A 51,760-nucleotide genomic window follows, 5' to 3' on the forward strand; every position below is an offset into this window, starting at 1 on the left:
TTCCTGATGCGTTTGGCTTCGCCATACTGCAGCAAGTGCTCCGATTCTGCCGCAAAACCGACACAGTAAGGCGCTTTCGGCAATGCTGCAACTGTTGCCAGAATATCCGGGTTTTGTTCGAACACTAATTCGGGCGCGCTGCCGTCGGCATTTTTTTTCAATTTCTGCGGGCTGGCGTTGGCTACGCGCCAGTCGGCCACTGCCGCCACGGCGACGAAGATATCGGTGCCAGCGCCGGCGCCATCGGCGGCCAGTTGCGCCATCACGATATCGTGCATTTGCTGCGCGGTCTGGACGCTGATGCGGCGCACGCCGTAGGGTGTAGTGAGGGCGGTCGGGCCTGACACCAGGGTGACTTCCGCCCCGGCTTCGTAGGCTGCGCGGGCTACGGCGTACCCCATTTTTCCGGACGAAAGATTGGTGATGCCGCGTACCGGATCTATCGGTTCGAAAGTAGGGCCGGCGGTCAGCAGCACGCGCTTACCCTTGAGCAGCTTGGGTTGGAACGAAGCGATCACTTCGGCCAGCAACTGATCCGCTTCCAGCATGCGGCCCATGCCGATTTCGCCGCAAGCCTGTTCGCCGGCATCGGGGCCGAGCAACTGAACGCCGTCCGCCAGCAATTGCGCCAGATTGCGTTGGGTTGCCGGGTTTTGCCACATCTCGACATTCATTGCCGGTGCGGCCAGCAAAGGCAATGTGGCCGGGCGCGCTACGCACAGCGTCGACAATAAATCGTCGCAGGCGCCGTGCGCCAGCTTGAAGATGAAATCGGCGGAGCAGGGCGCGATGACGATGGCGTCGGCGTCGCGCGTCAGATCGATGTGCGGCATGTTGTTGCCGATGCGCGCATCCCATTGATCGGTAAATACCGGCTTGCCGGACAAGCCTTGCATGGTGACCGGGGTAATGAATTGCATCGCCGCCGCAGTCATCACGACCTGCACCGAAGCGCCGGCCTTGATCAGTGCGCGCGTGAATTCCGCCGCCTTGTAGCAGGCGATGCCGCCGGTCAGTCCCAGCACGATTTTTTTACCAGCGAGATCCATGGTTACTCCTGGAAGGAAAGGGGGCGCTGTGTCGCTTATGTATTTCGCTTGTGTGTTTATCAATTACTTATTCACGCGACGCAACTCGTCAATCACAAACAATACCGCACCGACGCAAATCGCGCTATCGGCGATATTGAAAGCAGGCCAGTGCCAGTTACGCACATAGAAGTCGAGAAAATCGATCACGTGGCCGTAGGCGATGCGGTCAACCACATTGCCGATGGCGCCGCCCAGTATCAACGCCAGCGCGGTGCAAAACATGCGTTGCCCGGCATGGCGTTTCAGCAGAAAAGTAATGAACAGCGCGGCAGCGATGCCGAGTCCGGTGAACAGATAACGCTGCCAGCCCGATTCGGTAGACAGAAAGCTGAACGCGGCGCCTTTGTTATATATCAGCACCAGATTGAAAAACGAGGTCACCGCTTGCGATTCGCCATAGCTGAACAGGCGCACGACGGTGATCTTGGTGAGCTGATCGATCAGCAGCACCAAGGCGGCGATGGCAAGCCATGGCGCCAGGCCGTATTTGGAGGAAGATGAAGAAAAAGATGAGGATGCAGCGCGTTTTTTAGTGGCCATATGGGTTTATCTGTTCTCGGCAGAGTGGCAAAAAAGTGCGCAGCTCGCGACATCGTGCCAGGACGAGTGCCAACTGCGCATGATCAACTTGCGTATGACTGATTTACTTCAGCGGCTCAGGCGAAATGCCGATCTTCTCCGTTGCCGAATAAATTGGCAACGCAGCGTCCGCACAAGCCCGGATGTTCCGGATGGCTGCCGACATCGGCCCGATAGTGCCAGCAGCGTTCGCATTTTTGCTGCGCCGACGGCGTCACCAGGATCGCTTCTTCCGCTTCTGTCGCTACTTCAGACACCGTTGCGCTGGAGGTGATCAAGACAAATTTCAGGTCGTCGCCCAGGCTGTTGAGCAATGCATATTTTTCGGGACCAGCCTTGATCTCGACTTCTGCCTGCAGCGAAGAACCGATGCCGCCCGCCACCCGCACTTCTTCCAGTTGCTTGGTGACGTCGGCGCGCACGGCGCGCACGGCGCTGAATTTTTCGATCAGGGCCGCGGCGCCGCTGATTTCCGGCAGCGTGTAATAGGTCTGGGTGAAAATGGTTTCGTCGCTGGCCGCAAAAGCTTCCGGGCTGGCGAAGAACGACCAGGCCTCTTCCGCCGTGAACGACAGCGTCGGCGCCATCACCCGCAACAGCGCCTGGGTGATGTGCCAGATCGCGGTTTGCGCTGAACGTCGCGCCGGCGAGTTGACGCCGCTGGTGTACAGACGATCTTTCAAGATGTCGAGATAGAAGCCGCCCAAGTCTTCCGAGCAGTACATCTGCAGTTTCGAGATCACCGGATGGAATTCGTAAGTCTCGTAATGCTGCAGGATGTCGGCTTGCAGCTGCGCCATGCTGGCGATCGCATAACGATCGATTTCCAGCAGATCGGCGATCGGCACCGCATCCTTCAAAGGATCGAAGTCGGAAGTATTCGCCAGCAGGAAGCGCAGGGTGTTGCGGATGCGGCGATACGATTCGGTGACCCGTTTCAGGATCTCGTCGGAGATCGTGATCTCACCCGAATAATCGCTGGCCGCCACCCACAAGCGCAGGATTTCCGCGCCCAGCGAGTCCGCCACCTTTTGCGGTTCGACGCCGTTCTTCAGCGACTTCGACATCTTGCGGCCTTCGCCATCGACCACGAAACCATGTGTCAGCAGCGCGTTATACGGCGCTCGGCCATTCAGCATGGCCGAGGTCAGCAAGGAAGAATGGAACCAGCCGCGATGCTGGTCCGAACCTTCCAGATACAGGTCGGCAGGGAATTGCGACTGGCTGGCGTGGGAGCCGCGCAATACCGTCTGATGGGTAGAGCCGGAATCGAACCAGACATCCAGCGTGTCTTTGTTCTTGATGTAATTGACGGTGTCGTCGCCCAGCAATTCTTTCGGATCCAGCGCCTGCCAGGCTTCGATCCCGCTTTGCTCGACGCGCTGGGCGATTTGCTCCAGCAATTCCGGCGTGCGCGGATGCAGCTGGCCGGTTTCCTTGTGCACGAAGAACGCCATCGGCACACCCCATTGGCGTTGCCGCGACAAAGTCCAGTCAGGACGGTTGGCGATCATGCCATGCAGGCGCGCCTTGCCCCAGCTAGGGAAGAACGCGGTATCTTCAATCGCTTGCAGCGCAGTGCTGCGCAGGCTCGGGTGGCCATCCTTAGGCAGCTTGTCCATGCTGGCGAACCACTGCGAAGTGGCGCGATAGACGATCGGTGTCTTATGCCGCCAGCAATGCATATAGCTGTGATCGAACATGACCAGCTTGAACAGCGCGCCGGCTTCTTCCAGCTTGCCGCAGATCGGCTTGGAAGCTTCCCAGATGGTCATGCCGGCAAAGAACGGCAGCCAGGAGGCGAACTTGCCATCGCCCATGACTGGACTGATGATGTCGTCGTCCTTCATGCCATGCGCTTTGCAAGAGATAAAGTCTTCGATACCGTAGGCTGGCGCCGAGTGGACGATGCCGGTGCCGCTGTCGGTGGTGACGTAATCGCCCAGATAGACCGGCGACAGGCGGTCGTAACCCGCATCGGCGGCGGCCAGCGGATGTTTGAAATTGATCAGCGACAGCGCTTCGCCTTTGCAGCTGGCGATGATCTTGCCTTCCAGGCCGAAACGTCGCAGGCAGTCCTCGGCCAGGTCTTGCGCCAGGATCAGCAGCAAGGGCGCGCCGTTGCGCGCGGTCTGCACCAGCGCGTAGTCGATTTCAGGATGGACGTTGAGGGCCTGGTTGGATGGGATGGTCCACGGCGTGGTGGTCCAGATCACCACGTAGCCTTGCGTAGTCGGCAGCGCCGGCAGGCCGAATGCGGCAGCGATCTTTTCCGGTTCGGCAAACGGGAAACCGACGTCGATAGACGGATCGCGCTTGTCCTGGTATTCGACTTCAGCTTCAGCCAGAGCGGAACCGCAATCGAAGCACCAATTGACCGGCTTCAAGCCGCGATAAACATAACCCTTTTCCAGGATAGTGCCGAGCGCGCGCAGCTCGTCGGCCTCATTGCCGAAGGCCATGGTCTTGTATGGATTGTCCCATTCGCCCAGCACACCGAGGCGGATAAAGTCTTTCCGTTGCAGATCGATCTGTTCGTTCGCGTAAGCACGCGCCTTGGCTTGCACTTCCGCCACCGGCAGGTTCTTGCCATATTTTTTTTCGATCTGGATTTCGATCGGCATGCCGTGGCAATCCCAGCCTGGCACGTAAGGCGCATCGAAGCCGGCCATGTTGCGGGCCTTGACGATCATGTCCTTGAGGATCTTGTTGACGGCGTGGCCCAGATGGATTTCGCCGTTGGCATACGGCGGGCCGTCATGCAGGATGAATTTCGGGCGGCCCTTGGAGGCTTTGCGAATCCGTTCGTAGACTTTCTTTTCCTGCCACTGCTTGACCCATTGCGGCTCGCGCTTGGCCAGATCGCCGCGCATCGGGAACGGCGTTTCGGTCATGTTGACCGGATACTTGCTTTGCGGCTTTGCGGCCTTGTTGTTTTCTGGTTTGCTGGTCTGATCGGACATAGTTTTCTTCAATGGAATTCAGTGGAGCCAGGCGCCGGCAGAGCGCGTTGGGCTGGCGTTGTTAAGGTAACAGCGAGGGCGCAGCGTCAAATTCGGTCTGTAGCAGAAGTTGGCACATGAGCCGCTGCAGCAGCTTGCTGGCGGAAATATTCACGTGCATTGCTGACATCACGCGCAATCGCGGCAGTCAAGGTCGGCAAATCGACATATTTCTCTTCGTCGCGCAGCTTTTGCAAAAACTCAACCCTTATCAGTTTGCCGTAGCAATCGCCGGCAAAGTCGAGAATATAACTTTCCAGCAGCACCCGGCCGCTGTCGTCCACTGTAGGGCGGATACCGATGCTGGCCACCGCCGGCAAAGGCTGTTCGGCCAAGCCATGTACTTTAACGGTGAAAATGCCGGACAAGGCCGGTAGCTTATGGCTGACGCGCAGATTCAAGGTTGGGAAACCGATGGTGCGGCCGAGTTTCTTGCCATGCACCACATGTCCCGAGATGGCATACGGATGGCCCAGCAATGCCCTTGCATGGCTGAAATCGCCGGCCGCCAGCGCAGCACGCACAGCCGACGACGATACCCGCGCGCCGTCATTCATGACGGTCGGCAGGGTCTCGACATGGAAGCCGTACTTTTTGCCCGCCTCGATCAGGGTGGCGATATTGCCGGCGCGGCGGGCGCCAAAGCAAAAATCTTCGCCCACCATCAGCCATTTCACGTGCAAGCCTTCAACCAGTACTTTCTCAATGAAATCCTGGGGCGACATGGCGGCAAAACTAGCGTTGAAATGTTCGACGATCACGCGATCGATGCCGGTCTGCGACAGCGACTGCAGCTTGTCGCGCAGGTTGGCGACGCGGGTCGGCATATTGCCTGGTTGTCCGGCGCGTTGCGCAAAAAATTCGCGCGGGTGCGGCTCGAACGTCATCACCGCCGCATCCAGCCCCAGTTCCGTGGCGGCCTTGCGGACGTGCGCGAGCAGCACCTGGTGGCCGCGATGCACGCCATCGAAGTTGCCGATAGTAAGCGCGCAAGGGGCGCGCGATTCGGCGTTGGGAAGTCCGCGAAATACCTTCATTGAAGTGACCGGAATATTTATTGCAAAAACCTTGGATTATAAATGCTTTCGGCGTTTTCCCCCTGCCCAGAACTCGAACTGCAGCGGATTGCACGGCTTTAAATTGATAAAACAGCTATTTTTGATTGAAATTTGGATAATGATTCACGCATTGATGAATGATAACGCCAAAAAAAATCGCCCTTGAGGGCGATTTCCTTTAAACAGTTAAACCTCAGCTAATTTAAACCTGCTTGTTGCCGCCCAGCAGACCACCCAGCAAGCCGCCCAGATCCAGGCCGCCGGCAGGCGCAGTGGCGTTGCCTTGTGGTGTCAGTTTGTCGACCAAGCCAGGCAGGATCTCCGACAGGTGGCCGGCTGCTTCGCTCGGCGAAATGCCGGCCGCTTGCGCCAGTTCCTCCAGATGGCCGCCGCCCAGTGCTTGTTGCACCTGATCCGGCGTGATCGCCTGATTCTGTCCATTGTTCACCCATGACTGGGCAATCTGGCCAAGGCCAGCGCCTTCAAACGCGCTGAGCAAACCGCCCAGGCCGCCGGCAGCGCCGCCCGCGCCTTGTTTGGTCAGCAAGCCGATTGCAGCCTGGATCAACAGGGCTTTCGGATCGTTCGCTTGCTGTTGGCCGCCGCCGATTGCGCCAAGTACCGAATCCAGCAATCCCATAATATTCTCCTGAGTAAATAATGCGTAATAAAACGTCAGCCATCAAGGCAAGTTGTTACTTCGTAGGCGAAGCAGTTGAAAGGATTAATCTTACAACGCGGCAAGAGCTTTGAGTAGTTGTGCAACTGAAAACGATTGTGTCTTGAGAGCGCTTACCATTCTAGCCAGGGGTTTTTAATTTTGCTTAGAACAAATTGTAGGATCGATAGAGGCAAAGCCGGGCCTGCCGAGTCTACATTTCGCCCCAGACAGCATTGATCGCCGCCAGCGCCGCCAGGCCGGCGGTTTCGGTGCGCAGAATCCGTGGCCCCATCGATAACATCAGCGCGCCCTGGCTACAGGCCAGATTCTCTTCCGCCTCTGTGAATCCGCCTTCCGGGCCGATCAGCAGCGCCAATGCTTGCGGCGGATGATGGCGCGCCCAGTCCGACAGCGATTGCTCGCCGCGTGGCGACAGCAGAATGCGTTTATGCAAATCCTGTTGCTGGGTCCAATCGTTGAAAGGGCTGAGAATGGAGAGGGTGGGCAGGCGATTGCGCCCGCTTTGTTCGGCAGCGGCGATGATTACCGCTTGCCAGTGGTTTTGCTTTTTCTCGGCGCGTTCGCTGTTGAGGCGGACCACACAGCGCTGTGCCGCTAACGGTTGAATCGCAGCGACACCGAGTTCGACAGCTTTTTCGATGATCCAATCCAGTTTCGATGATTCCGGCAAAGCCTGGGCCAGCGTGATCGCATACGGCAGCTCAGCCTCGCGCGGCGAAAAGGTCTTGATCTCGACGCTGACGCGCTTTTTTTCGATGCTGCTGATGGTCGCGGTGTATTCGCCGCCTTCGCCGTTGAACAAGGTAATCGGCGCGGCCGGCCCTAGCCGCAGTACCAGCAGGTGATGGGCGACTGCTTCCGGTAAAACCAGTAGCTGGCCGATTTCGAGCGGGGTGGAAACGTAAAAACGAGGCATGGAATGAAAAAATCCTTAATCAGTAAGTCATGCAGGCAGCATTCAGCAAGCCCAGGCCAAGACTGACTGTACCAAGAAAGATGCCGGATGCGATTTTGTTTTCAGGAATATCTTCCAACAGCGTAGGTAACAATAGCTTGACGATCAAGAAGGCCAGCAACTGCACTACGAGCGCCACCATTCCCCACACCAGCATATCCAACAGGCTGACGCTATTTGAAATGGCGGAAGCCAGGGCCACGATATAACCCAGCAGAGCACCGGCCAGGCTGGCAGCAGCAGTGTGATTGCCTGCACGGATCAAGCGTAGCTCGTGGTAGGGCGTGATAAAAATGTAGACCACAAAAAATACCGCCACCAACAGTAGCGCTAAGCCGAAGTGGGATAAGAAGGCTGGCAGGCCGATGGGTAAAAAGCTCATAGGGTCAGTGCTCCTGATAACTGGGGTAACTTGCGTCGTTCAAGTTTGCGGATCGATCGTCAGTCGACAAAATAATGCGGTACAAAGCGGCTGGTATCTTTGGTAATCAGCGATACGTCTTCGCGGATGCCGATGCCGGCCGGAGCATCGCCTACCACCCACGAGCCGATTGAAGTGTAGGCCGGCGTAATGCCATCGTCGAATTTCGGCTGCGGCGCGAAAGCCTGATAGATATAACCCTCGGCGCCGTATTGCCCTGGCTGATGGTGGACTTCGCCGCCGGCATAGATCGTGATGTTTTCACCTTCGCGCGAGTACAACGGCTTTTTGACGAAGTCGCCGCTGATACGCCAGGCGTCGAAGAAAGCCGGCAGCAGGTTAGGATGGCCGGGAAATAATTCCCACAGCACGGGCAGGATGGCCTTGTTGGACAACACCATCTTCCAGGCCGGTTCGATCAGGCGCAGCGGGCGCGCCAGCAGGTGTTCGGCAAATGCCTCGCGGCACAGCCATTCCCACGGATAGAGCTTGAACAGATTGGCTATCTTCAGATCGAAATCGTCGACAAACTCGGCATGCTGCTCGTCCCAGCCGATATTTTCTATCGCCAGCTGTTTGGTGGCGAAGCCGGCCTGGATCGCGGTATCGCGCAGATAGGCCAGGTTGCCTTCATCTTCTTCATGGCCGCCGATGCAGGCAAAGTGCAGCAAGCCCTTGCAGCGATGGTCGCTGGCCAGAGTCTGCCACCGGGCGATCAATTTTTCGTGGATCGAGTTGAATTGATCGGCTTGCGGGAATACGTCTTGCAGCCAATACCATTGCGCTACGCTGGATTCGACCAGGCCGGTCGGCGTATCTGCGTTGTACTCCAGCATTTTGGGCGGATTGTGCCCGTCCCACGACAGGTCGAAGCGTCCGTACAGGGAAAATTCTTTTTCGCGCCAGCTTTCTTCAACCAGCGCCCAGAACGGCTGCGGAATGGCGAACTGTTCCAGCCGCTCGTGCGCGATCACATGTTCGACCGCTTGCAAAGCCATCTGATGCAATTCGCTGGTGGCGTCTTCGACCGCATCGATTTGCGCCGCAGTGAAGCGATAGGCATAGCGCTCATCCCAATACAAATCGTCAATCGAGTGATAGCTGAAGCCAAGCGATTCGAATTGCGCCTGCCAGTTGGCGCGTGGAGTCAGGTTTTCGCGGATCATATGAACCCTAACCGCCGGCGGAAGAAATGTGCGCGCCGCCGAAACCGCCGCGCGACACGCTGCGGCCGACCGAGTGATTGCTGCTTTCGCCGCCCGCCAGGCCAAAGCTGTTGCCGCCGCTGCGTGCACTGCGCTGGGCGCTTTCGCGGGCACCCTCGTCGTAGCTAGGACCGTAGTAGCGGCCATAGTAGCCGCTGTGACCGCCGCTGGAACCGGCGCCCGACGCAGGTTGGCAAAGCTCAGGACGCGCCCAGTCTTTCTTGCAATCTTCCTGGCTGGCGTATTCGTCGCGCGCTTGCCTGGGGCCGCAGCCTGCCAGTAGCGCCGATGCCGCCAGCACCAGTGGCACAGCGCGGCTCTTTCTCATTGGCGGAACGGCAGATTCCGTGGTTTGCTTCAAAAGACCGGTGGTTGGCAAGACGTTCTCCAAATCAGGCAACGATGAATTATTTGCAACAACAAACTAAGCGCCCAGATTCTGCACGAAATTGGGTAAGGCGAATAGTGCTGAATGGACATTTTCGTTGTAGTACTGGAGTCCGCCCACAGCTCTTTCCCTTAAGCGGCTTGCTATCGCATGGCTATCCGGCTGCAGCGGATCGAGACTGTCGCTGGCAATCGCCATTCCCCACAGCGCGCCATACAGCGGCACATGCACGGTATAGGGATGGACTTGGCTGAACACGCTGTTGAGACGCCGGCGCAGCAAAGCGAATCGTTGCGGATGGTGGAACGGGCTGCCCAGATGCATCACCAATGCGCCGCCTGGGTTGAGCAAGGCGCGGCAGGCATGCAGGAATTCCGAGGTATAGCAATCGGCTGCCAGCGCGCTGCCGTCCGCACCTTGCGGGTCGGTCAGGTCGAGTAGGATCAAGTCGTAACCCTGGCCTGCCGCGGCAGCGCTTGCCGCTTCCTGTACGTAGGCAAAACCGTCCCGGGCGATATGATGCAGCCGTGGATCGTCCAGCGCTCCCTGATGGATTTGTTGCAGGTGCAGACGCGCCAGCTGGATCACCATGGGATCGATTTCGCACAGCGTGATCTGTTCGATCGACGGATGCTTGAGCAGTTCTTCGCTGCTGCCGCCGTCGCCGCCGCCGATAATCAGGGCGCGGCGCGGGCCAGGATGGCTCAGCGCGGCCGGATGGACCAGGCATTCGTGATAGAAAAATTCATCGCGCTCCGATGTCATGAAAGCGCCGTCCAGCCGCATCACCTTGCCGAATTCCGCGGAATCGGCAATTTCTATGTGCTGGAAGGGCGACCGCATTTGAACCAGCGGCGGCGCCAGTTGCGTGCCATAAGCGGTATGTGGCGTGAGTTGCTCCAGCGCCAAGATCTGGCCGCTGGCGCCGGCGCCGCGCCGCAAGCGATGAGCTTGCCATTGGGCCGGTGCAAAGCTGGCGATCAGGGCATCCAGTAAACCGTTGGCCTTGGCGCTGTTATCTTCCGTGAAATTGCATACATACACATCCAGAGTCACTGCCTGGCGCTCAGGCCAGGTATGGATCGCCAGATGCGATTCGGCCAGCAGCAAGGCGCAGGTAACGCCGGCAGGGCTGCCGTCCGCGGTCTGGAACGGGTGGAATTTTTCACCGACGATAGTCAATCCTGAGCGCAGGGTTTGTTCCACTACAAACTGGCGCAATTTGACCGGATCGAGCAATAAGGCTGGGGCGCAGCGGCAGTCGTAACAGTCGGCCGTCAGATGTAGACCTTGCATGATGAAATCTGTGGAAAATGTTGCGGATAGATAGGTCGATATGAAAATCGCAATGAAATCATGCGATTCAGCTCCGATGCGATTGCACGTTTTATGCTGTGCGGCGGCATTTTACTGCCCCTTTACTGCCGCAGCACAGGGGGATAAGCGGGTTTGAACCGGAATCGGCTGCATTTTGGTAAAATATCGGCCTTTGTGGGCTGTACCGACGTACTTCGCGCCCGCCAACCAATTTTCAACCGTTGCCTACCTGCTCACACCATGACTTCCACTCTCCCGACTACCAAGATGGCCAATGCAATCCGTGCGCTGGCAATGGATGCTGTACAAAAAGCTAATTCCGGCCATCCCGGCATGCCGATGGGCATGGCGGAAATCGCAGTCGCCTTGTGGGCCAAGCACTACCGTCACAATCCAGCCAATCCGCATTGGTTCAATCGCGACCGGTTTGTGTTGTCGAACGGTCATGGTTCGATGTTGCAATATGCCTTGCTGCACCTGACCGGCTACGATCTGCCGATGGACGAGATCCGCAATTTCCGTCAGATGCATTCGAAGACGCCGGGCCATCCTGAAGTCGATGTCACGCCTGGCATAGAAACCACTACCGGCCCGCTGGGCCAGGGTTTGACCAATGCCGTCGGCATGGCTTTGGCGGAAAGATTGCTGGCAGCGGAATTCAATCGCTCGAACTTCCCTGTGGTTGACCATCACACCTACGCATTCGTCGGCGACGGCTGCCTGATGGAAGGCATTTCGCACGAGGCTTGCTCGCTGGCCGGCACATTGCGTCTGTCGAAACTGGTCGTGCTCTACGATGATAACGGTATCTCGATCGACGGTCATGTCGAAGGCTGGTTCAAGGATGACACCCCGAAGCGTTTCGAAGCCTACGGCTGGAACGTGATTCGCGCCGTCGACGGCCACAATGTGGAAGCCGTCAACGCTGCGATCCATCAAGCCAAATTGTCCGACAAGCCAACCCTGATCTGCTGCAAGACCGTGATCGGCAAGGGTTCGCCGAACCTGGCCGGCACTGACAAAGTGCATGGCGCCGCCCTGGGCGACAAGGAAATCGCCGCTGTGCGTGAAGCTTTGGGCTGGAATTACGCACCGTTTGAAATCCCAGTCGACGTTTATGCCGCATGGGACGCCAAGCCGCAAGGCAAGCAATTCGAAGGCGACTGGAATGCGCTGTTCGCCGGCTACGCTGCCGAATATCCGCAGCTGGCCAGCGAATTCACCCGCCGCATGAAGGGCGAGCTGCCAGGCAATTTCGAAAAAACCGTGAGCGACTACATCGCTAGCTGCGTCGAAAAGAAAGAAACCATTGCCACCCGCAAGGCCAGTCAAAACGCGATCCAGGCGTTGGCGCCGGTGCTGCCGGAATTCCTCGGCGGTTCGGCCGACCTGACCGGCTCCAACCTGACCAACTGGAAAGAGTGCGTGGCGGTACGCGCTGACCAGCCGGGCAACCATATCAATTACGGCGTGCGCGAATTCGGCATGAGCGCGATGATCAACGGTATCGCTTTGCATGGCGGCTACATCCCGTTCGGCGCGACTTTCCTAACCTTCTCCGATTACAGCCGCAATGCTTTGCGCATGGCGGCGCTGATGAAGATCCGTTCGATCTTCGTGTTCACCCATGACTCGATCGGCCTGGGCGAAGACGGCCCGACTCACCAATCGGTGGAACATGTTTCGAGCCTGCGTCTGATTCCGCAGCTGGATAACTGGCGTCCATGCGACACGGTTGAATCGGCAGTGGCATGGCAACAAGCGGTGCAGCGCAAGAACGCCCCAAGCACGCTGATTTTCTCGCGCCAGAATTTGCAGTACCAGGAACGCAATGCGGCGCAAATCGCCGACATCAAGCGCGGTGCTTATATTCTGAAGGACGCGGCCGACGCCAAGGCGATCCTGATCGCTACCGGTTCCGAAGTGGAACTGGCAATGCAGGCCGCGGCAGCGCTGGCGCAGGAAGGTATTGCAGTACGCGTGGTATCGATGCCTTGCGCCGATGTTTTCGACCGCCAGGGATCGGCGTATAAAGCCAGCGTATTGCAGCGCGGTTTGCCGCGTGTGGCGATCGAAGCCGGCGTCACTGCGTTCTGGCACAAATATGTCGGCCTGGAAGGCGCTGTGGTCGGTATCGATACATTCGGCGAATCGGCTCCGGCCGGCGTGTTGTTCAAACACTTCGGCTTCACCGTTGAAAACGTCGTCGCCAAGACCAAGTTGATACTGGCATGAATGTAAGAGAGGTAAAAAAAGCTAGAGGTCTCGACATCACCAACGTCGTTGGCGATGTCGTCATCCGCCGCGCCACCGTCGCCGATGCGGGAGTGATCGCAGCGGTACGCATCGATAGCTGGCGCACCACCTACCGCGGCATTATTCCGGATGACTATCTGGATGGCATGAAGATCGAAGACAGCACCGCCATCTGGAGCCGCATCCTGTCGGCGACGTCGAGTGCGGCCAATGTGTTTGTGGCCGAAGTCGACGGCGAGGTGCTGGGTTTTGCGGCCGGCATGACACTCGCCGAAGCCAAGCTCGGCTACGATTCCGAGCTGACCGCGATCTATCTGGAGCCGTCGGTGCAGCGGGCCGGCATCGGCCGCCGTCTGGTGGCGCATGTGGCGGCCACGCTGGCCAGCGCCGGCGCCAATAACATGCTGGTATGGGTGCTGGCGGAAAATCGCCAAGCCCGGCAGTTCTACGAAATGCTGGGCGCTGAACTGCTGGTCGAACAGCCGTTCAGCTGGGATGGTTTGGATTTGCAGGAAGCCGGCTACGGTTGGCGTACCATCAGGACTTAAAGGGGCCTCGAGAAACCGTAGCGAGCGGCGCAAGGTCGGCAGGAGAAGCGCAGCCGTACGAACGTACGGTGAGCATCGCAGTGCCGAGATTGCGTCGCGTAGTAGGTTTTTCGAGGTCCCCATTGCAGCAAATTTATTGTTGATACCTTAGGAGAAAACCATGACTATTCGCGTCGCCATCAATGGCTATGGCCGCATCGGCCGCAACATCCTTCGCGCCCATTACGAAGGCGGCAAAAAGCATGACATCGAGATCGTTGCCATCAACGACCTCGGCGACTCAAAAACCAATGCCCACCTGACCCAGTACGATACTGCCCACGGCAAGTTCCCTGGCACCGTGACTGTCGACGGCGATTTCATTGTGGTCAACGGCGATCGCATCAAGGTATTGGCGCAACGTAACCCGGCCGAACTGCCATGGGGCGAGCTGGGCGTTGACGTCGTGCTGGAATGCACCGGCTTCTTCACCACCAAGGAAAAAGCCAGCGCCCATATCAAGGGCGGCGCCAAGAAAGTCATCATTTCCGCGCCGGGCGGCAAGGACGTCGACGCTACTGTCGTCTTCGGCGTCAACCACGGCGTGCTGAAAGCCAGCGATACCGTCATCTCCAACGCTTCTTGCACCACCAACTGCCTGGCGCCGCTGGTCAAGCCGCTGAATGACAAGATCGGCGTGTTGAACGGCTTGATGACAACCGTCCACTCCTACACCAACGACCAGGTGCTGACCGATGTTTATCACGAAGACCTGCGCCGCGCCCGTTCCGCCACCATGAGCATGATCCCGGCCAAGACCGGTGCTGCTGCGGCGGTTGGCCTGGTGTTGCCGGAACTGAACGGCAAGCTGGACGGTTTTGCGATTCGCGTGCCTACCATCAACGTTTCGCTGGTCGACCTGTCGTTCGTCGCTGCACGCGACACCACTGTCGATGAAGTCAACGCGATCATGAAAGATGCATCGGAAAACGGCGCATTGAAGGGTTTGCTGACTTACAACGTAGAGCCGCTGGTTTCGGTCGATTTCAACCACAATCCGGCTTCGTCGAACTTTGACTCCACGCTGACCAAGGTTTCCGGCCGTCTGGTAAAAGTGTCGAGCTGGTACGACAACGAGTGGGGTTTCTCGAACCGCATGCTGGACACTACGGTTGCACTGGTTAACGCCAAGTAAGTTGCAAATCGGTAGTAAAAAACGCCCCGCTGGCCGGGGCGTTTTTTTTGCCGCCATATTCCTGGCTGCTTGCGCTCGGCTCCGGGCTGATCTGGTCTGGGGTATAGTGAGTTGGTGACGATTGATTCAACTCAATTGAGGGGCCGACATGACAAGCACTGAAGATAGCCAAGGCGATTTCGAAACGATTGCCCGTTCAACGGTACCTTCCGATCTGGAAATCATCAAGGCTCTGCTGGAGTCTGAGAGGATACCGGCGTTTATCGTCGACGGCGGCATCAACCAGGTATATTCCCTGATTGCGGTGGCTACCGGTGGTGCGCGGCTGCAAGTGGCGTCCAGGCACGTCGAGGCGGCCAGGCAGATCCTGACGGCTTTCGAGGCCGGTCAGCTGGCGCTGGACGACGACGTTGATGTCGCTGACGAAGAGCCCGATCCAGCCCCGGATAAGCGCAGAAGCCGTGCCTTTGGCGCCGCTATATTGGTATTTCTGGGCGGCGGCTGAACCTCAGTATTTCATGCTCCCGCGATCCTGAAAGTCTCGGCCCACAATTGTTTCACCACTGAGATTTCGATGGCTATGCGGGTTGCCGTCACCCGCGCTCTTTCTTCTCCCTGCAAGCGGCCTTGATGCTGCAATTTGCGGAAAGTCCGGTAAGCGTCGGCCACCGCGTTGGCCAACACTGCATCAATCAAGCCCAATTCTCCGCACAGTTTCAGCAAGGCGATATTGCCGATATCCGCAGTCAGTTGCGGGTAGGCGGCGGCATGCCGCAAGATCAGGAATTGCACCAGGAATTCGATATCGATCATGCCGCCGGCATCGTGCTTGAGATCGAAACGATCGCTGCGGTTCGGATGGGCGTCGCGCATTTTCTGGCGCATTTCCAGCACTTCGCGTTGCAGCTGTTCGGCGTCGCGCACTTGGCGCAATACTTCCACGCGTAAGGTTTCGAAGCGTTCTCCTATAGCCGCGTCGCCGGCGCAGAAGCGGGCCCGGGTCAGAGCCTGGTGCTCCCACAGCCAGGCTGATTCGCGCTGGTATTTTTCGAATTTGCCGAACGAAGACACCAGCAGGCCGCTGGCGCCGTCGGGGCGCAGGGCAATATCGATATCGAACAAAATACCGGCCGGCGTATGGCTGGTCATCCAGGTAATGAAACGCTGCGCCAGCTTGGCGTAGAGGGCGGGGCCGTCCTGGTCGTCATCTTCATACAGGAACACCACATCCAGATCGGAGACATAACCGAGTTCCTTGCCGCCCAGTTTGCCGTAGGCGATGACGGTGAAGCGCGGCGTTTCGCGATGGCGGCCCGGCATCATGTTCCAGATGGCTTGCACCGTGGCGGCCACCAGGATGTCGGCCAGGATCGACAAGTGATCAGCCAGCGCTTCGATGCTGAGCATGCCTTCCAGATCCTGCGCCAGCAGGCGGAACTGTTGCGCATGATGCATTTCGCGCAGCATATCCATCTGGCGTTCGGTATCGCCGGGGGCCGTTTCAAGCTGACGCCGGCATTCCTGGGCGAATAGCGGCCAGTCCGGCGCTGCGTTCAGGCTGCGCGGATCCAGCAGTTCATCCAGCAGGATAGGGTGCTGGGTCAGGTATTTGGCGGCCCAGTCGCTGGCGCTGATCATGCGGATCACGCGGTGCAGGGTGGCCGGATATTCGGTCAGCAGCGCCAGGTAGGCGGCGCGGCGTGCAATCGCCTCCAGAAAATCCAGCAAGCGGTTGAGGGTAGGCAGGTGGCGTTCGGGCTCGGGAATGGCGGCAACCGCCGGCAACGCGGCATTGACCAGGGCCAGCAGGCGCGTGCGGCTGGCTACCGGCAGGTTTTGCACCCGCGTCGATTGCCAGGTGGTGGCGAGCCGCTGCGCTGCCGCCGAGGCATCGGAGAAGCCGCAATGCGTCAATACCAGGGCAATCGTTTCGCGGCTGTCGGTTTCGCTTAGCGTATGCAGCACATTGTCGCAGTCGTCCCAGTCTTTCTGGCTGGGGCTGCCATGCTGTTTATCCTTGAAGATGTCGTCGAACTGGGCGTCGACCAGGGTGCGATGCCGGTCGAGCACTTGCATCAATGAGGGCACATCGGCAAAACCCATGGTCTGGGCGATGATCAGGCAATCCGCCTCATTGGTGGGGAAAGTATGGGTTTGCGCATCGTCCAGGTATTGCAGGCGGTGTTCCAGATTGCGCAGGAAATCATAGGCTGCCAGCAATTTATCCACCACCTCGGCGTCCAGCAGGTTTTTAGCGGCCAGGGTGCGGAGCGTGGCACGGGTGGAGCGATCCCGCAAATCGTAATCGCGGCCGCCGCGGATGAGCTGGAACACTTGCGCCAGGAACTCGATTTCACGGATCCCGCCGCGTCCCAGCTTGACGTTGTTGCTGCGCTCCGGATGCAGCGCTTCCAGGCGTTTTACTTCTGTGCGGATTTGCGCATGCATGGAGCGCATGGCGTCGATCGAGCCGTAATCCAGGTAACGCCGGAACACGAACGGCCGGCTGATGTTTTCCAGGATGGCGATGTCATCCGGACGGCCAGTCAAGGCGCGCGCTTTGCACCAGGCATAGCGCTCCCATTCCCGGCCCTGGGTCACCAGATAGGTTTCGACCATATTGAAGCTGGCGACCAGCGGCCCCGAGGCGCCATTCGGCCGCAGCGCCATGTCGACCCGGAAGGTGAAGCCGTCTTCGGTGATCTCAGACAGCGCGCCGATCAGTTTTTTGCCGAGCCGGGTAAAGAATTCATGGTTCGACAGCGAGCGCTGGCCGGCGTTGGTGGTTTGCGTGTCGCCATCTTCCGCATAGGTGAAAATCAGGTCGATATCGGAAGAAACATTGAGTTCGCAGCCGCCCAGCTTGCCCATGCCTAGCACGATCAGCTCCTGCGGCTGGCCCGACTCCTCGCCCAGCGGCGTACCGTACAGAGCCACCATGTCGGCAGTTAGCGCAGCCAGGTGAGTTTGCACCGCAAATTCGGCGAAGCTGGTGACCGCGCTAACCACTTCGTCCAGATCGGCCAGCCCGCGCAAATCGCGTTCGATCAGGGTGCACACCAGCAGGTTGCGCAGGCGGCGCATGGCGCGCGGCAGAGGCATGCCGGCATCTGTTTCTTTTTGTAACAATTGCCTGAGCAGCATCGGGCTGACGGTTAATCTTGTTGCCGGCTCGGCCAACTCTGCGATCCGTCCGGCGCGTCCGGCTTCGGCATTGACCCAGCGTGAAAAATAGCGTGAGGCGGCGGTACTGTTTAATAAGGATGGAGTCACAGGGGTAGGGGCACGGATTTAAAGGGGCATTGGCGCAAAATTCAAAGAAAATGGGAAGCTGATCCACGGCCTTTTTGTTTTTTTAGCTAAACGTATGCTGATCCATGCGAACATATGGTCTGGCAGCTAGTCGAACATCAACAGCTTGCCAATCTGGAATCGATCAGATGCAGCCGATTTATTTTACTTCCTATCCCTGGTCAGTTGGGGGCAGAGTGCAGAGTAATTCGCCGCAACTTTGGTTTGGCGGCTCCTGAACTCTGTCTCACAATGATTAATTTTACCCATTCTGATTGATGTTGGAAGAACAAGCAAAAATTCCGCCGCCGGCTAGCAAGCTTGCCATTTGCTGGCGCGCCGGAATTGCCACTTACAGACACCTTAACCTGGTTACCCACCATCTGCTGGGGGCCTTGTTGACGTTGTTGGTCGTGGCGTATTTCCTGTTTTGCGGACTGTTCCTCGGTTTGCGTTATGTGGTGTTGCCGAATGTCGGCTACTACAAGGCGGAGGTCGAGCAGGTCGTCAGCAAGGCGGTGGGCAACCCGATTTCGATAGGCGAGATCCAGGCGTCCTGGCATGGTTTGCAACCGCATCTGGTGCTGGATAACGTTGTGGTCCACGATAAAAGCGGCCGGCCGGCGCTGACTTTGCCGCAGGTGGCGGCCACTGTTTCCTGGCGTTCGGCGCTGGTGGGCGGCGTCAGGCTGGCTACGCTGGAGATCGACAAGCCCGACCTGCAAGTCGAGCGCGACGCTCAAGGCAATCTGTTCGTCGCCGGCATTCTGGTCAATTCCAAACAAGAAAATGACGACGCTGGCGCCGAGTGGCTGTTGTCTCAGCGCAAGGTAGTGATTCGCAACGGTCAGCTGCGCTGGCGCGACAATCTGCGCAAGGCGCCGGAACTGACCCTGACCAATATCGATCTGGTGTTGCAGAATCGCTGGCGCCGCCACCAATTGTCGGTACGGGCGACCCCGCCGGCATCGTTTGCGGCGCCGCTGGATGTGAGAGCGAATTTTGTTCACCCGGTATTCAGCCGCAAGATCACTGATGTCAAGCGTTGGACCGGCACCCTTTACACTAATCTGCACGATACCGATCTGACGGTATGGAAGCCATATTTCGACTATCCCTTTGAAGTCAATCAAGGCAAGGGCGCGGTGCAAGCCTGGCTCAATCTGGATCATGCCAAGGTGCGCAACTTTACTGCCGATTTGCAACTGAAGGATCTGGCGGTGCGACTGCGGCCCGATTTGCAGCTGCTGGCGTTGGAAAATGTCAGCGGACGTGTCTCCGCACATGAAGAACTGGGGCCGGCGCCACAGGATGGCGCGCCGACCTTCGGCGCCAACGGCCATGCCGTCACGCTCACCGATTTTTCATTGAAAACGGCTGACGGCCTGAGTTTTCCGCGTACCACCATTAGCGAATCCTATCTGCCGGCGCAGGGCAAGCAAGCGGAAAAATACAGCTTGCAGGCCAAGCAACTGGATTTGCAGACACTGGCCAGCTTTGTCCAGCGCTTGCCCCTGACTGCGGCGCAAATCAAGATGATCAACGATTTCGCGCCACGCGGCCAGCTGCGCGATTTTGCCGCGCAATGGCAGGGCGCTTATCCGGCGATCGCGTCGTACAGCGCCAAAGGCAGCTTCGCCGGTTTGACCATCAATGCCCAGGCGCCGCGCGCGGCGCAGCCGAAGACGGCCAGCCAGCCGGCGCAAGCGGCGGTGCCGGGGATTCCCGGGATCGATAATCTGAGCGGCAGCATCAACGCCAACCAGGACGGCGGCAGCCTGAAGCTGGCGTCGGAAAAAATGCAGCTGAATTTGCCCGGCTATTTCGAGACGCCCTTGCTGCCTTTCGACAAGCTCGATATGCAGGCGCGTTGGAGTTTCCAGCAAAAGAACGTGCTGCTGCAAATCGATAGCATGAATTTTGTCCAGGACGGTCTGGCCGGATCGCTGTCGGGCAGCCACCTGTTGCCCTTGCAAGAGCGTCATGGCGTGGCGTTGGGGGTGATGGATTTTACTGGCAGCATCAGCGAGTTCGACCTGAAAAAGATCGGCAGTTATCTGCCGATACACACCCCTGAGCATTTACGCAGCTGGCTGGTCGGCGCACTCAAGGAAGGCAAGGCAAAGGACGTCGCGATCAGGATCAAGGGCGACCTGGCCGATTTCCCGTTCCGCACGGACTCAGCCAACGCCAAGCCCAAAGGCGAATTCAGCGTCGCCGGAAAAATCGAAAACGGCACGCTGGAATACGAGCCGGGCCATTTCGGCCAGGATGGCAAGCAGCCCTTGTGGCCCTTGCTGGAAAAGATAGAGGGCACGTTTGCACTGGATCGCACGCGTTTGCAGATCAAGGCCGCCACCGCGCAAACTTCAGCGGTGACGGTGAGCGATGTGACCGCGACGGTGCCTGACCTGTCATCGCATGACGAGATGCTGCTGATCGACGGCAGCGCCGCCGGCGCTTTGCAGAATTTTGTGCAGTTCACCAACAGTAGCCCGGTGCTGCACTGGATCGACGGTTTTACCAGCGAGTCGCAAGCCAAAGGCAACGCCAAGTTGCAATTGAATCTGCAAATACCGCTGTCCCATGGCTTCGATAGCAAAGTGACCGGCGCGCTGCAATTCCTGAACAACGACGTGGTCTTGCAAAAGATCATCCCGCCTATCGCCAACGCCACCGGCCAGCTTGAATTCAACGAAAAGGGCTTCAACCTGAATGGCGTCAAAGGCAGTTTGCTGGGCGGGCCGGTGCAAGCCAGCGGCGGCACCCAGGCCGATCGCCAGACCCTGATCAAGATTGAAGGCAGCGCCGGCGTGGACGGTTTGCGTGCTCTTTATCCAGGCGCAGCGATGCAAAAGCTGCTGTCGCACGCCAGCGGCAGCAGTCGTTACAACGCCACCGTTGCGATCCGCGATCACCATCCCGAGCTGGTGGTCGAATCCAGCATGCAAGGCATAGGCCTGGATTTTCCGGAACCCTTGCGCAAGAGCGCCAGCGAAATGATGCCGCTCAAATTCGAATGGCTGGGCATGGCTTCCGACGATACGGCAATGGCGCGTGACGAGCTCAAGCTGGCCTTGGGGTCGGCCATCGTTGCTCGTTATCAGCGGCAGAAACCGCTCAACAAGAATGTCGCCGAAAACGGCAAACTAGCCGACTGGAAAATACTGCGCGGCGGCATCGGCATCAATACCCCGGCGCCGGAACCGGACAGCGGCGTGGCGATCAATCTGAATGCCAAGACATTGAATCTCGACGCCTGGAACAACCTGGCTGGGGCATTGAGTGAGGATAGCGCTGTTAAAACCGGTGAAGAATCGTTGTCTGGCCTGGCGCAGTATGCCGATCCGAATCTGGTGTCGGCCCGGGCCAATCAGTTGATCTTGCTCGGTAAGACGCTGGACAACGTGGTGCTGGGCGCCTCGCATCAGAAAAACGCCTGGCAGGTCAACATCGATTCCAAGCAGGCTTCAGGCTACGTGACCTGGAGCGCATCGCCGTCGGGCCACGGCCTTGGCAAAGTCACTGCGCGTCTGTCGTCGCTGATCATTCCGCAAGGCGGCGAGTCGGATGTCGGCGAGGTGCTGGAAGGCAAAGGCGGCTCTACCCAGATTCCGGGGCTGGACATCGTCGCCGAGGATTTCCAGTTGCTCGGCAAGAAACTGGGACGGCTTGAGCTGAGCGCCAACAACGTGCGCGCCAATGTCGGCAACGAATGGCGCATCAATAAGTTGTCGATCAAGAATCCCGATGCGGAATTGAAGGCCGAGGGCAAATGGACCGCCGTCAACGGCGATAACACCACCAGCCTGACTTACGCCATGGATATCGCCGATGCCGGCAAGCTGCTGGACCGCTTCGGTTTTGCGCATGTGCTGCGCGCCGCCAAAGGACGCATGGATGGCGAGGTCAGCTGGAAGGGTTTGCCGTTCACCATGGATATTCCATCGCTGTCCGGCCAGCTGAACCTGGATATGGCGGCAGGCCAGTTCCTGAAAGTCGATCCCGGCGCCGCCAAGTTGCTGGGGGTCTTGAGTTTGCAGTCCTTGCCGCGCCGCCTGACCCTGGATTTCCGCGATATTTTCTCTGAGGGTTTCGCCTTCGATAGCGTGGTCGGCACTGCCTCGATCGCCCAGGGCAAGGCGCATACCGATAATTTCAAGATGCGCGGTGTGAGCGCCACGGTGTTGATGGACGGCGTCGCCGATATTGCCCGTGAAACCCAGGATCTGCATGTGGCGGTGCTGCCGGAAATCAATGCCGGCACGGCCTCGGTGGTGGCGCTGGCGATCAATCCGGTGATCGGCATCGGCACCTTCCTGGCGCAGTTGTTCTTGCGCGATCCGCTGATGAGAGCTTTCACCTTTGAATATAATATTACCGGCGGCTGGACCGATCCGGTCGTGACCAAGCTCGATCACAAGACCGAAGTGCCGGCAGCAACTACGCCTGATCTGTCGTCCGGCCGCTAAATTTATCACCTTAGTTATCGCCCCAGCGCAGGAGTTCAGAACCATGAGTCAAGCACCCAGCTCAGCCAGTTTCAACGTCGCCGCGATTCAAATGGTATCGACGCCGGTGCTGGAAGAAAATTTCAACACGGCGCGGCGCCTGGTCGCCGAGGCCGCCGGGCAGGGCGCGCAAATGGTGTTGCTGCCTGAATACTGGCCCATCATGGGCATGCAGGATACCGACAAGCTGACCTGCGCCGAAATCCTGGGTGAAGGACCGATCCAGACCTTCATGGCGCAACTGGCAAGGGAGCATGGCGTCTGGCTGATCGGCGGCACCTTGCCGATGATCGCCGATGAGGTCGGCAAGGTGCTCAACACCACCCTGGTCTACGACCCTGACGGCCGGCAAATCAGCCGCTACGACAAGATCCATCTGTTCAGTTTCAGCAAAGACGAAGAATCCTACGACGAGGCGCGCACCATCGTCTACGGCAAGAACACCGGCAGCTTCGAGGCGCCGTTCGGCAAGGTCGGTTTGTCGGTTTGCTACGATTTGCGTTTCCCCGAGTTGTACCGGGCGCTGGGCGATTGCACCCTGATCGTAGTGCCGGCGGCGTTTACTTACACCACCGGCAAGGCCCATTGGGAAACCTTGCTGCGCGCACGCGCCATCGAAAACCAGTGTTATGTGCTGGCGGCGGCGCAGGGCGGCAAGCATCCCAACGGCCGCCGCACCTGGGGCCATAGCATGCTGGTCGACCCCTGGGGTGAAATTAAATCGGTGCTGGCGGAAGGCGAAGGCCTTGTCAGCGGCAGCATCGACCCCCACTTCCTTAAGGGAGTACGGGCCAGTTTGCCGGCGTTGCTGCACCGCAAACTATAGTTTGTTGGTAAGAAAATATTGTTGCTGGCAATAAATCTCCATCTCATCTGCATAGGGCGGGACCAGGCGTAAGTGCTCCCGCCCTGGTCCGCCATGCACGCTACTCAGGCGGATGCTCTACAATCCGCATTACACCATTGCAAAGCCGAAATACCATGAAACCATTTGAACCAAACCTAAGCACTTTAGCCATTGCGCGCGACATTCTGTTGACCCCGTTCGGCCTCGACGAATCGAGCTTGCTGAAGGCGCTGGGGACCATGTTCACGCACAAGGTCGATTACGCCGATCTGTACTTCCAGTTCACCAAGAGCGAAGGCTGGAGCCTGGAAGAAGGCATCGTCAAGACCGGCAGTTTTTCCATCGACCAGGGCGTCGGCGTACGCGCGATTTCCGGCGACAAGACTGCTTTTTCATATTCCGATGAGATTTCCGAGAGTGCCTTGTACGATGCGGCGGTAGCAACCCGCACCATCGCTCGCCAGGGCGCCGGCAAGATCAAGATCGCCGCCGGCATGCAACAAAGCGGCGGCCGTTCCCTGTATCTGCCGCACGATCCGCTGGTCTCGCTGGACGCCACCGAAAAAGTCAAATTGCTGGAACGGGTAGAGCGCATGGCGCGCGCCAAGGATCCGCGCGTGGTGCAAGTGATGGCTGGCCTGGCCGCAGAATACGATGTGGTGCTGGTGGCGCGTAGCGACGGCGTGATTGCCGCCGATATCCGGCCGCTGGTACGATTGTCGGTGACGGTGATCGTCGAACAGAACGGCCGCCGCGAAACCGGCAGCAGCGGCGGTGGCGGCCGTTATAGCTACGGTTATTTCAGCGATGCCTTGCTGGAGCAATACGCCACCGATGCAGTTGCTTCGGCGCTGGTGAATCTGGATGCACGGCCGGCCCCGGCCGGCCCGATGACCGTGGTGCTTGGACCTGGCTGGCCGGGCATCCTGCTGCACGAAGCGATCGGCCATGGCCTGGAAGGCGATTTCAATCGCAAGGGTTCCAGCACGTTTTCCGGCCGCATCGGCGAGCGCGTGGCGGCCAAGGGCGTCACCGTGGTGGATGACGGCACGATTGCCGATCGCCGCGGTTCGCTCAACATCGACGATGAAGGCAATCCCAGCCAATGCACCACGCTGATCGAGGACGGCATCCTGAAAGGCTATATCCAGGACACCATGAATGCGCGCCTGATGAAGATGCCGGTGACCGGCAATGCACGGCGCGAATCGTTTGCCCATCTGCCGATGCCGCGCATGACCAACACCTACATGCTGGCCGGCGACAAAGACCCGGCAGAGATCCTGGCGTCGGTAAAGAACGGTTTGTACGCAGTTAATTTCGGCGGCGGCCAGGTCGATATCACCAACGGCAAATTCGTGTTTTCGGCGAGCGAAGCCTATATGATCGAAAACGGCAAGGTCACCTATCCGGTCAAGGGCGCGACCTTGATCGGCAACGGTCCGGACGTCCTCAACCGGGTCTCCATGATCGGCAATGACATGCAGCTCGATCCCGGCGTCGGCGTCTGCGGCAAGGAAGGCCAGAGCGTACCGGTCGGTGTCGGCCAGCCTACCTTGCGCATCGACGGCGTGACCGTCGGCGGCACGGCTTAAGGGCAGGGCTTAAGGCATGACGCAAGCAACCATGATGGAATGGCGCTGGCTGCCGTTCCAGGATTTGAGCACTGTGCAATTGTATGCAGCGATGCAATTGCGGCAGCGTGTGTTCGTACTGGAGCAAACCTGCGTATTTCAAGACGCCGACGGCATCGATCTGCACTCCTGGCATGGCTTCGGTTATTTGCCGGATGGCGAGCTGGGCGCCTACGCACGCATCGTGCCGCCGGGTAAAGCGTTTGACTTGCCGTCGATAGGACGGGTCGTGACTGCCCCCGAGTTGCGCGGCAAGAGCGGCGGCAATGAATTGATGCAGCAGGCGATGGTGCAAACCGCCAGATTATTTCCGGGGTATAACGTCAAGATCGGTGCGCAAGCGCATCTGCAGCGTTTCTATGCGCGCTTCGGTTTCGAGCCGGTTGGCGAGCTGTACGATGAAGACGGTATTTCACATATTCATATGATTGCGCCGCCTGCGCTGTAGTCCCTCATGGAGGCGCAGGCTTGACCGGCGCCATTGCTGCAACTTTCTTTTGCAATAAATCTGCCGCAGCAATCAACTCGGCAAGCAGTTGATCGCTCACTTCGAGACGGCCTTCATATTCGGCGACGTTGCGTCGCTGATGGCATTGCGCCAGCACGCGCCAGATTTCCGGCTTTACATTTAGCGTGTGTTCCAGGCATTGAAAAACGATATAGCGATTATCTGAGCGATAGCCATGCCAGCGCAGAGCCGCTAGAGCCAGTGCATGCGATGCGTTATAAGCCAAGTCAAAACGGCTTTCAATCGCAAGGCTTGTATTGGCGGAATCGGTTAGCCGGGCTTTTGCGGAGCGCTGTAATCCGTTGAACTCGCCTTGGTTGGCCGGTTCGGATTTCAGATTGCCGGTCTTGACCAGGTTTTCAAGATTTTGGGAGGTCATCGACAGAGCCTGTCAAAAAAATCTTGGGTTGTTCCAGTACGCGCAACACGAAAGCATTGTCCTCAGCCAGTTTGCGTCGCAGCTCCTGCATGGAATAAATCGAGGGATTCACAGGTCGACCAAGTCTCGCTTCACTGGCGCTTAATAAGCTGTACAAATCAGCATAGGCCAAATCATCGCTAATGATGAATAGGTCGATGTCGCTGTTTGCCGTATCGCTGCCTTTGGCGATTGAGCCATAAATGAAGGCCGTCTGGATTTTATCGGATAGCGGCAATAGCGCGGCGCGCAAAATATCGGAAAGGCCGGCGGTTTTCAACATGATGCCGCGCAACTCATCAAAAATCGGCGCGTCGCGACTGGCTTGATAGTGCTTCTGATTACCAATTTTTTTGGTCGTGACCAATCCTGATGCGGCCAGCTTTTCCAATTCGCGTTGTACAACGCCGATTCCTGAGTCAACAAAACGTACAATCTCGTTTGTATAAAAGCTGCGATCCGCATTGACGAACAGCAGCCCTAGTACCCGTTGTTGTACTTTTGAGAAAAGTGCATCCGCTAACCCGATTGAGTTGATACCCATAAATGGAATGTTAATACCCTATTTGGGTATTGTAAAGTTGTTTTGAGCCTTGGACTCCCTCATATTTGATGAATGCATCGTGTTCGCTACCTATTGAAACCGCAGCCGAAAGGAAAATGATGTCAAACGCTACGTCGCCCCAACAAATAGCCGCATCACTGACAGAACACTGGTCGCCGCGCGTGGTCGCCGAGGTCGACGATTCTTATGTCAAGGTTGCCAAAGTCAAAGGTTCCCTGGCCTGGCATAGCCACGAACATGAAGATGAGTTGTTCCTGGTTCTCAAAGGCCATCTGCGCATTGAAATGGAAGATGGCGTGGTTGAGTTGGGCGAGGGTGAAATGTTTGTGGTTCCCAAAGGCGTAAGGCATAACCCGGTGGCGGAGCAGGAGTGCCACCTGATGCTGATCGAACGTAAATCCACCTTGCATACCGGCGATGTAGTGAGCGAAAAAACGCGTTCGCTGGCCGAGCAATTGCGTCCGTTGTGATGCAAGGCTTAGCGGCATGAAGCTGCCAGGTTTTTCTGTGCTTTCCAGCGCGCATAGTCTTGCGGCAGACAGACGGCGCAGGGCCGATAGCCGGCGGCTTGCGCATCGGCCTGGTTGAGAAAAAACACGCGATTCTTCACGTAGCCGCCTTTGGCGATTGCCTGTAGCGCCGCACGGCAATCCAGGCGGCCGTAGATGCGGCTGCGGCGGTGGCCGCCCAGTCCACCCGGGCGATCGCTGTCATAACTGTTGCCGTCGGCGGCGGTGAGCCGCCATTTCTTGTTCTTGCCGGCGGTATTCATTTCCTGTTGCTTTGTTCTCGTTGCAGCAGCGCCTGCTTGCGTTCCACGCCCCAGCGATAACCCGAGGCGCTGCCGTCGCTGCGTATCACGCGATGGCAGGGAATCGCCACCGCCAGGCTATTCGCAGCGCAGGCTTGCGCTACGGCGCGCACGGCCTTGGGCGAGCCGATGCGAGCGGCGATTTCGGCGTAGCTGGTGGTGCTGCCTGCCGGAATGTCGCGCAGCGCTTGCCAAACGCGCTGCTGGAATGCAGTGCCGCGCACATCCAGCGGTAAATCCAGGCCCAGGGCAGGAGCTTCGATGAAACCTACCACTTGCGCCACCAGTTGTTCGAAATCGTGGTCGGCGCCGATCAGATGGGCGCGCGGGAATTTATCCTGCAAGTCGTGCGCCAGCGCATTCGGATCGTCACCCATCAGGATGGCGCAGACGCCGCGATCGCTTTGCGCCACCAGGATCGCGCCCAGCGAGCATTCGCCGATGGCAAAGCGGATATCGGTGTTGGCGCCGCCGGCGCGATAGTCGCTCGGCGTCATGCCCAGCACCTTGCCCGAAGCTTCATAGAAACGGCTGTTGGAATTGAAACCGGCGTCGTAGATCGCCTCTGTCACCGAATGGCTGCGGCTGAGATGGTCGCGCACTTTCCTGGCGCGGTGGGCGTTGGCATAAGCCTTGGGCGTCAGTCCGGTGACGGCTTTGAACACGCGGTGAAAATGAAACAAGCTGAGGCCGGCCTCGGCAGCCAGCATTTCCAGGCTCGGCAGTTCCAGTGCGTTTTCGATGCTGCGGCAGGCGGCGGCCACCAGTTCGGCGTGATGGGCCGCTACCGAGGTTTGATCGGCGCCGCGTTTGCTGGGCCGGTAGCCGGCCGCTTCGGCCGCCGCCGGCGTATCGAAAAACTCGACGTTTTCCGGACGCGGCAGGCGTGTCGGGCTGCTGGGGCGGCAATATACGCCGGTGGTTTTGACGGCATAGACAAACAGTTTGTCGGCAGCTGCGTCTCTTGCCTGCACTGCAGCCCAGCGCGGATCGGATTCGGCGGCTTGCTTACCGGTTTGCTGGTGTTGTGTGAGTGTTCGCATATTGACTTCCTGACTTCCAATTGAATGTTGTAGCCTTACTTTATTGCCTCGCCTGGCTAACAGCACTCCGAGTCTTGCTTTCAAATTCAAATAGTTTATTTAGTTCTTTGGCAGACGCCACAAATACCAGGCGGCTACGGTGCGATAAGGGCTCCAGCTTAGGCTGATTTCGCTGATCTGTTTTTTAGTCGGCGTCTGTTGCAGGTTTTTCAGGCGTCGATAGCCTTCGCGCACGCCGAAATCGTCGGCCGGCAAAATGTCCGATCGCTCCAATGTGTAGATCAGCAGCATCTCGACAGTCCAGCGGCCGACGCCGCGCAGGCTGACCAGTCGTTCAATCAGAGCCTCGTCACTGAGTGTCAGCGCTTCGGCGCGTAGCGGAACGATACCTTCCAGGGCGGCTTGTGCAATGCCGTGGATGGTGGCTATTTTGCCGGCGGAGAAGCCGCAGCCGCGCAATATGTCGGTGGGCGTATCCAGTAGTTGCTGCGCAGTCGGAAAGCGAGTGTCGCCAAACAGCGCCAGCATGCGGGCCAGGATGGCGTCGCCGGCGCGAGAGTGCAACTGCTGATAAGCAATCGCGCGTACCAATGCTTCATAGGGTTCACGCGCCGGCTTGGAGGCGTGGCGGCAGGGGCCGATATAGGCTATGTGGCGCGCCCAGTCGGGGTCCAGCGCCGACAGGAATTTTTCTGCTTTGCGATAAGCACGTTCTGATATGTCTGCTGCGATCATGGTTGAGCCTAACATCACGCGGCCTTGCGAAAAGTGAGATTGATTCTTTGCCTGCCAAGCAGAGGATGCTCGGCTTCCTTCAGCGCCAGCACGCCGTGATAACGCAGCCGGTCGGCGCCGCCCCAGACCACGACGTCGCCATGGAACAACGGCACGCGCAGCGCCTTATCGTTGCGCTGGTGGCCGCCAAACAGAAATATCGCAGGAATGCCTAGCGAGACGGAGACGATCGGCGCGGAGTAGTCTTGTTCATCCTTGTCCTGGTGCAGCGACAGCTTGGTGCCTGGCTGGTAGCGGTTGATCAGGCAAGCGTCAGGTGTGAAACCGTTGAAACCGGCTTGCGCTGCTGCGGCTTGCGCCAATTGTAAAAAAATCTCGGGCATGGCCGGCCAGCGGCGGCCATGCTCAGGGTCGATAGCGCTGTAGCGATAGCCGCGGCGATCGCTGGTCCAGCCGAGGGCGCCGCAATTGGTCAAGGCGACCGACATGTGAAAGCCGCCGGGCGTCACCATATGCCGGAACGGCGATGCTTGCTGGATAGCTGCCAGCGCCGGCAGCAGTTGCACTACATACGGAGTGGCGAAAGCGCGCAATACAAAGGCGTTTTGCGTCAGTTGCTGCTGGCGTTGATCGGGCTGTTCCAGGGTGTCAAACAAATCTAAAGTCATGCGATGGTCTTCATAAAGCATCGTGGAAAATCACGCCCAGCGTGTGCCGCGATCCGGAGCGGATGCGGCTGACGCCATGTCGTAAATTTACTCTATAAGCGCCACGCTGACCTGGCACCGGGCGATTGTGGACTGCAAACACCACCGCATCGCCTTGGGTCAGGGGAACCACTTCGGGGCGCGACTGCATGCGCGGCCTTTGCTCGGTCATCACGAATTCGCCGCCGCTGAAATCGCGGCCCGGTTCGGACAGCAGGATCGCCGCTTGCAATGGAAACACATGTTCGCCGTACAGATCCTGGTGCAGGCAGTTGTAATCGTCGACGCCATATTGCAACAGCAACGGGGTTGGCCGCAGCTGGCCCGCAGCATGGCAACGGGCGATGAATTCGGCATGTTGCTGCGGGAAGCGGGTGTCGATGTTCATGCTCTGGTGCCAGCGGTTGGCGATAGGCGCCAGTCGCGGGTAGAGCGCGCTGCGCAAGTCGCCGATCAGATCGGGCAAGGGGTAGCTGAAATATTTATACTCGCCGCGTCCGAAACCATGGCGCGCCATCACGACTCTGCTGCGGAATATATCGTTGCGCGGGTACAGCGCGACCAAAGCCTGGCATTCCTGAGGCGTCAATAGCTTTGGTAGCAGCGCATTGCCGTAGTGGTCCAGATCGCGCTCGACGTTTTCCCAGGCTACCCGCTGCAGCCGTTCTGCGATAGACGAATCGTAGTGACCGGCGACGTGGTTCGTATCAGGCGCAGCTTTAAGCAGATCTGCAGTATCGCGCAACGTGCTCATCATTTCCTCTGTATCTGTTTAACTGAACTGAGTGTAGGCAGGCTACCGAGGTGCTGCACCCCGACTCTTGCTGTCAAATTCGGGAATCATCTTGTTTTGCAAGAAAATTACTGAGTAATCAGCATTAAATGAAGTTTATTTTTGATTTTAGGTCAAATATGTATTGTGGGCAGGGTGGTTTTTCTTTGTCGCTGCGGCTATCAAACTGCATGGCGTCAAACTTCAAATAGGAAAATCGTCATGCCACTCGCACTTTGGGCGCTTACACTTAGCGCTTTTGCCATCGGTACGACAGAATTCGTTATCGTTGGCCTTATCCCAACTATTGCCGCCAGTCTTGGGGTTTCCGTTCCTTCGGCCGGCCTGCTGGTCAGTCTCTATGCTCTGGGCGTTGCGGTGGGTGCGCCGGTACTTACAGCCTTGACTGGCCGCGTGCCGCGCAAGCACCTTTTGCTGGGCTTGATGGCCTTGTTTACTATCGGCAACCTGGTCGCATGGATGGCGCCGGGATACGAAGCGTTGATGGCTGCACGCGTGCTCACAGGGCTGGCGCATGGCGTGTTCTTCTCGATCGGATCGACCATCGCCACCAGCCTGGTGCCGAAAGAAAAGGCGGCCAGCGCAATTGCGCTAATGTTCACCGGGCTGACAGTCGCCTTGGTCACCGGCGTGCCGCTCGGCACGTTCATCGGCCAGACATTTGGCTGGCAATCGACTTTCCTGGCGGTATCGCTGCTTGGCGTGATCGCGTTTATCGGCAGCTGGATCCTGGTGCCGAACAATATTGCCAGCAGCAAGCCGGCATCCTTGCTGACTCAGGCTGCCGTCCTGAAGAAACCGCGGCTGCTGCTGGTGTATGCGATCACCGCCCTGGGGTATGGCGGTTCCTTCATCGCCTTTACCTACCTGGCGCCGATCTTGCGGGAAATCTCCGGTTTTTCAGCATCCACCGTCAGCCTGGTGATGCTGGTGTACGGCGTCTCGGTGGCGTTCGGCAATATCTGGGGCGGCAAGCTGGCCGATAAAAAGGGACCGATACGCGCATTGCAAATCGTGTTTGTCTTGTTGGCGGCAGTCTTGTTCGTGCTGGCGTTTACTGCGCCCAATCCTTGGCTGGCGGTCCTGACCGTACTGGCGTGGGGTGCTTTCGCCTTCGGTAATGTGCCGGGCTTGCAAGTGTATGTGGTGCAACAGGCGGAACGCCATGCGCCGCGTGCGGTGGATGTCGCCTCGGGTCTGAACATCGCTGCATTCAATGTCGGTATCGCCTTGGGCGCCTGGGGCGGCGGCCTGATCGTCAGCCATCTCGGTTTGATGGCAACCCCTTGGATCGGCGCTATCGTGGTGCTGGCGGCACTGGGCCTGACCACGCTGGCAGGGCGGCTGGACCGGCGCGACGGCATCGCGCCCATCGTCAGTTCGCAACACGCGGTTGCCATGCATTGATGAGGTAGCCAGAGGCTTTGGCTGGCCGGCATTGTCTTGTTGCACATAAAGAATGTGGTAATACGGGCCTTGCCAAACTTCTGGAAATCCTGCACTATTGGTCTTGATTTTAATAATCCTTTACTTAAAACCATGTCTTTCGCACGCGCTTATTTCTTTTTTTACTTTAGCTATTCCAGCCCCACGGCGGTGAAAAGCGGTAAGCGTTCGTAAGTAAAGAGCAAACCGAAATTTCTAAAAAACCGCCAGCGATGGCGGTTTTTTTATACCCAGTCAATTTTGAGCCAGGAGAAAAACATGCTACGCACCGATGATTTGCGCATACGAGAAATGAAAGAATTAGTTCCACCGTCACATTTGATCCGTGAATTCGGCTGCTCCGAGAAAGTGGCCGAAACGGCCGCCAATTCGCGGATTGCCTTGCATCGCATCTTGCATGGCCAGGATGACCGCCTGATGGTGGTGATCGGACCCTGCTCGATCCACGATACCAAGGCTGCCATGGAATACGCACATCGTCTGGTAGGCGAGCGCGAGCGCCTCAAGGGCGAACTGGAAATCGTGATGCGGGTCTATTTCGAAAAGCCGCGCACCACGGTCGGCTGGAAAGGCCTGATCAACGATCCGTACATGGATAACAGCTTCCGCATCAATGACGGCCTGCGCATGGCGCGCGAGCTGCTGTTGAACATTAACGAACTGGGTCTGCCGGCCGGCACCGAATTCCTGGATGTGATCAGCCCGCAATACATTGCCGACCTGATCAGCTGGGGTGCGATCGGCGCCCGTACCACCGAATCGCAAGTGCATCGCGAACTGGCTTCCGGCTTGTCATGCCCGGTCGGTTTCAAGAACGGCACCGACGGTAACATCAAGATTGCGGTGGACGCCATCAAGGCCGCCTCGCAGCCGCATCACTTCCTGTCGGTGACCAAGGGCGGCCACTCGGCGATCGTGTCGACCAACGGCAATGAAGACTGCCATATCATTTTGCGCGGCGGCAAAGCGCCGAATTACGATGCCGCCAGCGTCGACGCCGCTTGCAAGGATATTGCCAACAGCGGCCTGGCGTCGCGCCTGATGATCGATGCTTCGCACGCCAATAGTTCGAAGAAACCGGAAAACCAGATTCCGGTATGCGCCGATATCGGCCGCCAGGTGGCTGCCGGCGACGGCCGTATCGTCGGCGTGATGGTTGAATCGCATCTGATCGCCGGCCGCCAGGATCTGGTGCCGGGCAAGGAACTGGTCTATGGCCAGTCGGTCACCGACGGTTGCATCAACTGGGAAGAAAGCGTGACGCTGCTGGAAGGCTTGGCAGAAGCGGTAAAACAACGCCGTTTGCTGAATGCCAGCCCAGCTTAAGGTGACCGCTAAAAACTCCGTCGTCCCCGCGAACGCGGGGATCCAAATTACTGCCTAAAATGGATTCCCGCGTGCGCGGGAATGACGCAATGGAAGTTATTCGAGGTATCCTGCCCCAACGGACCTAAAATCAAAAGCGCTTGGTCAACACCATCATCTCGCCCTCGCGCCGCATCTCGGTGCGGTTCAGGAACGACATGCCCAGCAGCGCGAACGGCAGCCCGGCCTCTTGCACCAGGGCGTCGACCTGATTCATTTCAATATCGCCGATCTTGACGGTATTCAGCTTGACCATGTACGCCGGCGCCGCGCCGTTGGCGGTATTGACCATGGTCATCCTGCCCTTTTTGTAATCGACGCCCAACCGGGTTGCGTCCGAAGCCGACAGTGCGATCATGGTGGCGCCGGTATCGACCAGCATGGTCATCATGGCGCCGTTGATCTGGGCCTGTGCGACGAAATGGCCTTGCGGATTGACTTTCAGGGTAACGCTGGAAGAGGCGCCCGGGGCGCTGCGGCTGACGTATTCGCCGATGCCGATGACTTGCCGCTTGCCTTTGACCTCCAGCGTTGCGGTGGCGCTGTTGGCTTCCACCAGCTTCGCATCGTCGGTGATTTTGCTGCCGACTGCGTAGGTCTTGGGCGAGGAGCCGTCAATCACCAGCACCGCCTTGCCCGGGAACAGGCCGACCACGCCGATATCGGAAGCTTGTGCCGCAGCAGTAATGCAAGCAAGTAAAAACAGGCTGGTGACGCGGGTGACTAAAGCAAGCGGGCGCATGGTTGTCCGACTTTCCTGGCAAGAGGTTGAGATAGCGCCGTAATGCCGATAGCTTGGTCAGCTGGCAACAGCAGGTGGATGATAACCCTATATGTTGCCACGCTACAATTTAGTCACGGAAATTATTGAATTCCAGCGGCAAATCGGCCACTTCCTTGCGCAACATCGCCATCGCCGCTTGCAAGTCGTCGCGCTTGGCGCCGGTGATGCGCACGGCGTCGCCCTGGATGCTGGCCTGGACTTTCATCTTGCTGTCCTTGACGATGCGGACGATCTTCTTGGCGGCCTCGGCTTCGATGCCGTTCTTGATCTTGATGACTTGCTTGACCTTGTCGCCGCCGATCTTTTCGATCTTGCCGATGTCGAGGAAGCGCGTATCGACATTGCGTTTGACCAGTTTTGCGGTCAGCACGTCGCGTACCTGGCTTAACTGGAATTCCGAGTCGGCGTAAGCGGTCAGGTCGCGTTCTTTCAACTCGATGCGGGCGTCGCTGCCCTTGAAGTCGAAGCGGGTCGAGATTTCCTTGTTGGCTTGATCGTTGGCATTTTTTACTTCGACCAGATTGGCTTCCGATACGGTATCGAATGATGGCATGGTGATATTCCTTCAGTATGTTCAAACAAAGCCGGCCGTCTGTATTGCGAGCGGCCGTCGAGCTATGCGCATTTTAGCGGACAAGAAACCCGAGGTGTCGGTCTGGCGCTGCTATTTTCTTGTTCGGCTGTCTATCTTCCGGCGCTCGGGCCAGCCGCTGGCCGCAGTGACTTAAGTTTATAATCCCGGTGCTATGACTATCTCCAAACTTCCGCTTCAATTCGACTTTTCGCTGCGCCGGCACAATACCTTTGGTATCGATGCCAACGCACATGCCTATCTGCCGGTCACTTCGCTGGAAACTCTGCAGGCACTCAGGTTTGATCAAGATATGGCAAGTTTGCCGCGCCTGGTGCTGGGCGGCGGCAGCAATCTGGTGCTGACTCAGGATTTCCCTGGTTTGGTGTTGCATATGTGCAATCGCGGGCGGGAGATTGCCGGCGCAGACGAGGATGCGGTTTATGTGCGCGCCGCAGCCGGTGAAAACTGGCATGAGCTGGTGTTATGGACGTTGAAGCAGGGCTTGGCCGGGCTGGAAAATCTGTCGCTGATACCCGGCAGCGTCGGCGCTGCGCCGATCCAGAACATCGGCGCTTACGGCGTCGAGCTGCAAGAGCGCTTCCACGGATTGACCGCACTCGATATGGAGAGCGGCGAAATCCTGACTCTGAACCGGGACGCCTGCGCTTTCGACTATCGCGACAGTGTGTTCAAGCACAGCCTGCGCGACAGGGCGGTGGTGCTCGACGTCACCTTCGCCCTGCCGAAACGCTGGCAGCCCGATCTGCGTTACGCCGATGTCGCACAAGAGCTGGCTGCGCGCGAATTGCTGCAGCCAAGCGCGCGCGATATCAGCGATGCGGTGATCGCAATCCGCACCCGCAAATTGCCGGATCCGGCGGTGATCGGCAACGCCGGCAGTTTTTTCAAGAATCCGATCGTGACGGCGGCGCAACGCAATGTCTTGCTGGCGCAACATCCGCAACTGGTGAATTACCTGCAGCCTAACGGTGGTTACAAGCTGGCTGCCGGCTGGCTCATCGATCAGTGCGGCTGGAAAGGAAAAAGCCTGGGCGCTGCCGGCGTCTATGAAAAGCAGGCGCTGGTGCTGGTCAACCGCGGCGGCGCCAGCGGCCGGGATGTGGTGCGCCTGGCGCAAGCGGTGCAAGCCGATGTGATGGCCAGATTTGGGGTGGCGCTGGAGCCGGAACCGATTTTTATTTGAGGGAGTGAGGGCGTTTCGTCAGCGATTTAACGCTATCAAGTCATATTGATGTCACATCGCGGCGTTAAGCTCTGCCGTGTCTCACATCCAACACTCCCTAAGTAATGGATTTAGCCCGTCATGCGATTGCATCACGGGCATTTTTTTTGCGTGTTTTTTCGCAAGTTTCAGGCGTAATGGCAAACGTAGTTCACGGTTTCCAGCGTCTCGATATCGAAACTGGAATTGGCCGGGATATCAAAACTGTCGCCGCCGTTGTACGTGGTCCAGGCTTGCTGATCTTTCTGGCGCACGCGGCAGCTGCCGCTGGTAATGTCCATGATTTCAGCGACGCCGGTGTTAAACGTCAGCGATGACGGCAGGATGACGCCCAGCGTCTTCTTGCTGTCGTCGGCGAAAACGACGGTATGAGAAATGCATTTGCCGTCGAAATAGACATTGCCTTGCTTGAGGACAGTGACATTGTCGAATTGAGTTGTCATGTTGAGTTCTTTTGGTTGGCGTGAGGTTATTCTGCGTCTTTGTCGAGCAGCGGCAGCGATACGGCGTTGCTGGATGCGAGCAGGCCGGTGCTTTGATAGATCGCCAGCTTTTGGCGGGTATCGCTGATGTCGAGGTTGCGCATGGTCAGTTGGCCGATACGGTCTTGCGGCGAGAAGGCGCCTTCGCCCTTTTCCATGGTCAGGCGTTCCGGCTGATAGGTCAGGTTGGCCGACTCGGTGTTAAGGATCGAATAATCGTTGCCGCGGCGCAGCTCGATCGTGACCTCGCCGGTGACGGCGCGCGCTACCCAGCGTTGCGCAGACTCGCGCAGCATGATCGCCTGCGAGTCGAACCAGCGGCCTTGATACAGCAGGCGGCCCAGGCGGCGGCCGCTTTCGCGATATTGCTCGATGGTGTCTTCGTTATGGATGCCGGTAACCAGGCGCTCGTAGGCGATGAACAGCAGCGCCAGGCCCGGCGCTTCATAGATGCCGCGGCTCTTGGCTTCGATGATGCGGTTTTCGATCTGGTCGCTCATACCCAGGCCGTGGCGTCCGCCGATGCGGTTGGCTTCCATCATCAGGTCGACCGGGTTGGCATACACGATGCCGTTGAGTGCGACCGGACGGCCTTCCTCAAAGCGCACCGTGACTTCCTCGCGCTTGATTTCCACATCGTCGCGCCAGAAGGCGACGCCCATGATCGGTTCGACGATCTTCATGCCGCTGTTCAGGTACTCAAGGTCTTTCGCTTCATGGGTGGCGCCGAGCATGTTGGAATCGGTCGAATAGGCCTTTTCCACCGACATCTTGTAATCGAAGCCCGATGCGATCATGAATTCCGACATTTCCTTGCGGCCGCCCAATTCCTGGATGAAGCGGTCATCGAGCCAGGGCTTGTAGATCCGCAGATTGGGATTGACCAGCAGGCCGTAGCGGTAGAAACGCTCGATATCGTTACCCTTGAAGGTGCTGCCGTCGCCCCAGATATCGACCTTGTCTTCGCGCATGGCGGCCACCAGCATGGTGCCGGTGACGGCGCGTCCGAGCGGCGTGGTGTTGAAGTAGGTGACGCCTGCGGTGGAGATGTGGAAGGCGCCGCTCTGCAGCGCGGCGATGCCTTCGGCCACCAGCTGTTCGCGGCAATCGACCAGGCGCGCCAGTTCAGCGCCGTAGGCCTTGGCTTTTTTGGGGATGGCGTCGTAGTCCGGCTCGTCAGGCTGGCCCAGGTTGGCTGTATAAGCGTAGGGAATGGCGCCTTTCTGGCGCATCCAGTGCAGCGCAGCGCTGGTATCGAGGCCGCCTGAGAAGGCGATGCCGACTTTTTCGTTGACCGGAACGGATTGCAGGATATTGGACATGATATTTCTATTGGGGTTGTTGTGACTGGGGTTGTGCTGCTTTTACAATGCTACAAAACAGCGGCTGTTTTGTACTATTCATCGACTTTGCCCAGCACCAGATATTCCAGCAAAGCCTTTTGCACATGCAAACGGTTCTCGGCTTCGTCCCAGACTACCGATTGCGGGCCGTCGATCACTTCGGCCGAAACTTCTTCGCCGCGATGCGCAGGCAGGCAGTGCATGAACAAGGCGTCGGGCTGGGCGCGCTGCATCTTGGCCTGGTCGACGATCCAGCCGTCGAAGGCTTTCAGGCGGGCGGCGTTCTCGTCTTCATAACCCATGCTGGTCCAGACATCGGTGGTGACCAGGTCGACCCCTTCGCAGGCGTCGGACGGGTTGGCGAACAGCGTGTAGCGCTGGTTGTCGGCAGCCACCTGGGCGAGGTCGAGATCGTAGCCCTTGGGGGTCGAGACGTTGACATGGAAACCGAACACCTGCGCCGCTTGCAGCCACGAATACAGCATGTTGTTGGCGTCGCCGATCCAGGCCACTTTCTTGCCGGCGATGGAACCGCGATGTTCGATGTAGGTGAAGACGTCGGCCAGTACCTGGCAAGGATGCTGTTCATTGGTCAGGCCGTTGATTACCGGCACCCGCGAGTGGGCGGCGAAGCGTTCGATGATGTCCTGGCCGAAGGTGCGGATCATGATCACGTCGCACATGCGCGACATGACCTGCGCCGCATCTTCCACCGGCTCGCCGCGTCCCAGCTGGCTGTCGCGCGTATTGAGGTAGATGGCGGCGCCGCCCAGCTGATGCATGCCGGCTTCGAACGACAGACGGGTGCGGGTCGAGTTTTTCTCGAACACCATCACCAGCGTGCGGTCGAGCAGCGTGTAGTGCGGTTCGTAATTCTTGAATTTGCGTTTGATGAGACGGCTACGTTCAATTACGTACTCGTATTCGTCCAGCGAAAAATCAGAAAACTGCAGGTAGTGTTTGATTGCCATAAATGAAAACGGCGGCCGCTGTGGCGACTGCCGCCGATAGTTGGAATTCCATTTTTAAAACAACCGCTGTATTGCCGACTTGGTTGGTGACTAGTCGTATCCCGGGCGCCTGAGATTGGCTTAGAAATGAAATAAGTGCTTCAATTATAAGGGATTTCAGTAGAAAAGATACTTGTCAAAATATGGTGGTTTTGTCAATCGAAGGATTGCGGCGTTTTTCAAGAAACGCCGCAATCTGCTGCAGTTTAATAGAGTTTCTGCGACGATTCGTGCAGCAACTGCACATACAACTGATGCCGCATCGGCGCTATCTTGTTTTCCTTCACCGCTTCCAGCACGGCGCAGCTCGGCTCGGTCAGATGATGGCAATTGTAAAACTTGCATTTCCCGAGGTAGGGCGTGAATTCGCTGAAGGCGCGTTCCAGCATACCTTCGCTCAGCTGGTACAAACCGAATTCCTGGAATCCCGGCGAATCGATGATGTTGGCTGGATGGCCTTCCAGGCTCACATCGTCCACATCCATTTCGTACAGACGGGTGAAGGTGGTGGTGTGCTTGCCGGTATCCAGAGCGGCGGAAATTTCGCGCACGGCGATATCGGCGTCCGGCACGATCAGGTTGATCAGCGACGATTTCCCCATGCCGGACTGGCCGATCAGGATGGTCGATTGCCCCGCCAGCAAGGGCGCCAGCGTGGCGCAGGTTTGTTCTGGAAACGCCCGTGCCGATACCTCATGCACCGGATAACCCAGGCCGGCATAGAGTTGCAGCCGCTGCCGGGTTTTGGCCAGAGAGTCGACGATATCGGTTTTGTTCAGCACGATGTGGGCAGTTACGCCGGCGGCTTCGGCAGCCACCAACGCGCGTGAAATCAGGTCGTCGGAAAAGCCCGGTTCGGTGGCCACCACGATGAACAACTGGGTGACGTTGGCGGCCAGCAATTTGGATTTGTACTGATCGGAGCGATACAGCAGGCTGCGGCGCTCATCGATGGCTTCGATCACGCCCTGGTTGGGCGAAGTCAGCTTCAACTGAACCCGGTCGCCGACTGCAACATCGCTTTTCTTGCCGCGTGTGACGCAGTGCAATTTCAGCGATTCCGTCCCAATCCTGGCTTGCACCAGATAGTGGCGGCCGTGAGCGGCAATCACCAGGCCGCTGCCGGCCTGGTTGCCGTGCTGCTTGTTGTGATCAGCCATGGGCCGCCGTCAACTTATTTGTCAACTTACTGATGCGCACCGAGGCCGGCGGGTGCGAATCGTAGAACGCCGAATGCAGAGGATCAGGCGTCAGGGTCGAGGCATTGTCTTCATACAGCTTGACCAGCGCCGCCACCAGATCGTTGGCGTCGGTGTATTGGGCGGCAAAGGCATCGGCTTCGAATTCGTGTTTGCGCGAGCTGATCGACGCCAGCGGCGACAGCAGGAAAGTAAAGATCGGCAGCGCCAGCATGAACAGGATCAGCGCCATTGCATCGTTGTTGCTGAGATCGGCCAGCAACAGCGGGTTGACGCCGAGGCCGGTGTAAAACCAGAGTTGCTGTTTCAGGTAGCCGAGCAAAGCCAGGAAAGCCAGCGAAATCGCAAACATCACGACGATGCGCTTGGCAATGTGTTTGAGCTTGAAATGGCCCAGTTCATGCGCCAGCACCGCTTCGATTTCATGCGGCGCCAGGCGCGCCAGCAGGGTGTCGAAAAAGACAATCCGCTTGCCGGCGCCGAAGCCCGAGAAATAGGCATTGCCATGGGCGCTGCGCTTGGAGCCGTCCATCACGAACAAACCCTTGGAAGCGAAACCGACCCGTTTCATCAAGCCTTCGATGCGGTCGCGCAGGCTATCGTCGGTGAGCGGCGTGAATTTATTGAACAGCGGCGCGATCACGGTCGGGTAGAGCACCAGCATCAGCAGCTGGAAAACGCTGAATACCAGCCAGGCGTAAAACCACCAGAGATCGCCCGATTTTGCCATCAACAGCAATACTACCCAGATCAGCGGCAAGCCGATGGCGGCGCCGATCAAGGTGTTTTTCAGCATGTCGGTAAGAAACAGCCGGAGCGTCATCTTGTTAAAACCGAAACGGGCCTCCAGCACGAACTGTTTGTAATAATCCAGAGGCAGGTCGATCACGCCGGAAATGGCGACGAACGCCACCAGCAAGCTAAGTTGATAGACCATGCCGGGGCCGGCCCAGTTGAATATGATGCTGGAAAGCCACTGCAAACCGCCCAGCAGCGTGAACCCGATCAGGACGACGGCGCTCACAAACATGGAAATCAGACCGAATTTGGTCTTGGCAACGGTGTAGTCGGCAGCACGCTGATGCGCCGCCAAAGGGATTTTTTCGGCGAATTCGGCCGGCACCGCGCTGCGGTGAGCCAGCACATGGCGGATCTGGCGTGAACTCAGCCAGAAGCGCACGACCAGGGTGATCGCCAGGAAAACTACAAACAAAACTGAAAATGCAAATGAAGACATGAAGTCCCTATGTGAGAAAATACCTTCCGATGGCGCCCCCAAGAACCTACTGCGCTGCCCAATCTCTGGCCTGCGATGCTCGCTGTACCGAAGTACAGCTGCGCTTCTTAACCAGACCTTGGGCTGCTCGCTACGGTTCTTGGAGGCGCTTTGCGGCAAGTTTCAAGAGAAACACCGCAAAAAACCGCTTAAATTAACTAAGAGAACAATTATGTCACAAGCCGCCGATGTATCTACTGCCACCGCTGCTACCACCGCAGCCGCGCCAACCCCCGCGGCGCCGGTGCGGCCTAACGAATTCAACCTGATCTGGGTCGATATGGAAATGACCGGGCTCAATCCGGACAGCGACCGTATTATTGAAATCGCGGTGGTGATCACCGATCCGCAACTGAATATCCTGGCGGAAGGGCCGGTGTTTGCGATTCACCAACCGGACGAGATCATGGACGGCATGGATGCCTGGAACAAGGGTACCCACGGCCGTTCCGGGTTGATCGAAAAGGTGAAAAACTCGACCGTTACCGAAAGCGAGGCCGAACTGGCCTTGATCGAGTTCCTGAAGAAATATGTGCCGAACGGCAAGTCGCCCATGTGCGGCAACACGATTTGCCAGGATCGCCGCTTCATGGCGCGCGGCATGCCCAAGCTGGAAGCGTTTTTCCACTACCGCAACCTGGATGTATCCACCTTGAAGGAACTATGCCGCCGCTGGAAACCTGAACTGGCCAGTGGTTTCAAGAAGCATCAAAAGCATACTGCGTTGGCTGACATCATCGAATCGATTGAAGAACTGCGCTATTACCGCGAGCATTTCATCAAGGAATGATGGCGCGCCGGGGGATGTGCGTTGCGCAATTATTCCCCGGCTCCCTTACTCAGTCTTCGCTGGAATCGATACCGCAGCATTTCTTGAATTTCTTGCCGCTGCCGCAGATGCATTCGTCATTGCGGCCGACTTTCGGCTTGTCGCGCTGGATCGTGGTGACTGCCGATTTACGATGCGGCAGCCAGTAGCGGTAGATTTCCGGAATAGCCGCTTCCACTTCCACCGCCAGCTTGTGGCGTTGCACCGGATCTTCGCGCAGCGCCATTTCCTCTTCTTCCAACTCTTCCGCGCCTAGCAAGTAGATCGGCCGCACCACCGTCGCCAGGTTGGAGTGCCAGATCGGTTCCCAGGCTTTGGCGCGCAGGTTGATGCCTTCCCAGAAACCCCAGGTCCAGGCTTCGCCGTCGAGCAGGGTCTTGCCTTCGTGCTCATGTTCGCAAAACAGGGGTTCGTATTCTTTCGGCGCGACTTCCAGCGTGACCGCGATTTCATTCATGTAGCGTGCAATCAGGCCGACGATCTTTTCATATTCCTTGTCAGACTTGAATTTCGGCGCATCTTTCAGCGACGGCCCCCACACATGCGGCAGCCATTCGCCCAGCAAAACCTGTTCCGGGCCAACCACCAGCGCCGTCAGGTAGCCGTGCAGGGTATCCATGGTCATGCTGTCTTCAGCACAGCGATCGGACAACAAGAAATCGTCCAATTCGTCAAATTCTTTGTCTGAGAGGGGTTCGTCGAGATTCATGGAGATGGCCGCTTAAATTTTGGGGATACGGATTTTACGATTGAAATGCGCTTGCACAGCAAAATATTCGAAATGCTTGTCTGCAGGCAATCATTTATCCTGTGGAAGTCTACATTAAGCTGCGGCAGAGCAGCGATACAGAGCTCGGCTGGCTACTTAGTTGGCTACTCAACCACCGGAACAGATTATCTTATATGAACATCAGAGCGCTGTACGCCAAGTTGGCATTTGATAAGGATGCTATAAGCAAGCCGCTGGCGCTTACAATAGCCGACATGACGATTCCAAGCCCCGCATCATTCTCTTCCCTGACCCCCGATACCGTACTCGACGCGCTCGATAGCATCGGCCTGCACGGCGATGGTCGCCTGCTGGCGCTCAACAGCTATGAAAACCGTGTGTACCAGATCGGCATGGAGCAAGGGCCGCCGCTGGTGGCCAAATTCTACCGGCCGCAACGCTGGAGCGACGCCGCCATCCTGGAAGAGCACGGTTTCGTGCAGGAGCTGGTCGAACGGGAAATCCCGGTGGTGGCGGCATGGGCGACGCAAGACGGCAACACCCTGCATCAGTTCGACTGCTTTCGTTTTGCCGTATTTCCGCGCCACGGCGGCCGCGCACCGGAACTGGAAGACAGCGCCACGCTGGAATGGCTGGGCCGTTTCCTGGGCCGGATCCATGCAGTCGGCGCGCTCAGCAATTATCAACACCGGCCGACGCTGGATATCGTCAGTTTTGGCGAAGAACCTAGCGCATTCCTGCTGGCCAACGGTTTTGTGCCGGAGGATTTGCTGGAGGCTTATCGCAGCACCGTGAGCCAGGCCTTGCAAGGCGTGCGCCGTTGTTTCGAGCGCGCCGGCAGCGTCGGCGCCTTGCGCCTGCATGGCGATTGCCACGGCAGCAATGTATTGTGGACCGACGCCGGCCCGCACTTCGTCGATTTCGACGATAGCCGCATGGGGCCGGCGGTGCAGGATCTGTGGATGCTGTTATCCGGCGAGCGCCGGGATATGGTGCAGCAGATGGGTTCTTTACTGGCCGGTTACGAAGATTTCTGCGATTTCGATACCCGCGAGCTGTACCTGATCGAAGCCCTGCGTACCCTGCGTCTGATCCATTACGCCGCCTGGATAGCGCGGCGCTGGGACGACCCGGCTTTCGCCGTGGCCTTCCCCTGGTTCAACACCCAGCGCTACTGGCAGGACCGGGTGCTGGAACTGCGCGAGCAAATCGCGCTGATGGACGAGCCGCCGCTGTGGCAGTCATGAAAGCTGCGTTGCTTTAATGCGCCACTGATTTCGAGAAAACGTTCAGCACCAGCACGCCTGAGACGATCAGGCCGATGCCGGCCAGCGCCGCCGCATCCAGGCTTTGCTTCAGGACCAGCCAGCCGACCAGGGCAATCAGCGCAATCCCGATGCCGGACCACATCGCGTACACGATCGCTACCGGCAAGGTGCGCAAGGTGAGCGACAGGAAATAGAAAGCAGTCAGATAACCCGCCACCACCACAATCGACGGCAGCAGCCGCGTGAATTCGGCGCTGGCTTTCAAGGCGCTGGTGGCGATTACTTCGGCAACGATGGCGATCAACAGATAGACCCAATGCATGACTTCTCCTGGCTGAAAAATAAAACGTGGATGCAACGATGTGCAACGCGATTTGCAACGATATCAAGCGAAACTCTAATCGATAGCGGCAAACAGCTCTGTAACGAAATCGACAAATACCCGTACCTTGGCCGACAACTGATGGCTCTGGTGATACACCACCGAGACCGGCGGCCCCGGCGTGGCCCAGTCCGCCAGCACCGGTACTAAGAGGCCGTCGCGAATCTGCGGATTGAGCGAGAGCGTCAGCAACTGCACGATGCCGGCGCCGCTGGCGGCTGCATGGATCAGCGTTTCGGCGTGGTTGATGGCGATATTGCCGGGCGGCGCCCAGCTTAGCTGCTGCTTGCCTTTGCTGAAGGTCCACGGCACATTCTGGCCGCTGTTGGGGTGAATGAAAGCCAGGCAACGGAAGTTGCTTAGTTCCTGCGGCGTCTGCGGAGTTCCGTGGCGCGCCAGAAAATCGGGCGAGGCGCAGCACAGGTTGCGGGTCTGATAGATGCGCCGCGCCACCATGCTGGAATCCTTCAGCTCGCCGATGCGGATCCAGACATCGCCGCGCCCCTCCACCATATCGACCATGCGGTCGCCCACGTTCAACCTGATCGACAGTTCCGGATACAGCGCCGCAAAGCGCGCCAGCGCCGGCGCCAGGTAAATCCGCGCAATCACGGTCGGCACGTCGACCCGCAAGATGCCCTGCGGCGTTACGCGCCGGCCCTGCAGCGCATCTTCCAGTTCAGTCATATCGCCCAGCAAGCGCTGGGCGCGCTGATAACAGCTATGGCCGTCGTCGGTCAGGGAAATCTTGCGGGTGGTGCGGTTCAGCAGGCGCACGCCGAAATGCCGTTCCAGGGCGGCGATATGATTGGTGATGGTGGCGTTCGACATCTCCAGCTGTTCAGCGGCGCGGCTGAAGCTGTTCAGTTCTACCACTTGGCAAAATACCCTTAACGATTCGAGCCGGTCCATGGTGACGATTTTATATTGTTTAGATTGCTTAAAAAATGATTTTAATTATTGCCTATTTTTCCGGATATTAAAAAGGATGATAATGCCCAAACCAGATCGTATTGATACGACGCCAACATCTATCCGGAGACACGCATGGCCATTGGGACGAATAGCACAAATAGCAAAAATAGAACGAACAGCGGCAGCCCCATAGATATCCCAGCCCTGATCGACCGCAGCCGCATCGGCGGCTTCCAGATCGTCATGCTGACCCTGTGCGCCATCTGCCTGATTATCGACGGCTTCGACGTCCAGGCCATGGGTTATGTGGCGCCCGCCATCATCCAGGAATGGGGCATCGCCAAAGCCAACCTGGGGCCGGTGTTCGGCGCCGGCTTGTTCGGCATGCTGCTGGGTTCGCTCTGTTTCAGCATCCTGGCCGACCGCATCGGCCGCCGCCCGGTGCTGATTGCCGCCACCTTGTTCTTCGCCGCCTGCATGCTGCTGACGCCGCTGGCCGCCACGGTGCAGCAGTTGATTGTCTTGCGTTTTGTGACCGGCCTCGGGCTGGGCGCGATCATGCCCAACGCGATGGCGCTGGCCGGCGAATACAGTCCAGTGCGCAAGCGGGTCACCTTGATGATGCTGGTTTCCTGCGGCTTTACCCTGGGCGCGGTGCCGGCGCTGGTATCGGCAGTGATGCTGATGTTGATGCAAGAGACTTCTCAGCGTAGCAAAGCGCAAGCCGTCATTGCCCATTAAGCTTAAGATCAGAACTTGAACCAAGGATAAGACCCATGGAAAACATGCTCCGTTATCAATCCGGATTCTGCAATGACTTCGCCAGCGAAGCCTTGCCCGGCGCCTTGCCCGCCACTCAGAATTCACCGCAGAAAGCACCCTACGGCCTGTATGCGGAACAATTGTCCGGCACCGCATTTACCGCGCCGCGCGCGCACAACCGGCGTTCCTGGCTGTATCGCATCCGGCCCGGCGCGATGCACCATGCGTTTGAAAAATCCCCGCAGCCTCTGCTGGCCAGCGGCCCGTTCACCCAGATCGATACGCCGCCCGACCAGCTGCGCTGGAATCCGCTGCCACTCCCGGCCGACGATCAGCCCACCGATTTTATCGATGGCATTGTCACCTTCGCCGGCAACGGCGAGGCTGCCGCCCAGGTGGGGATTGCGATTCATCTGTACGTGGCAAACCGCTCCATGCACGACCGCTTCTTTTACGATGCCGACGGCGAATTGCTGATCGTGCCGCAGCAAGGACGTTTGCTGGCCAGGACCGAACTCGGCGTGCTGGAAGTCAAGCCCGGCGAAATCGTGGTGATTCCACGCGGCATGCGCTTCCGCATCGAACTGCCGGACGGTAGCGCGCGCGGCTATATCTGCGAAAACTACGGCGCTGCTTTCCAACTGCCGGAGCTGGGCCCGATCGGCGCCAACGGCCTCGCCAATGCCCGCGATTTCCAGACGCCGGTAGCGGCCTATGAAGATCGCGAAGGAGAGTTCCAGCTGCTGGCCAAATTCGGCGGCCAGCTATGGGCGGCGCGCATCGATCATTCGCCGCTGGACGTGGTGGCCTGGCATGGCAATTACGTGCCCTACAAATACGATCTGAGCTTGTTCAACACCATCAACACCGTCAGCTACGATCATCCCGATCCATCCATCTTCACGGTGCTGACTTCGCCCTCGGATACGGCCGGCACCGCCAATGTCGATTTCGTGATTTTCCCGCCGCGCTGGATGGTGGCCGAACATACCTTCCGGCCGCCATGGTTCCACCGCAACATCATGAGCGAATACATGGGGCTGATCGAAGGCGCCTACGACGCCAAGGCCGACGGCTTCACACCCGGCGGCGGCAGCCTGCACAATTGCATGAGCGGCCACGGCCCGGACGCCGCCACTTTCGACAAGGCATCCAATGCAGCATTGGCGCCGCACCGCATCGACAATACAATGGCCTTCATGTTTGAAAGCCGCTACGTGATTCATCCCACGCCTTATGCACTGGCGACGCCGCATCTGCAACAAGACTATCTGCAGTGCTGGCACGGCCTGCAAAAGAATTTCAACGGTCAACCCTAATGAAGCAAGAAATGAGAGATAAGACATGAGAGACAAGACATGATGCAAGCTAACGATCCCGCACTGAAATCATTCATCCCGACTCCGCCGGAGTCGCATTTTCCTATCCAGAATTTGCCCTTCGGCGTATTCAGCAACGCCGCTAATCCCGCGCCAAGAGTCGGCGTCGCGATCGGCGATCAGATCGTCGACCTGGCTGCGTTAGCCGAAGCCGGTTTGCTGAACGTCAGCCCCGAGATATTCCGCCAGGCCAGCCTGAATCCGTTCATCGCACTGGGCCGCGCAACTTGGCGCAGCACCCGCGCCGCCATCAGCGAACTGCTGCGCGACGACAATCTGCAACTGCGCGATAACCAGGCGCTGCGCGCCAAGGTATTCGTCGCCCAGGATCAAGCCAACCTGCATCTGCCGCTGGAAATTCCAGGCTATACCGATTTCTACTCATCGAAAGAACACGCCACCAATGTCGGCTCCATGTTCCGCGATCCGGCCAATGCGCTGCTGCCGAACTGGCTGCACATCCCGATCGGCTACAACGGCCGCGCCAGTTCGGTAGTAGTCAGCGGCACGCCGGTGCAGCGTCCTAACGGCCAGTTGAAACTGCCGGACGCCGATGCACCGGTCTTTGGCGCTTGCCGCAAGCTCGATTTCGAACTGGAAACCGGCTTCATCATCGGCCAGCCGAACGCACTGGGCGAACCAATCGATATCGCCAACGCGGAACAGCATATTTTCGGCATGGTCCTGCTCAACGACTGGAGCGCCCGCGATCTGCAACAGTGGGAATACGTGCCGCTCGGCCCGTTCAACAGCAAATCGTTTGCCACCTCCATCTCGCCCTGGGTAGTCACCATGGACGCACTCGAACCGTTCCGCGTCGCCAGCCCGGCGCAACAACCGGAGCCGCTGCCGTATTTGCAGCAAAGCGGCAAGAACGGCTACGACATCACGCTGGAAGTCTCGCTCAAGCCCGGCGCAAGCGCCGCAGCACAAACCATCTGCCGCACCAATTTCAAAGCCATGTACTGGACCATGGTGCAGCAATTGACGCACCACACGGTATCCGGCTGCAACACCCGCATCGGCGACTTGATGGGTTCAGGCACCATCAGCGGCAGCACGCCGGACGCTTTCGGCAGCTTGCTGGAGCTGACATGGAACGGAAAAAATCCGCTGACCTTGGCGGATGGCAGCCAGCGCAGTTTTATTCAGGATGGCGATGAAGTGGGGATGACGGGCTGGTGCCAGGGCGACGGTTATCGCGTGGGGTTTGGTGTGGTCAACGGCAAGGTATTGCCGGCGCGGGGCTGATAAAAACAAGGAAGCGCTCAAGGCGACCTCGAATAAAGCCTGTTGCGTCATTCCCGCGAACGCGGGAATCCATTTTAATCACCAACTTGGATCCCCGCGTTCGCGGGGATGACAGAGTTTGTAGTGGTAGTCTCGATGAGAAATTCCAAGCGAATTGCTCATTGTGATTCATCTTGGCGTTTGTCGACATCTCGTCGATTCCCGCGACTACGGCTAGTCGTTCCTGGGACAAACCGCCCTCTAATCTCACACTTTTAAGCTTTTTTGCTGGCGACATTCTTAACTCTAAACACTAAAATAGTCTCGATATTTTATTCATGTTCGCTAAGAAATGATTAGCATTGAGCACTTTGATAAGTGGCTTGGTAATCAAAATTGATTATTTATTCCATTGTCTTGGTAATCAATTTTGGTTATATTGGAATCGCTGAGACAAAGGATGCGCGGTGAAACAGAGTGAATTTGTTAGGTGGTTGACGCAACAGGGGGCGACTTTTAAGGAGGGGGCAGGTCACACAAAAGTCTATCTCAACGGCAAAGCAACCATTATCGGTAGGCACCCTGGCAAGGAAATGAAAAAAGGGACTGTCGAAGGAATCAAAAAACAACTTAACTTAAAGTGAGATAGCCCCGAAAGGGTCTAGTCTCAGGACTGCTTCACCGCACCAATATTAGGAGCGACCATGAAATACCCCGCGACATTTACACCCGACGAAGAAGCCGGCGGCTTTGTTGTAACCTTTCGCGATATTCCGGAAGCAATCACCCAAGGCGATACAGAAGCCGAAGCCCTCGAAATGGCCGCCGACGGTCTTCTTACTGCGATGGATTTCTATTTCGAGGATAAGCGCCAAGTGCCGTTACCTTCAAAGGCAAAAAATGGGGAACGGCTTATTCAGTTGCCACTTAGTGTGGCTGCCAAGGTGTTGCTGCTCAATGAAATGCTGGCCCAACAAATACGGCCGACTGACCTCGCTCTTCGCATGGCTACAACGAAGCAGGAAGTGAACCGCCTGATCGACCTGCACCACACGACCAAGATCGATAGAATTTCCGACGCAATGAGCGCCCTTGGCAAGCATATCGAGCTGAGCGTGGCTTGATCTGATCCGAAAAATTTGTGATGTTGCCGGTGCGGGACTGGAAAAAATAGGGGAGTATGCAATCAGCAATTCGAGCGGATTGCTCATTGTTATGCATCAAAATTAATTGTCGTAAATATCTTCAACTGCAGCGAGCACGCGCTTTTTGTCGGCTTGCTTCAAGCGATGAAACATCATCAATAATTTGGCGAGATCATCATCCGCCGCATAGAAATATGCGGCCGGCACATTCAGTACAGAAGCAAGACGCTCCACCATGGAAAGATCCGGGACATGTTTCCCGCGCTCATACTGATTCATTCTGGCGCTTGCCGACATCTCGTCGATTCCCGCGACTACGCCTAGCCGTTCTTGGGATAAGCCGGCCTCTAACCTAGCCTCTTTTAGCCGTTTTGCTAGCGACATTCTGTGCCTCAAAAACTAAGATAGTCTTAGTTTTTGATTGACGTTACACTAAGGAATGCTTAGTATTTGATTTCAAACATTTCAAAGGTGCTGTCAGCATGAGCAAACTCAACGCTTACTTCCCCCTCAAAAACAAAGTCGCCGTAATCACCGGCGCAGCACGCGGCATGGCTTTGCATATCGCCGGTGCTCTGTCCGCCGCCGACGCCCGGCTGGCGATTCTGGACGCACGCGTGCAGGAAGGTCGCGCTGTCGCCAGAATGCTTGGCGGCGCTCAAGACCGCGCCCGCTTCTGGCAACTAGATGTCAGCGACAACAACGCGGTGCAGCGAACGATGGCTGCGGTTGAGGCCCATTTCGGCCGCATCGACATCCTGATCAACAGCGCCGGCATCGATGTCGATCATCCGTCCGCGCCGGAGCTGCCGATACGGCAATGGGAGAGGGCGGCGCAACTCAACCTCAACGGCGGCATCGTCTGTACCAAGCATGTGCTGGCGGCGATGGTGCGGGTTGGCGGCGGCTCCATCGTCAATGTGCTGTCGCTATACAACCTGGCCGAGGGCCGCCAAGACCGGACTGATGAGGCATCGACAGAGGCACTGCATCTGGCCGGGCTGAATGCCCAGCGCTACGCCTCGTGCAATATCCGTATTAATTCTATTCAACCCGGCTTCCTCCGCCCGCCTAAGCTGGCGGAAGCGATGCGAGAGGCTGGCGAACTGACGCAGATGCTGACCGACCGGGCCGAGCGGCAGATGCTGAGGGGGAGTGGTTCGGCGACCGATGTGGCGGCGGCGATCTTGTATCTGGTGTCGGACGCGAGCCGCTTTGTCAGCGGCAGCGAGCTGGTGATTGACGCAGGGTATGGCGGTCGGTAAGGCTGGACCGACATCTGGGAAGTTTTCAGTCTATTCCGGGAAAGGCTGCGCTCCGTGTTAGGTGCGAAGATTGATCCGTTTGAGAGCTATTCAACTTAGCGGTGCGTTTGCAGCCACTCACGCAGTGCACCGTTCATCCTGGTTTGCCAGCCGTCCCCGCCAGTCTTGAAGGCTTCCAGCACATCCTCATCAATGCGCATGGTCACCTGAATTTTTGTGCCACTTCCGGCCGGGCGGCCACGTGGGCGCAGCGGCTTCAATTGGCGCAGTTGCGTATCGGTTAATGGCAAAGCATCAGGATCGCTCAATGCCGCAGCTGTGATAGCCGCATCTTCTTCGGCTGTGGGCATCACAATTTTACGTTTGTTCGACATAGCATTTCACCTCTCTTAAATTAGCCTTTCTCAAACTGATAACTCTACGCATCTCGTTGCGATCAACAAAGGCAACGTAATACACTCGGTTGCCAATTGTTCCCAAGCCACATTGACGGGTCTCGCCATAGGCTCTGCGTTCATCCGTCCAGACAAGGCAGCTGTCCTAATCAATCTTCGCGGCATTGGCCAATGACAGGCCGTGCTTATAAATATTTTG

The 51,760-nt window shown here is 57.9% G+C and carries 49 protein-coding genes and 2 pseudogenes; 20 read left to right on the forward strand and 31 right to left on the reverse strand.

Going from position 1 to position 51,760, the window contains the following annotated elements; all coding sequences use genetic code 11:
* The 10 genes from coaBC to speE form a co-directional block, all read right to left on the reverse strand.
* On the reverse strand, positions 1–1,049 hold a 1,049-nt coding region (gene coaBC, locus KHU33_RS11935; RefSeq protein ID WP_211463070.1), incomplete at its 3' end, for a bifunctional phosphopantothenoylcysteine decarboxylase/phosphopantothenate--cysteine ligase CoaBC.
* Positions 1,050–1,112: 63 nt separating this feature from the next.
* Complete coding sequence (gene lspA, locus KHU33_RS11940; protein WP_211463071.1) at positions 1,113–1,631, reverse strand: signal peptidase II; 519 nt, start codon at positions 1,629–1,631, stop codon at positions 1,113–1,115.
* 116 nt (positions 1,632–1,747) lie between these two features.
* The gene (gene ileS / locus KHU33_RS11945) at positions 1,748–4,633 is read right to left on the reverse strand and encodes an isoleucine--tRNA ligase (RefSeq protein ID WP_211463072.1); all 2,886 of its coding nucleotides are present in this window, start codon (positions 4,631–4,633) and stop codon (positions 1,748–1,750) included.
* 86 nt (positions 4,634–4,719) lie between these two features.
* Complete coding sequence (locus KHU33_RS11950; RefSeq protein WP_211463073.1) at positions 4,720–5,709, reverse strand: bifunctional riboflavin kinase/FAD synthetase; 990 nt, start codon at positions 5,707–5,709, stop codon at positions 4,720–4,722.
* A 223-nt stretch (positions 5,710–5,932) separates the two neighbouring features.
* Complete coding sequence (locus KHU33_RS11955) at positions 5,933–6,370, reverse strand: YidB family protein (protein WP_211463074.1); 438 nt, start codon at positions 6,368–6,370, stop codon at positions 5,933–5,935.
* 232 nt (positions 6,371–6,602) lie between these two features.
* Complete coding sequence (locus tag KHU33_RS11960; RefSeq protein ID WP_211463075.1) at positions 6,603–7,328, reverse strand: 16S rRNA (uracil(1498)-N(3))-methyltransferase; 726 nt, start codon at positions 7,326–7,328, stop codon at positions 6,603–6,605.
* Positions 7,329–7,347: 19 nt separating this feature from the next.
* The gene (locus KHU33_RS11965) at positions 7,348–7,749 is read right to left on the reverse strand and encodes a DUF350 domain-containing protein (RefSeq protein WP_211463076.1); all 402 of its coding nucleotides are present in this window, start codon (positions 7,747–7,749) and stop codon (positions 7,348–7,350) included.
* A gap of 59 nt (positions 7,750–7,808) precedes the next feature.
* The gene (locus tag KHU33_RS11970; RefSeq protein ID WP_211463077.1) at positions 7,809–8,954 is read right to left on the reverse strand and encodes a glutathionylspermidine synthase family protein; all 1,146 of its coding nucleotides are present in this window, start codon (positions 8,952–8,954) and stop codon (positions 7,809–7,811) included.
* Positions 8,955–8,961: 7 nt separating this feature from the next.
* Entirely contained in the window at positions 8,962–9,321 is a 360-nt protein-coding gene (locus KHU33_RS11975; protein ID WP_211463078.1) for a hypothetical protein, read from the reverse strand.
* Positions 9,322–9,417: 96 nt separating this feature from the next.
* The gene (gene speE, locus KHU33_RS11980) at positions 9,418–10,677 is read right to left on the reverse strand and encodes a polyamine aminopropyltransferase (RefSeq protein WP_211463079.1); all 1,260 of its coding nucleotides are present in this window, start codon (positions 10,675–10,677) and stop codon (positions 9,418–9,420) included.
* A 261-nt stretch (positions 10,678–10,938) separates the two neighbouring features.
* On the opposite strand from speE, the gene tkt reads away from it, so the two are divergent.
* The 4 genes from tkt (at position 10,939) to KHU33_RS12000 (ending at position 15,181) form a co-directional block, all read left to right on the forward strand.
* On the forward strand, positions 10,939–12,933 hold the full coding sequence (tkt, locus tag KHU33_RS11985; protein WP_211463080.1) for a transketolase: 1,995 nt from the start codon (positions 10,939–10,941) through the stop codon (positions 12,931–12,933).
* The gene (locus KHU33_RS11990) at positions 12,930–13,502 is read left to right on the forward strand and encodes a GNAT family N-acetyltransferase (RefSeq protein WP_211463081.1); all 573 of its coding nucleotides are present in this window, start codon (positions 12,930–12,932) and stop codon (positions 13,500–13,502) included. Before tkt ends, KHU33_RS11990 begins: the two co-directional genes overlap by 4 nt.
* A gap of 160 nt (positions 13,503–13,662) precedes the next feature.
* Positions 13,663–14,676 carry a type I glyceraldehyde-3-phosphate dehydrogenase gene (gene gap, locus KHU33_RS11995; RefSeq protein ID WP_014007231.1) on the forward strand — a complete coding sequence of 338 codons (1,014 nt, stop codon included), beginning with the start codon at positions 13,663–13,665 and terminating at the stop codon, positions 14,674–14,676.
* Positions 14,677–14,824: 148 nt separating this feature from the next.
* A complete protein-coding gene (locus KHU33_RS12000) occupies positions 14,825–15,181 on the forward strand; it encodes a putative signal transducing protein (RefSeq protein WP_211463083.1) in 357 nt (118 codons plus the stop codon).
* 11 nt (positions 15,182–15,192) lie between these two features.
* Here KHU33_RS12000 and glnE read toward each other — a convergent pair whose 3' ends face one another.
* Positions 15,193–17,949, reverse strand: a complete 2,757-nt coding sequence (gene glnE / locus KHU33_RS12005) for a bifunctional [glutamate--ammonia ligase]-adenylyl-L-tyrosine phosphorylase/[glutamate--ammonia-ligase] adenylyltransferase (RefSeq protein ID WP_211463085.1) — start codon at positions 17,947–17,949, stop codon at positions 15,193–15,195.
* 296 nt (positions 17,950–18,245) lie between these two features.
* Between glnE and KHU33_RS12010 the strand changes: the two genes are divergently transcribed.
* The 4 genes from KHU33_RS12010 to KHU33_RS12025 all read left to right on the forward strand — a co-directional run bounded on the left by KHU33_RS12010 (position 18,246) and on the right by KHU33_RS12025 (position 25,407).
* Positions 18,246–22,439, forward strand: a complete 4,194-nt coding sequence (locus KHU33_RS12010) for a YhdP family protein (RefSeq protein WP_230414210.1) — start codon at positions 18,246–18,248, stop codon at positions 22,437–22,439.
* Positions 22,440–22,482: 43 nt separating this feature from the next.
* Positions 22,483–23,304: a carbon-nitrogen hydrolase family protein gene (locus KHU33_RS12015; RefSeq protein ID WP_211463089.1), complete on the forward strand. Its 822-nt coding sequence runs from the start codon at positions 22,483–22,485 to the stop codon at positions 23,302–23,304.
* A 155-nt stretch (positions 23,305–23,459) separates the two neighbouring features.
* Positions 23,460–24,920 carry a metalloprotease TldD gene (gene tldD / locus KHU33_RS12020; RefSeq protein ID WP_211463099.1) on the forward strand — a complete coding sequence of 487 codons (1,461 nt, stop codon included), beginning with the start codon at positions 23,460–23,462 and terminating at the stop codon, positions 24,918–24,920.
* Positions 24,921–24,936: 16 nt separating this feature from the next.
* The gene (locus tag KHU33_RS12025) at positions 24,937–25,407 is read left to right on the forward strand and encodes a GNAT family N-acetyltransferase (protein WP_230414211.1); all 471 of its coding nucleotides are present in this window, start codon (positions 24,937–24,939) and stop codon (positions 25,405–25,407) included.
* 4 nt (positions 25,408–25,411) lie between these two features.
* On the opposite strand, the gene KHU33_RS12030 is transcribed toward KHU33_RS12025, so the two are convergent.
* Together KHU33_RS12030 and KHU33_RS12035 are read right to left on the reverse strand one after the other, a co-directional pair.
* Positions 25,412–25,846 carry a hypothetical protein gene (locus KHU33_RS12030; RefSeq protein ID WP_211463101.1) on the reverse strand — a complete coding sequence of 145 codons (435 nt, stop codon included), beginning with the start codon at positions 25,844–25,846 and terminating at the stop codon, positions 25,412–25,414.
* Positions 25,827–26,429: a nucleotidyltransferase domain-containing protein gene (locus tag KHU33_RS12035; protein ID WP_211463103.1), complete on the reverse strand. Its 603-nt coding sequence runs from the start codon at positions 26,427–26,429 to the stop codon at positions 25,827–25,829. Before KHU33_RS12035 ends, KHU33_RS12030 begins: the two co-directional genes overlap by 20 nt.
* A gap of 116 nt (positions 26,430–26,545) precedes the next feature.
* Here KHU33_RS12035 and KHU33_RS12040 point away from each other — a divergent pair, with 116 nt between their 5' ends.
* Positions 26,546–26,920, forward strand: coding sequence for a cupin domain-containing protein (locus KHU33_RS12040; protein WP_407928276.1), 375 nt, complete (start codon positions 26,546–26,548; stop codon positions 26,918–26,920).
* 8 nt (positions 26,921–26,928) lie between these two features.
* On the opposite strand, the gene KHU33_RS12045 is transcribed toward KHU33_RS12040, so the two are convergent.
* From KHU33_RS12045 to KHU33_RS12065, 5 genes are all read right to left on the reverse strand, one after another.
* Entirely contained in the window at positions 26,929–27,222 is a 294-nt protein-coding gene (locus tag KHU33_RS12045) for an Ada metal-binding domain-containing protein (protein ID WP_211463105.1), read from the reverse strand.
* Entirely contained in the window at positions 27,219–28,304 is a 1,086-nt protein-coding gene (ada, locus tag KHU33_RS12050; RefSeq protein ID WP_211463107.1) for a bifunctional DNA-binding transcriptional regulator/O6-methylguanine-DNA methyltransferase Ada, read from the reverse strand. The genes KHU33_RS12045 and ada overlap by 4 nt, the downstream gene beginning before the upstream one ends.
* Positions 28,305–28,403: 99 nt before the next feature.
* Positions 28,404–29,039, reverse strand: a complete 636-nt coding sequence (locus KHU33_RS12055; RefSeq protein ID WP_211463109.1) for a DNA-3-methyladenine glycosylase family protein — start codon at positions 29,037–29,039, stop codon at positions 28,404–28,406.
* 14 nt (positions 29,040–29,053) lie between these two features.
* Entirely contained in the window at positions 29,054–29,707 is a 654-nt protein-coding gene (alkB, locus tag KHU33_RS12060; RefSeq protein ID WP_211463111.1) for a DNA oxidative demethylase AlkB, read from the reverse strand.
* A 10-nt stretch (positions 29,708–29,717) separates the two neighbouring features.
* Positions 29,718–30,503, reverse strand: a complete 786-nt coding sequence (locus KHU33_RS12065) for a 2OG-Fe(II) oxygenase (protein ID WP_407928277.1) — start codon at positions 30,501–30,503, stop codon at positions 29,718–29,720.
* A gap of 237 nt (positions 30,504–30,740) precedes the next feature.
* Between KHU33_RS12065 and KHU33_RS12070 the strand changes: the two genes are divergently transcribed.
* Positions 30,741–31,946 carry an MFS transporter gene (locus tag KHU33_RS12070; protein WP_211463113.1) on the forward strand — a complete coding sequence of 402 codons (1,206 nt, stop codon included), beginning with the start codon at positions 30,741–30,743 and terminating at the stop codon, positions 31,944–31,946.
* A 297-nt stretch (positions 31,947–32,243) separates the two neighbouring features.
* The gene (aroG, locus tag KHU33_RS12075; RefSeq protein ID WP_211463114.1) at positions 32,244–33,311 is read left to right on the forward strand and encodes a 3-deoxy-7-phosphoheptulonate synthase AroG; all 1,068 of its coding nucleotides are present in this window, start codon (positions 32,244–32,246) and stop codon (positions 33,309–33,311) included.
* Positions 33,312–33,441: 130 nt separating this feature from the next.
* Here the strand turns inward: aroG and KHU33_RS12080 are convergent, their stop codons facing one another.
* The gene (locus tag KHU33_RS12080; protein ID WP_211463116.1) at positions 33,442–34,092 is read right to left on the reverse strand and encodes a retropepsin-like aspartic protease family protein; all 651 of its coding nucleotides are present in this window, start codon (positions 34,090–34,092) and stop codon (positions 33,442–33,444) included.
* Between the two features lie 109 nt (positions 34,093–34,201).
* On the reverse strand, positions 34,202–34,687 hold the full coding sequence (locus KHU33_RS12085; protein WP_211463118.1) for a YajQ family cyclic di-GMP-binding protein: 486 nt from the start codon (positions 34,685–34,687) through the stop codon (positions 34,202–34,204).
* 193 nt (positions 34,688–34,880) lie between these two features.
* Here KHU33_RS12085 and murB point away from each other — a divergent pair, with 193 nt between their 5' ends.
* A complete protein-coding gene (gene murB / locus KHU33_RS12090; RefSeq protein ID WP_211463120.1) occupies positions 34,881–35,912 on the forward strand; it encodes a UDP-N-acetylmuramate dehydrogenase in 1,032 nt (343 codons plus the stop codon).
* 167 nt (positions 35,913–36,079) lie between these two features.
* On the opposite strand, the gene ppnP is transcribed toward murB, so the two are convergent.
* The 5 genes from ppnP to KHU33_RS12115 all read right to left on the reverse strand — a co-directional run bounded on the left by ppnP (position 36,080) and on the right by KHU33_RS12115 (position 41,222).
* Positions 36,080–36,394, reverse strand: a complete 315-nt coding sequence (gene ppnP / locus KHU33_RS12095) for a pyrimidine/purine nucleoside phosphorylase (protein WP_211463122.1) — start codon at positions 36,392–36,394, stop codon at positions 36,080–36,082.
* 26 nt (positions 36,395–36,420) lie between these two features.
* A complete protein-coding gene (gene argG / locus KHU33_RS12100) occupies positions 36,421–37,755 on the reverse strand; it encodes an argininosuccinate synthase (RefSeq protein ID WP_211463124.1) in 1,335 nt (444 codons plus the stop codon).
* Between the two features lie 74 nt (positions 37,756–37,829).
* Positions 37,830–38,747, reverse strand: coding sequence for an ornithine carbamoyltransferase (gene argF / locus KHU33_RS12105; RefSeq protein ID WP_211463126.1), 918 nt, complete (start codon positions 38,745–38,747; stop codon positions 37,830–37,832).
* A gap of 245 nt (positions 38,748–38,992) precedes the next feature.
* Positions 38,993–39,946 (reverse strand): ribosome small subunit-dependent GTPase A, encoded by a 954-nt coding sequence (gene rsgA, locus KHU33_RS12110; protein WP_211463128.1) that lies wholly within the window; start codon positions 39,944–39,946, stop codon positions 38,993–38,995.
* On the reverse strand, positions 39,939–41,222 hold the full coding sequence (locus KHU33_RS12115; protein WP_211463130.1) for a M48 family metallopeptidase: 1,284 nt from the start codon (positions 41,220–41,222) through the stop codon (positions 39,939–39,941). The genes rsgA and KHU33_RS12115 overlap by 8 nt, the downstream gene beginning before the upstream one ends.
* A 211-nt stretch (positions 41,223–41,433) precedes the next feature.
* On the opposite strand from KHU33_RS12115, the gene orn reads away from it, so the two are divergent.
* Positions 41,434–42,051 carry an oligoribonuclease gene (gene orn, locus KHU33_RS12120; RefSeq protein ID WP_211463132.1) on the forward strand — a complete coding sequence of 206 codons (618 nt, stop codon included), beginning with the start codon at positions 41,434–41,436 and terminating at the stop codon, positions 42,049–42,051.
* A 49-nt stretch (positions 42,052–42,100) separates the two neighbouring features.
* Here orn and KHU33_RS12125 read toward each other — a convergent pair whose 3' ends face one another.
* Positions 42,101–42,799 carry a UPF0149 family protein gene (locus KHU33_RS12125; RefSeq protein ID WP_211463134.1) on the reverse strand — a complete coding sequence of 233 codons (699 nt, stop codon included), beginning with the start codon at positions 42,797–42,799 and terminating at the stop codon, positions 42,101–42,103.
* 275 nt (positions 42,800–43,074) lie between these two features.
* On the opposite strand from KHU33_RS12125, the gene KHU33_RS12130 reads away from it, so the two are divergent.
* Complete coding sequence (locus KHU33_RS12130; RefSeq protein ID WP_211463136.1) at positions 43,075–44,067, forward strand: serine/threonine protein kinase; 993 nt, start codon at positions 43,075–43,077, stop codon at positions 44,065–44,067.
* 13 nt (positions 44,068–44,080) lie between these two features.
* Here the strand turns inward: KHU33_RS12130 and KHU33_RS12135 are convergent, their stop codons facing one another.
* Positions 44,081–44,410: a DMT family transporter gene (locus KHU33_RS12135; protein ID WP_211463138.1), complete on the reverse strand. Its 330-nt coding sequence runs from the start codon at positions 44,408–44,410 to the stop codon at positions 44,081–44,083.
* Positions 44,411–44,485: 75 nt separating this feature from the next.
* The gene (locus tag KHU33_RS12140; RefSeq protein ID WP_211463140.1) at positions 44,486–45,382 is read right to left on the reverse strand and encodes a LysR family transcriptional regulator; all 897 of its coding nucleotides are present in this window, start codon (positions 45,380–45,382) and stop codon (positions 44,486–44,488) included.
* Positions 45,383–45,517: 135 nt separating this feature from the next.
* On the opposite strand from KHU33_RS12140, the pseudogene KHU33_RS12145 reads away from it, so the two are divergent.
* From KHU33_RS12145 to KHU33_RS12165, 5 genes and pseudogenes are all read left to right on the forward strand, one after another.
* Positions 45,518–46,069: pseudogene (locus KHU33_RS12145) on the forward strand (MFS transporter); the annotation flags it as partial.
* Between the two features lie 92 nt (positions 46,070–46,161).
* On the forward strand, positions 46,162–47,466 hold the full coding sequence (gene hmgA, locus KHU33_RS12150) for a homogentisate 1,2-dioxygenase (RefSeq protein WP_211463149.1): 1,305 nt from the start codon (positions 46,162–46,164) through the stop codon (positions 47,464–47,466).
* A 39-nt stretch (positions 47,467–47,505) separates the two neighbouring features.
* Positions 47,506–48,777, forward strand: coding sequence for a fumarylacetoacetase (gene fahA / locus KHU33_RS12155; protein WP_211463151.1), 1,272 nt, complete (start codon positions 47,506–47,508; stop codon positions 48,775–48,777).
* Between the two features lie 446 nt (positions 48,778–49,223).
* The gene (locus KHU33_RS12160) at positions 49,224–49,400 is read left to right on the forward strand and encodes a type II toxin-antitoxin system HicA family toxin (protein WP_211463153.1); all 177 of its coding nucleotides are present in this window, start codon (positions 49,224–49,226) and stop codon (positions 49,398–49,400) included.
* 60 nt (positions 49,401–49,460) lie between these two features.
* Complete coding sequence (locus KHU33_RS12165; RefSeq protein WP_211463155.1) at positions 49,461–49,880, forward strand: type II toxin-antitoxin system HicB family antitoxin; 420 nt, start codon at positions 49,461–49,463, stop codon at positions 49,878–49,880.
* Positions 49,881–49,982: 102 nt separating this feature from the next.
* Here the strand turns inward: KHU33_RS12165 and KHU33_RS12170 are convergent, their stop codons facing one another.
* Positions 49,983–50,285, reverse strand: a complete 303-nt coding sequence (locus tag KHU33_RS12170; RefSeq protein ID WP_211463157.1) for a helix-turn-helix domain-containing protein — start codon at positions 50,283–50,285, stop codon at positions 49,983–49,985.
* Positions 50,286–50,383: 98 nt separating this feature from the next.
* Here KHU33_RS12170 and KHU33_RS12175 point away from each other — a divergent pair, with 98 nt between their 5' ends.
* On the forward strand, positions 50,384–51,166 hold the full coding sequence (locus KHU33_RS12175) for an SDR family NAD(P)-dependent oxidoreductase (RefSeq protein WP_211463159.1): 783 nt from the start codon (positions 50,384–50,386) through the stop codon (positions 51,164–51,166).
* A gap of 95 nt (positions 51,167–51,261) precedes the next feature.
* On the opposite strand, the gene KHU33_RS12180 is transcribed toward KHU33_RS12175, so the two are convergent.
* Together KHU33_RS12180 and KHU33_RS26395 are read right to left on the reverse strand one after the other, a co-directional pair.
* Positions 51,262–51,540, reverse strand: a complete 279-nt coding sequence (locus KHU33_RS12180) for a BrnA antitoxin family protein (protein ID WP_211463161.1) — start codon at positions 51,538–51,540, stop codon at positions 51,262–51,264.
* Positions 51,524–51,685: pseudogene (locus KHU33_RS26395) on the reverse strand (BrnT family toxin); the annotation flags it as partial. The pseudogene KHU33_RS26395 and the gene KHU33_RS12180, both read right to left, overlap by 17 nt.
* Positions 51,686–51,760: the final 75 nt, after the last annotated feature.

This window comes from Collimonas silvisoli (assembly GCF_018305005.1).
In the GTDB taxonomy this organism is placed as follows: Bacteria; Pseudomonadota; Gammaproteobacteria; order Burkholderiales; family Burkholderiaceae_D; genus Collimonas; species Collimonas silvisoli.

What these genes read in the sequence shown, in the direction of transcription:
- lspA (WP_211463071.1), bottom strand. Translation starts at nt 1,631, where the DNA reads ATGGCCACTAAAAAACGCGCTGCATCCTCATCTTTTTCTTCATCTTCC.
- ileS (WP_211463072.1), bottom strand. Translation starts at nt 4,633, where the DNA reads ATGTCCGATCAGACCAGCAAACCAGAAAACAACAAGGCCGCAAAGCCG.
- KHU33_RS11950 (WP_211463073.1), bottom strand. Translation starts at nt 5,709, where the DNA reads ATGAAGGTATTTCGCGGACTTCCCAACGCCGAATCGCGCGCCCCTTGC.
- KHU33_RS11955 (WP_211463074.1), bottom strand. Translation starts at nt 6,370, where the DNA reads ATGGGATTGCTGGATTCGGTACTTGGCGCAATCGGCGGCGGCCAACAG.
- KHU33_RS11960 (WP_211463075.1), bottom strand. Translation starts at nt 7,328, where the DNA reads ATGCCTCGTTTTTACGTTTCCACCCCGCTCGAAATCGGCCAGCTACTG.
- KHU33_RS11965 (WP_211463076.1), bottom strand. Translation starts at nt 7,749, where the DNA reads ATGAGCTTTTTACCCATCGGCCTGCCAGCCTTCTTATCCCACTTCGGC.
- KHU33_RS11970 (WP_211463077.1), bottom strand. Translation starts at nt 8,954, where the DNA reads ATGATCCGCGAAAACCTGACTCCACGCGCCAACTGGCAGGCGCAATTC.
- KHU33_RS11975 (WP_211463078.1), bottom strand. Translation starts at nt 9,321, where the DNA reads ATGAGAAAGAGCCGCGCTGTGCCACTGGTGCTGGCGGCATCGGCGCTA.
- speE (WP_211463079.1), bottom strand. Translation starts at nt 10,677, where the DNA reads ATGCAAGGTCTACATCTGACGGCCGACTGTTACGACTGCCGCTGCGCC.
- tkt (WP_211463080.1), top strand. Translation starts at nt 10,939, where the DNA reads ATGACTTCCACTCTCCCGACTACCAAGATGGCCAATGCAATCCGTGCG.
- KHU33_RS11990 (WP_211463081.1), top strand. Translation starts at nt 12,930, where the DNA reads ATGAATGTAAGAGAGGTAAAAAAAGCTAGAGGTCTCGACATCACCAAC.
- gap (WP_014007231.1), top strand. Translation starts at nt 13,663, where the DNA reads ATGACTATTCGCGTCGCCATCAATGGCTATGGCCGCATCGGCCGCAAC.
- KHU33_RS12000 (WP_211463083.1), top strand. Translation starts at nt 14,825, where the DNA reads ATGACAAGCACTGAAGATAGCCAAGGCGATTTCGAAACGATTGCCCGT.
- KHU33_RS12010 (WP_230414210.1), top strand. Translation starts at nt 18,246, where the DNA reads ATGTTGGAAGAACAAGCAAAAATTCCGCCGCCGGCTAGCAAGCTTGCC.
- KHU33_RS12015 (WP_211463089.1), top strand. Translation starts at nt 22,483, where the DNA reads ATGAGTCAAGCACCCAGCTCAGCCAGTTTCAACGTCGCCGCGATTCAA.
- tldD (WP_211463099.1), top strand. Translation starts at nt 23,460, where the DNA reads ATGAAACCATTTGAACCAAACCTAAGCACTTTAGCCATTGCGCGCGAC.
- KHU33_RS12025 (WP_230414211.1), top strand. Translation starts at nt 24,937, where the DNA reads ATGACGCAAGCAACCATGATGGAATGGCGCTGGCTGCCGTTCCAGGAT.
- KHU33_RS12030 (WP_211463101.1), bottom strand. Translation starts at nt 25,846, where the DNA reads ATGACCTCCCAAAATCTTGAAAACCTGGTCAAGACCGGCAATCTGAAA.
- KHU33_RS12035 (WP_211463103.1), bottom strand. Translation starts at nt 26,429, where the DNA reads ATGGGTATCAACTCAATCGGGTTAGCGGATGCACTTTTCTCAAAAGTA.
- KHU33_RS12040 (WP_407928276.1), top strand. Translation starts at nt 26,546, where the DNA reads ATGATGTCAAACGCTACGTCGCCCCAACAAATAGCCGCATCACTGACA.
- KHU33_RS12045 (WP_211463105.1), bottom strand. Translation starts at nt 27,222, where the DNA reads ATGAATACCGCCGGCAAGAACAAGAAATGGCGGCTCACCGCCGCCGAC.
- ada (WP_211463107.1), bottom strand. Translation starts at nt 28,304, where the DNA reads ATGCGAACACTCACACAACACCAGCAAACCGGTAAGCAAGCCGCCGAA.
- KHU33_RS12055 (WP_211463109.1), bottom strand. Translation starts at nt 29,039, where the DNA reads ATGATCGCAGCAGACATATCAGAACGTGCTTATCGCAAAGCAGAAAAA.
- alkB (WP_211463111.1), bottom strand. Translation starts at nt 29,707, where the DNA reads ATGACTTTAGATTTGTTTGACACCCTGGAACAGCCCGATCAACGCCAG.
- KHU33_RS12065 (WP_407928277.1), bottom strand. Translation starts at nt 30,503, where the DNA reads ATGATGAGCACGTTGCGCGATACTGCAGATCTGCTTAAAGCTGCGCCT.
- KHU33_RS12070 (WP_211463113.1), top strand. Translation starts at nt 30,741, where the DNA reads ATGCCACTCGCACTTTGGGCGCTTACACTTAGCGCTTTTGCCATCGGT.
- aroG (WP_211463114.1), top strand. Translation starts at nt 32,244, where the DNA reads ATGCTACGCACCGATGATTTGCGCATACGAGAAATGAAAGAATTAGTT.
- KHU33_RS12080 (WP_211463116.1), bottom strand. Translation starts at nt 34,092, where the DNA reads ATGCGCCCGCTTGCTTTAGTCACCCGCGTCACCAGCCTGTTTTTACTT.
- KHU33_RS12085 (WP_211463118.1), bottom strand. Translation starts at nt 34,687, where the DNA reads ATGCCATCATTCGATACCGTATCGGAAGCCAATCTGGTCGAAGTAAAA.
- murB (WP_211463120.1), top strand. Translation starts at nt 34,881, where the DNA reads ATGACTATCTCCAAACTTCCGCTTCAATTCGACTTTTCGCTGCGCCGG.
- ppnP (WP_211463122.1), bottom strand. Translation starts at nt 36,394, where the DNA reads ATGACAACTCAATTCGACAATGTCACTGTCCTCAAGCAAGGCAATGTC.
- argG (WP_211463124.1), bottom strand. Translation starts at nt 37,755, where the DNA reads ATGTCCAATATCCTGCAATCCGTTCCGGTCAACGAAAAAGTCGGCATC.
- argF (WP_211463126.1), bottom strand. Translation starts at nt 38,747, where the DNA reads ATGGCAATCAAACACTACCTGCAGTTTTCTGATTTTTCGCTGGACGAA.
- rsgA (WP_211463128.1), bottom strand. Translation starts at nt 39,946, where the DNA reads ATGGCTGATCACAACAAGCAGCACGGCAACCAGGCCGGCAGCGGCCTG.
- KHU33_RS12115 (WP_211463130.1), bottom strand. Translation starts at nt 41,222, where the DNA reads ATGTCTTCATTTGCATTTTCAGTTTTGTTTGTAGTTTTCCTGGCGATC.
- orn (WP_211463132.1), top strand. Translation starts at nt 41,434, where the DNA reads ATGTCACAAGCCGCCGATGTATCTACTGCCACCGCTGCTACCACCGCA.
- KHU33_RS12125 (WP_211463134.1), bottom strand. Translation starts at nt 42,799, where the DNA reads ATGAATCTCGACGAACCCCTCTCAGACAAAGAATTTGACGAATTGGAC.
- KHU33_RS12130 (WP_211463136.1), top strand. Translation starts at nt 43,075, where the DNA reads ATGACGATTCCAAGCCCCGCATCATTCTCTTCCCTGACCCCCGATACC.
- KHU33_RS12135 (WP_211463138.1), bottom strand. Translation starts at nt 44,410, where the DNA reads ATGCATTGGGTCTATCTGTTGATCGCCATCGTTGCCGAAGTAATCGCC.
- KHU33_RS12140 (WP_211463140.1), bottom strand. Translation starts at nt 45,382, where the DNA reads ATGGACCGGCTCGAATCGTTAAGGGTATTTTGCCAAGTGGTAGAACTG.
- hmgA (WP_211463149.1), top strand. Translation starts at nt 46,162, where the DNA reads ATGGAAAACATGCTCCGTTATCAATCCGGATTCTGCAATGACTTCGCC.
- fahA (WP_211463151.1), top strand. Translation starts at nt 47,506, where the DNA reads ATGATGCAAGCTAACGATCCCGCACTGAAATCATTCATCCCGACTCCG.
- KHU33_RS12165 (WP_211463155.1), top strand. Translation starts at nt 49,461, where the DNA reads ATGAAATACCCCGCGACATTTACACCCGACGAAGAAGCCGGCGGCTTT.
- KHU33_RS12170 (WP_211463157.1), bottom strand. Translation starts at nt 50,285, where the DNA reads ATGTCGCTAGCAAAACGGCTAAAAGAGGCTAGGTTAGAGGCCGGCTTA.
- KHU33_RS12175 (WP_211463159.1), top strand. Translation starts at nt 50,384, where the DNA reads ATGAGCAAACTCAACGCTTACTTCCCCCTCAAAAACAAAGTCGCCGTA.
- KHU33_RS12180 (WP_211463161.1), bottom strand. Translation starts at nt 51,540, where the DNA reads ATGTCGAACAAACGTAAAATTGTGATGCCCACAGCCGAAGAAGATGCG.